Source organism: Hansschlegelia plantiphila (assembly GCF_027922265.1).
Classification (GTDB): domain Bacteria; phylum Pseudomonadota; class Alphaproteobacteria; order Rhizobiales; family Methylopilaceae; genus Methylopila; species Methylopila plantiphila.
On the sequence record NZ_BSFI01000004.1, the window covers coordinates 168,283 to 223,679 of the forward strand.

General features: G+C 69.0%; 53 protein-coding genes and 1 tRNA gene (2 of these 54 only partly in view). 30 read left to right on the plus strand and 24 right to left on the minus strand.

Features of this window, described 5'->3' with window-relative positions:
• Both PKE75_RS04200 and PKE75_RS04205 read right to left on the minus strand, forming a co-directional pair.
• Positions 1-490: the 5' portion of a LysR family transcriptional regulator gene (locus tag PKE75_RS04200; protein ID WP_271167446.1), read on the minus strand. 389 nt of this gene lie to the left of the window's left edge; 490 of the gene's 879 nt are visible here — the first part of the coding sequence; its start codon is at positions 488-490; its stop codon lies off the left edge, out of view.
• Positions 491-499: 9 nt separating this feature from the next.
• Positions 500-1,555, minus strand: coding sequence for a YeiH family protein (locus PKE75_RS04205; protein ID WP_271167447.1), 1,056 nt, complete (start codon positions 1,553-1,555; stop codon positions 500-502).
• Positions 1,556-1,919: 364 nt separating this feature from the next.
• On the opposite strand from PKE75_RS04205, the gene PKE75_RS04210 reads away from it, so the two are divergent.
• Entirely contained in the window at positions 1,920-2,729 is an 810-nt protein-coding gene (locus tag PKE75_RS04210; RefSeq protein WP_271167448.1) for an ATP-binding cassette domain-containing protein, read from the plus strand.
• 18 nt (positions 2,730-2,747) lie between these two features.
• On the opposite strand, the gene PKE75_RS04215 is transcribed toward PKE75_RS04210, so the two are convergent.
• The 3 genes from PKE75_RS04215 to PKE75_RS04225 all read right to left on the minus strand — a co-directional run bounded on the left by PKE75_RS04215 (position 2,748) and on the right by PKE75_RS04225 (position 5,096).
• Positions 2,748-4,238: a carboxypeptidase M32 gene (locus tag PKE75_RS04215; protein ID WP_271167449.1), complete on the minus strand. Its 1,491-nt coding sequence runs from the start codon at positions 4,236-4,238 to the stop codon at positions 2,748-2,750.
• A 76-nt stretch (positions 4,239-4,314) separates the two neighbouring features.
• Complete coding sequence (locus tag PKE75_RS04220; RefSeq protein WP_271167450.1) at positions 4,315-4,767, minus strand: hypothetical protein; 453 nt, start codon at positions 4,765-4,767, stop codon at positions 4,315-4,317.
• Entirely contained in the window at positions 4,767-5,096 is a 330-nt protein-coding gene (locus PKE75_RS04225) for a hypothetical protein (RefSeq protein WP_271167451.1), read from the minus strand. The genes PKE75_RS04220 and PKE75_RS04225 overlap by 1 nt, the downstream gene beginning before the upstream one ends.
• Before the next feature lie 136 nt (positions 5,097-5,232).
• Between PKE75_RS04225 and PKE75_RS04230 the strand changes: the two genes are divergently transcribed.
• The gene (locus PKE75_RS04230) at positions 5,233-6,276 is read left to right on the plus strand and encodes a YihY/virulence factor BrkB family protein (RefSeq protein ID WP_271167452.1); all 1,044 of its coding nucleotides are present in this window, start codon (positions 5,233-5,235) and stop codon (positions 6,274-6,276) included.
• A gap of 98 nt (positions 6,277-6,374) precedes the next feature.
• Complete coding sequence (locus tag PKE75_RS04235; RefSeq protein WP_271167453.1) at positions 6,375-6,845, plus strand: cupin domain-containing protein; 471 nt, start codon at positions 6,375-6,377, stop codon at positions 6,843-6,845.
• A 61-nt stretch (positions 6,846-6,906) separates the two neighbouring features.
• Here PKE75_RS04235 and PKE75_RS04240 read toward each other — a convergent pair.
• From PKE75_RS04240 to PKE75_RS04250, 3 genes are all read right to left on the minus strand, one after another.
• A tRNA-His gene (locus tag PKE75_RS04240) sits at positions 6,907-6,983 on the minus strand.
• Positions 6,984-7,155: 172 nt separating this feature from the next.
• Entirely contained in the window at positions 7,156-7,629 is a 474-nt protein-coding gene (locus PKE75_RS04245; RefSeq protein WP_271167454.1) for a phasin, read from the minus strand.
• A 185-nt stretch (positions 7,630-7,814) separates the two neighbouring features.
• Positions 7,815-8,189, minus strand: coding sequence for a phasin family protein (locus PKE75_RS04250; protein WP_271167455.1), 375 nt, complete (start codon positions 8,187-8,189; stop codon positions 7,815-7,817).
• A gap of 266 nt (positions 8,190-8,455) precedes the next feature.
• Between PKE75_RS04250 and PKE75_RS04255 the strand changes: the two genes are divergently transcribed.
• From PKE75_RS04255 to PKE75_RS04285, 7 genes are all read left to right on the plus strand, one after another.
• Positions 8,456-11,392, plus strand: a complete 2,937-nt coding sequence (locus tag PKE75_RS04255) for a PAS domain S-box protein (protein ID WP_271167456.1) — start codon at positions 8,456-8,458, stop codon at positions 11,390-11,392.
• A gap of 161 nt (positions 11,393-11,553) precedes the next feature.
• Positions 11,554-11,853: a (2Fe-2S)-binding protein gene (locus PKE75_RS04260; protein WP_271167457.1), complete on the plus strand. Its 300-nt coding sequence runs from the start codon at positions 11,554-11,556 to the stop codon at positions 11,851-11,853.
• Positions 11,854-11,994: 141 nt separating this feature from the next.
• Positions 11,995-12,501, plus strand: coding sequence for a bacterioferritin (gene bfr, locus PKE75_RS04265; protein WP_271167458.1), 507 nt, complete (start codon positions 11,995-11,997; stop codon positions 12,499-12,501).
• A 181-nt stretch (positions 12,502-12,682) separates the two neighbouring features.
• Positions 12,683-13,816 (plus strand): CobW family GTP-binding protein, encoded by a 1,134-nt coding sequence (locus PKE75_RS04270; protein ID WP_271167459.1) that lies wholly within the window; start codon positions 12,683-12,685, stop codon positions 13,814-13,816.
• A 160-nt stretch (positions 13,817-13,976) separates the two neighbouring features.
• Complete coding sequence (locus PKE75_RS04275) at positions 13,977-14,990, plus strand: WD40 repeat domain-containing protein (protein ID WP_271167460.1); 1,014 nt, start codon at positions 13,977-13,979, stop codon at positions 14,988-14,990.
• Positions 14,991-15,090: 100 nt separating this feature from the next.
• Positions 15,091-16,260, plus strand: coding sequence for a mechanosensitive ion channel family protein (locus PKE75_RS04280; protein WP_271167461.1), 1,170 nt, complete (start codon positions 15,091-15,093; stop codon positions 16,258-16,260).
• 181 nt (positions 16,261-16,441) lie between these two features.
• Positions 16,442-16,561 (plus strand): SEC-C metal-binding domain-containing protein, encoded by a 120-nt coding sequence (locus PKE75_RS04285; RefSeq protein ID WP_271167650.1) that lies wholly within the window; start codon positions 16,442-16,444, stop codon positions 16,559-16,561.
• Between the two features lie 271 nt (positions 16,562-16,832).
• On the opposite strand, the gene PKE75_RS04290 is transcribed toward PKE75_RS04285, so the two are convergent.
• Together PKE75_RS04290 and oxlT are read right to left on the minus strand one after the other, a co-directional pair.
• Positions 16,833-18,263, minus strand: coding sequence for a homospermidine synthase (locus PKE75_RS04290; protein ID WP_271167462.1), 1,431 nt, complete (start codon positions 18,261-18,263; stop codon positions 16,833-16,835).
• A 147-nt stretch (positions 18,264-18,410) separates the two neighbouring features.
• Entirely contained in the window at positions 18,411-19,682 is a 1,272-nt protein-coding gene (gene oxlT, locus PKE75_RS04295; RefSeq protein WP_271167463.1) for an oxalate/formate MFS antiporter, read from the minus strand.
• Positions 19,683-19,924: 242 nt separating this feature from the next.
• Here oxlT and PKE75_RS04300 point away from each other — a divergent pair, with 242 nt between their 5' ends.
• On the plus strand, positions 19,925-20,908 hold the full coding sequence (locus PKE75_RS04300) for a GntR family transcriptional regulator (RefSeq protein ID WP_271167464.1): 984 nt from the start codon (positions 19,925-19,927) through the stop codon (positions 20,906-20,908).
• 162 nt (positions 20,909-21,070) lie between these two features.
• A complete protein-coding gene (locus PKE75_RS04305) occupies positions 21,071-21,901 on the plus strand; it encodes a MipA/OmpV family protein (RefSeq protein ID WP_271167465.1) in 831 nt (276 codons plus the stop codon).
• 13 nt (positions 21,902-21,914) lie between these two features.
• Here the strand turns inward: PKE75_RS04305 and PKE75_RS04310 are convergent, their stop codons facing one another.
• A complete protein-coding gene (locus tag PKE75_RS04310) occupies positions 21,915-23,531 on the minus strand; it encodes an OpgD/OpgG family glucan biosynthesis protein (protein WP_271167466.1) in 1,617 nt (538 codons plus the stop codon).
• Between the two features lie 99 nt (positions 23,532-23,630).
• Entirely contained in the window at positions 23,631-25,853 is a 2,223-nt protein-coding gene (locus PKE75_RS04315) for a heavy metal translocating P-type ATPase (RefSeq protein ID WP_271167467.1), read from the minus strand.
• 232 nt (positions 25,854-26,085) lie between these two features.
• On the opposite strand from PKE75_RS04315, the gene modA reads away from it, so the two are divergent.
• Genes modA through modC form a run of 3 tightly spaced genes read left to right on the plus strand, consistent with a single transcriptional unit; the run spans position 26,086 to position 28,697 of the window.
• A complete protein-coding gene (gene modA, locus PKE75_RS04320; protein WP_271167468.1) occupies positions 26,086-26,895 on the plus strand; it encodes a molybdate ABC transporter substrate-binding protein in 810 nt (269 codons plus the stop codon).
• A gap of 22 nt (positions 26,896-26,917) precedes the next feature.
• Positions 26,918-27,610 (plus strand): molybdate ABC transporter permease subunit, encoded by a 693-nt coding sequence (gene modB, locus PKE75_RS04325; protein ID WP_271167651.1) that lies wholly within the window; start codon positions 26,918-26,920, stop codon positions 27,608-27,610.
• A 16-nt stretch (positions 27,611-27,626) separates the two neighbouring features.
• Entirely contained in the window at positions 27,627-28,697 is a 1,071-nt protein-coding gene (gene modC / locus PKE75_RS04330) for a molybdenum ABC transporter ATP-binding protein (protein ID WP_271167469.1), read from the plus strand.
• 46 nt (positions 28,698-28,743) lie between these two features.
• Here modC and PKE75_RS04335 read toward each other — a convergent pair whose 3' ends face one another.
• Both PKE75_RS04335 and PKE75_RS04340 read right to left on the minus strand, forming a co-directional pair.
• On the minus strand, positions 28,744-30,312 hold the full coding sequence (locus PKE75_RS04335) for an OpgD/OpgG family glucan biosynthesis protein (protein WP_271167470.1): 1,569 nt from the start codon (positions 30,310-30,312) through the stop codon (positions 28,744-28,746).
• A 95-nt stretch (positions 30,313-30,407) separates the two neighbouring features.
• Positions 30,408-30,830, minus strand: coding sequence for a winged helix-turn-helix transcriptional regulator (locus PKE75_RS04340; protein ID WP_271167471.1), 423 nt, complete (start codon positions 30,828-30,830; stop codon positions 30,408-30,410).
• A gap of 102 nt (positions 30,831-30,932) precedes the next feature.
• Here PKE75_RS04340 and PKE75_RS04345 point away from each other — a divergent pair, with 102 nt between their 5' ends.
• The 3 genes from PKE75_RS04345 (at position 30,933) to PKE75_RS04355 (ending at position 33,945) form a co-directional block, all read left to right on the plus strand.
• A complete protein-coding gene (locus tag PKE75_RS04345; RefSeq protein ID WP_271167472.1) occupies positions 30,933-31,682 on the plus strand; it encodes an SDR family oxidoreductase in 750 nt (249 codons plus the stop codon).
• A gap of 545 nt (positions 31,683-32,227) precedes the next feature.
• Positions 32,228-33,385 carry a type III PLP-dependent enzyme gene (locus PKE75_RS04350; RefSeq protein ID WP_271167473.1) on the plus strand — a complete coding sequence of 386 codons (1,158 nt, stop codon included), beginning with the start codon at positions 32,228-32,230 and terminating at the stop codon, positions 33,383-33,385.
• A gap of 11 nt (positions 33,386-33,396) precedes the next feature.
• Entirely contained in the window at positions 33,397-33,945 is a 549-nt protein-coding gene (locus PKE75_RS04355) for a GNAT family N-acetyltransferase (protein WP_271167474.1), read from the plus strand.
• Between the two features lie 37 nt (positions 33,946-33,982).
• Here the strand turns inward: PKE75_RS04355 and PKE75_RS04360 are convergent, their stop codons facing one another.
• From PKE75_RS04360 to PKE75_RS04385, 6 genes are all read right to left on the minus strand, one after another.
• Positions 33,983-34,621: an NrsF family protein gene (locus PKE75_RS04360; RefSeq protein WP_271167475.1), complete on the minus strand. Its 639-nt coding sequence runs from the start codon at positions 34,619-34,621 to the stop codon at positions 33,983-33,985.
• Entirely contained in the window at positions 34,618-35,169 is a 552-nt protein-coding gene (locus PKE75_RS04365; protein WP_271167476.1) for a sigma-70 family RNA polymerase sigma factor, read from the minus strand. The genes PKE75_RS04360 and PKE75_RS04365 overlap by 4 nt, the downstream gene beginning before the upstream one ends.
• Before the next feature lie 113 nt (positions 35,170-35,282).
• The gene (locus PKE75_RS04370) at positions 35,283-37,973 is read right to left on the minus strand and encodes a bifunctional acetate--CoA ligase family protein/GNAT family N-acetyltransferase (RefSeq protein WP_271167477.1); all 2,691 of its coding nucleotides are present in this window, start codon (positions 37,971-37,973) and stop codon (positions 35,283-35,285) included.
• 47 nt (positions 37,974-38,020) lie between these two features.
• Positions 38,021-38,938 carry a LutC/YkgG family protein gene (locus PKE75_RS04375; RefSeq protein ID WP_309298801.1) on the minus strand — a complete coding sequence of 306 codons (918 nt, stop codon included), beginning with the start codon at positions 38,936-38,938 and terminating at the stop codon, positions 38,021-38,023.
• Positions 38,935-40,362, minus strand: a complete 1,428-nt coding sequence (locus tag PKE75_RS04380; protein WP_271167478.1) for a LutB/LldF family L-lactate oxidation iron-sulfur protein — start codon at positions 40,360-40,362, stop codon at positions 38,935-38,937. Before PKE75_RS04380 ends, PKE75_RS04375 begins: the two co-directional genes overlap by 4 nt.
• Before the next feature lie 18 nt (positions 40,363-40,380).
• The gene (locus PKE75_RS04385; protein ID WP_271167479.1) at positions 40,381-41,157 is read right to left on the minus strand and encodes a (Fe-S)-binding protein; all 777 of its coding nucleotides are present in this window, start codon (positions 41,155-41,157) and stop codon (positions 40,381-40,383) included.
• 193 nt (positions 41,158-41,350) lie between these two features.
• Here PKE75_RS04385 and PKE75_RS04390 point away from each other — a divergent pair, with 193 nt between their 5' ends.
• The 7 genes from PKE75_RS04390 to PKE75_RS04420 all read left to right on the plus strand — a co-directional run bounded on the left by PKE75_RS04390 (position 41,351) and on the right by PKE75_RS04420 (position 47,554).
• Entirely contained in the window at positions 41,351-42,802 is a 1,452-nt protein-coding gene (locus tag PKE75_RS04390; RefSeq protein ID WP_271167480.1) for an FAD-linked oxidase C-terminal domain-containing protein, read from the plus strand.
• 7 nt (positions 42,803-42,809) lie between these two features.
• A complete protein-coding gene (locus PKE75_RS04395; protein WP_271167481.1) occupies positions 42,810-43,997 on the plus strand; it encodes an FAD-binding protein in 1,188 nt (395 codons plus the stop codon).
• Positions 43,981-44,586, plus strand: coding sequence for a DUF2585 family protein (locus tag PKE75_RS04400; protein ID WP_271167482.1), 606 nt, complete (start codon positions 43,981-43,983; stop codon positions 44,584-44,586). Before PKE75_RS04395 ends, PKE75_RS04400 begins: the two co-directional genes overlap by 17 nt.
• A gap of 36 nt (positions 44,587-44,622) precedes the next feature.
• Positions 44,623-45,024 carry a hypothetical protein gene (locus tag PKE75_RS04405; RefSeq protein WP_271167483.1) on the plus strand — a complete coding sequence of 134 codons (402 nt, stop codon included), beginning with the start codon at positions 44,623-44,625 and terminating at the stop codon, positions 45,022-45,024.
• 21 nt (positions 45,025-45,045) lie between these two features.
• On the plus strand, positions 45,046-46,377 hold the full coding sequence (gene glcF / locus PKE75_RS04410) for a glycolate oxidase subunit GlcF (RefSeq protein WP_271167484.1): 1,332 nt from the start codon (positions 45,046-45,048) through the stop codon (positions 46,375-46,377).
• A 170-nt stretch (positions 46,378-46,547) separates the two neighbouring features.
• A complete protein-coding gene (locus PKE75_RS04415) occupies positions 46,548-47,267 on the plus strand; it encodes a DUF2076 domain-containing protein (RefSeq protein WP_271167485.1) in 720 nt (239 codons plus the stop codon).
• A 104-nt stretch (positions 47,268-47,371) separates the two neighbouring features.
• The gene (locus PKE75_RS04420) at positions 47,372-47,554 is read left to right on the plus strand and encodes a hypothetical protein (RefSeq protein ID WP_271167486.1); all 183 of its coding nucleotides are present in this window, start codon (positions 47,372-47,374) and stop codon (positions 47,552-47,554) included.
• Positions 47,555-47,633: 79 nt separating this feature from the next.
• Here the strand turns inward: PKE75_RS04420 and PKE75_RS04425 are convergent, their stop codons facing one another.
• Both PKE75_RS04425 and PKE75_RS04430 read right to left on the minus strand, forming a co-directional pair.
• The gene (locus tag PKE75_RS04425) at positions 47,634-47,996 is read right to left on the minus strand and encodes a response regulator (protein ID WP_271167487.1); all 363 of its coding nucleotides are present in this window, start codon (positions 47,994-47,996) and stop codon (positions 47,634-47,636) included.
• A gap of 259 nt (positions 47,997-48,255) precedes the next feature.
• A complete protein-coding gene (locus PKE75_RS04430) occupies positions 48,256-49,170 on the minus strand; it encodes a L,D-transpeptidase (RefSeq protein ID WP_428979106.1) in 915 nt (304 codons plus the stop codon).
• A gap of 262 nt (positions 49,171-49,432) precedes the next feature.
• Here PKE75_RS04430 and PKE75_RS04435 point away from each other — a divergent pair, with 262 nt between their 5' ends.
• Positions 49,433-49,912, plus strand: coding sequence for a GNAT family N-acetyltransferase (locus tag PKE75_RS04435; protein WP_271167489.1), 480 nt, complete (start codon positions 49,433-49,435; stop codon positions 49,910-49,912).
• A 5-nt stretch (positions 49,913-49,917) separates the two neighbouring features.
• Here PKE75_RS04435 and PKE75_RS04440 read toward each other — a convergent pair whose 3' ends face one another.
• Positions 49,918-50,355 carry a MarR family winged helix-turn-helix transcriptional regulator gene (locus tag PKE75_RS04440; RefSeq protein ID WP_271167490.1) on the minus strand — a complete coding sequence of 146 codons (438 nt, stop codon included), beginning with the start codon at positions 50,353-50,355 and terminating at the stop codon, positions 49,918-49,920.
• Positions 50,356-50,608: 253 nt separating this feature from the next.
• Between PKE75_RS04440 and PKE75_RS04445 the strand changes: the two genes are divergently transcribed.
• From PKE75_RS04445 to groL, 3 genes are all read left to right on the plus strand, one after another.
• Positions 50,609-51,664: a hypothetical protein gene (locus PKE75_RS04445; RefSeq protein WP_271167491.1), complete on the plus strand. Its 1,056-nt coding sequence runs from the start codon at positions 50,609-50,611 to the stop codon at positions 51,662-51,664.
• 139 nt (positions 51,665-51,803) lie between these two features.
• Positions 51,804-52,091 (plus strand): co-chaperone GroES, encoded by a 288-nt coding sequence (locus PKE75_RS04450; protein ID WP_271167492.1) that lies wholly within the window; start codon positions 51,804-51,806, stop codon positions 52,089-52,091.
• A 94-nt stretch (positions 52,092-52,185) separates the two neighbouring features.
• Positions 52,186-53,832, plus strand: a complete 1,647-nt coding sequence (gene groL / locus PKE75_RS04455; protein WP_271167493.1) for a chaperonin GroEL — start codon at positions 52,186-52,188, stop codon at positions 53,830-53,832.
• 148 nt (positions 53,833-53,980) lie between these two features.
• On the opposite strand, the gene PKE75_RS04460 is transcribed toward groL, so the two are convergent.
• The gene (locus PKE75_RS04460; protein WP_271167494.1) at positions 53,981-54,721 is read right to left on the minus strand and encodes a sulfite exporter TauE/SafE family protein; all 741 of its coding nucleotides are present in this window, start codon (positions 54,719-54,721) and stop codon (positions 53,981-53,983) included.
• 97 nt (positions 54,722-54,818) lie between these two features.
• Between PKE75_RS04460 and PKE75_RS04465 the strand changes: the two genes are divergently transcribed.
• Positions 54,819-55,397, plus strand: the 5' portion of a protein-coding gene (locus PKE75_RS04465) for a LysR substrate-binding domain-containing protein (protein ID WP_271167495.1). Its footprint extends 318 nt past the window's final position; 579 of the gene's 897 nt are visible here — the first part of the coding sequence; it begins with the start codon at positions 54,819-54,821; its stop codon lies beyond the right edge, outside the window.

A 55,397-nucleotide genomic window follows, 5' to 3' on the forward strand; every position in this document is an offset into this window, starting at 1 on the left:
CGTCTTCGGCCACCGGCGTCACGACGAGCTGGGCGTCGTCGACCTCGCCCTCGACCACGCCGATATCCGCCGCCCCCTCGTGGACCGCAGCCGCGACTATCTCGGTGTTCGCAATGTCGAGCGCGACGGTCACGCCCGGGTAGCGCTTGATGTACCGGTGCATCAGCGGCGGCAGCCAGTAGCTCGCGACCGTCTGGCTGGCGGAGAGCGAGAGCCGCCCCTTCCGGAGGCCTGCGAGATCGGCGAGCACCGTCTCGGCGGCGCTGGCGCGTGCGAGCACCGCGCGCGCCTCGACCAGGAACAGCCGGCCTGCGTCGGTCAGCACGATGCGACGGCCGATGCGATCGAACAGTTTTGTCGCGTAGCGCGCCTCGAGGGCGGAGACCGCGGCGCTGGTCGCGGACTGCGTGAGGTTCAGGTCGACGGACGCGCGCGTCACATGTTCGCGCTCGGCGACGGCCACGAAGATGCGGAGCTGCTCGAGCGTCATGCTCTTTGTTTATGTGGTCAGCTTCACCAGAGCGAGGCTGAAGCTCGCAATGAACAGGAAGGCGGCGAGCCCGAGCAGGAAGGGACGCAAGCCCTTGGCCTTCAGCTTGGCGACGTCGACGCCGAGCCCCATTGCGGCGAGGGCGACGGTCAGCAGAAAGGCGGTGAGGGCTACGATCGGCTCCTTCACATCGGGCGGGATCGTGATCGCGCTGTTCAGGCAGGCGAGGGCGATGAAGCCGATCACGAACCATGGCGTCGGCGTCTTCACCGATGCGCCTTCGCCTCCGGCGTGGCTGGCGCGGCGGACGAACGCGGTTCCGAGCAGCAGCACGACAGGCGCGAGCATCGCGACGCGGGTGAGTTTGGCGACCGTGCCGGCCTCGCCGGATTCGGCGCCATGGGCGAACCCGGCCGCGACCGCCTGCGCGACTTCGTGGATCGAGGCTCCCGACCACAGGCCGTAGGCGTGCGGAGCAAGGCCGAGAAGGCCGGGGAGCAACGGATAGACGAACATCGCGACGGACCCGAACACCGTGACGCAGGCGACGGCGTAAGCGACATCCTCCTCGTCGCCGCGGGTGACCGCGTTGGCGGCGACGATCGCGGAGGCGCCGCAGATCGACGTGCCGGCGGCGATCAGCTGCGCGAGCTTGGGCGAGACGCCGAGGAGCCGCCCCAGCCACGTCGTGAAGACGAAGGTCGCGACCAGCGTCAGGGCGATGATCGCGACGCCGGACGCGCCGACTTCGGCGACCTGCGTCGCGGTCAGCTGGAGTCCAAGCAGGATGATGGCCAGACGCAGCAGACGGCGAAGCGAGAACGCGGATCCTTCCTTCGCCCATGCCTGCGCCCCGAACGCCGCGCGGAAAGCGGCGCCGACCACGATGGCCAGGATCATCGGACTGAAGGCGGAAAGCCCTGGCGCCGTCCGGAGGGCGTAGGCGATCGCTGCGATTGCGCAGGTGAGGGCGAGACCTGGGGCGAGCCTGCCGACCGCGCTACCGGGCAGTGCGCTTCGCGACACCTCAAGGTCGTGTTGAACGCCGATCAACGGCAAGGTCATGGACCGATCCTCCTGCGCCGCCAAGTTGGCGGACGAAGATCATTCGATCCAATTCATTGTTAAGCTCATTTCGTTCGACTTAATCGAACAAATGAGCGCTCAGCGCTCCTGACGTTACGCCACTACCGCCGTCGCGAGCTTGCCGCGCGAGATCGCATGCGCCAAGCGGCGCGGGCCTTGGTGATCCGGTCTCCTCGCGGCGCACAGGTGGTGCGGATGATCCCGGCGTCAGCGTCGGCGTCCCGGGCCGCGGCGGATCTCATCCGATCCCTCAGTTTAGAACGATGCAAGCCTTGCGCCTGACGCTTGACGGACCATCGGATTTTTCCGATCCCGGTTCGTCGACCATCAAGCGTGAGCGCCCGTGACCGCCCTTCAGCCCTCCGTTCCGTCTTCGCCCGCCGCGCCGTTCGAACTGGACGGAGCGTCGTTCTCGATCTCCGGGCGCACCCTGCTTGCGCCGCTCTCGATCGCCTTCGAGCCCGGCCGCGTGACCGGGCTGATCGGCCATAACGGCTCGGGCAAGTCCACGCTCCTCAAGCTGCTCGCGCGCCAGCAGCCGGCCTCCGGCGGGGCGGTGCGGCTGGAAGGCATGGCGGTCGACGCGCTGGGCGCCCGCGCCTTCGCCAAGACGGTGGCTTACCTGCCGCAGCAGCCGCCGGCGGCCGCAGGCATGAAGGTGCGCGAGCTCGTCGCGCTCGGGCGCTACCCGTGGCACGGCGCGCTTGGGCGGTTCGGCGCGGCCGACCGCGAGGCGGTCGCGGCCGCGCTGGCGCTGACCGGCGTGGAGGAGTTCGCCGACCGCATGGTCGAGGAATTGTCCGGCGGCGAGCGCCAGCGGGTCTGGCTCGCCATGCTGGTCGCGCAGGACGCGCGATGGCTGCTGCTCGACGAGCCGACGTCGGCGCTCGACGTCGCCCACCAGATCGAGGTGCTGTCGCTGGTGCGCCGCCTCGCCGAGACGCGCGGGCTCGGCGTCGTCGTCGTGCTGCACGACGTCAACATGGCCGCGCGCTATTGCGACGACATCGTCGCGCTGCACTCCGGCCGGATGATCGCCCGCGGTTCGCCGGCCGAGATCATGACGCCCGCGAAGCTTCAGGCGATCTACGGCGTCGCGATGGACGTCCTGCCGCGCCCGGATTCGGGCGTCCCGATCGCCTACGCCTGCTGAGGAGCCGGCGCGTAGACCTTACTCCCCCGTATATCTCCGCCTGAGATGCGCTTTGAACACGGCGGGGTCGAGCGGTCGTCCGGTCGCCCGCGTCAGCAGCTCGTCGGTCTGATAGAGCGACCCCTGGCTGTGGATGTTCGTCCTCAGCCAGCCGACGAGCGGGCCGAAATCGCCGCGGCCGATCGCGGGCAGCAGGTCAGGCTCGGCGCGGCAGGCGGCGTCGAAGATCTGGGCCGCGGTCATCGCGCCCAGAGTGTAGGTCGGGAAATAGCCCCAGCCGCCGCTCGGCCAATGCACGTCCTGAAGGCAGCCGAGGCGGTCGGAGGGCGGCGTCACGCCCAGCAGCGCCTGCATGCTCTCGTTCCAGGCCGAAGGCAGCTCTGACAGCGGCATTTCATCGGCGATCAGCGCCTTTTCGAGCCGATAGCGCAGGATGACGTGGGCGGGGTAAGTGACCTCATCAGCGTCGACCCGGATGAAGCCCGGCCGCACCCGCGTGTATTGCCGCCACAGCGCGTCCGCGTCCCAGGCCGGACCCTCGCCGCCGAAGGCCTCGCGCATCACGGGCGCGGCGTATCGGATGAACTCGCGGCTGCGGCAGGCCTGCATCTCGATCAGCAGCGACTGGCTCTCGTGCAGGCTCATGCCGCGGGCGTGGCCGACCGGCTGGTCCATGTAAGCGGCCGGCCTGCCCTGTTCGTAGAGCGCGTGGCCGGTCTCGTGCAGCACGCCCATCAGCGAGCTCGCGAAATCCGCCTCGTCGTAGCGGGTGGTGATGCGGACGTCGTTGTCGGCGCCGCCGCAGAACGGATGGGCGGAGACGTCGAGCCGGCCGCGCTCGAAATCATAGCCGAGCGTCGCCATCATCCGCACGCCCAGCGCGCGCTGCTTTTCGATCGCGAAGGGGCCTTCCGGCGCGGCGCTCTGCGGCCGCCGGGCCTGCGCTTCCAGGGCCTCTTCGAGGAAGCCCGGCAGGAAGGCGGCGAGATCGTCGAACAGCACGTCGATCTTCGCCGAGCGGCCGCCGGGCTCGTAGTCGTTGAGCAGGGCGTCGTAGGGACTGAGACCGAGCCTCTCGCCCTTGGCCACGCCGATCTCGCGCTGGATCTTCAGCACCTCGGAGAGCAGCGGCAGCAGCGATGCGAAGTCGGAGTCGGCCCGCGCTTGCCGCCACGTCATCTCGCAGGCGGAGACCGCCCGGCTCGCCGCCGCGACGAGGTCGGCCGGCAGCGCCGTCTCGACCGCGAAGACCCGGCGTATCTCGCGGACGTTCGCGCGCTCCCATGCGCCGAGCCCGTTGTCGCCTTCGGCATCCGACAGCCATTCGCCGATTCGCGGATCCGTGGTCATGTCGTGGCGCATGACGTGGAGCAGCGCCATGCTCTCCGAGCGCGTGGCCGAGGCGCCGCGCGGCATCATCGCGTCATTGTCCCACTGCAGGATGCCGATCGCATTCGACAGCGCCGCGACGCGGCCGAAATGGGCGGAGAGCTCGGAATAGGCGGTCATTCGAAATCCTCGTCGCGATGCCCGGAGATGACCACGGTCTGCGGCCGCGGAGAAGGCGACCGGGGCGCGCAGGTCGCTAGAACGGCCCCGCAAGATCCGCGACGTCGCCCTCGGTCTCGGCGATCCGCCAGACCCGCTTGATGGGCCGCCCCTCCCGCGTAACGTCGTCCGTCCGCAGCACGCCAGCTGCGAGGTCGAGCTCGGGATCGAGGGTGCGGCCCTCGCGGAAGGGAAGGCTAGACCGGTCGACGCGCAGCTTTCCTCCGTCGAATCGGCCGATCGAAATTTCGCAGTCGACGAGCGCCAGCGCTTCCGTATGACCGCCGGCGCCGGCCAGACATGCCAAGAGCGTCCCGCCGGGCGGCAAAGGCGCGGCCCGGCCGCGGGCGTAGGCGAAGTCCTCGCCGGCGATCACGAGGAAACCGTCCACGCCCTTGGCGCTCAGCTTCAGCGCCCCGCAGCGGACAAGGTCGGACTCATCACGCTCCCAGTGTTCGAGATAGGGCTGGTCCCGGCCGATCTCGAGCATCACACGCCTTCCATCCGGAGACTACCAGCATCCAGAAACGGTCCGGGCGGCTGATAGTCGAGGGCGCGGCCCCATTCGAAGAACGCGCCATCGAAGCCGAGCCGGCCGGCGAAGCCTTCCTGGCCGCCAAGCCATTCGACCTGGGCCGGGGTCAGGTCGGTAAGGCCGGCCACGCCCGTAAAATCCGGTCGGGCGGCGGGCGAGCGAAGGTCCGCGTAGAAGGAAGGCCCCTGCACCCAATCGACGAGCGTCGTCCTGTCCGCCCGGCCGTCGGCCCAGGCGAGCAGCGCGCGGCGCCAGCGGCCACGAACGTCGATCAGTCCGAGCATCGCGCGCGTCGCCAGCGATCTGTTGCGTTGTCGCCCGGGTATACGCAACGGTTCGGGTCTTGTCGGCGTTCACGTTCGCGAGGCGGGGCGGACGCTTATGGATCGACTGACTGACGCGCGGCCAGGCGGCCGGGGATTGTGGATAAGCGAAGCGATTCTGGCCGGCGCCGCGCTTGCGGCGATCTCGGCCGTCGCGATGGCCGCGACGGCGCCGGCCGGCGCCTCGGCGGCGCTGGCCCCCGCGGACGACCGCGGCCGCGACGCTGACACCCCGGTCGACTTCCCGCCGCGAGGCTGGAAGGAGATCGCGCTCCGCGTCTATGGGGAGATCGTCGACGACCGGCTGCTCGCGGTCGCCGCGGGCGTCACGTTCTATGTCCTGCTCGCGATCTTCCCGGCCTTGGTCGCCCTAGTCTCGCTTTACGGGATGATCGCCGACGTCGGAACGCTCAATGATCACCTCGCGACATTCTCCGGCATCGTCCCCCGTTCCGGACTGGAGCTTGTCCGCGAGCAGGTGACGCGGCTCGTGACGAAGAGCGACGGCGCGCTCGGCTTCGCTTTCGTCTTCGGCCTGGGCGCGGCGCTCTGGAGCGCCAACGCGGGCATGAAGGCGCTCTTCGACGCGCTGAACGTCGTCTACGAGGAGCGCGAGAAGCGGTCCTTCATCGTGCTCAACCTCACCTCGTTCGCCTTCACCGCCGCCGGGCTCGCCTTCGTCGTCCTCGCCTTCAACGCCGTCGTGGTGCTGCCGATCGTGCTCGACTTCCTCTGGCTGGGGCAGGGGGCCGAGGCGCTGCTGACATATGGCAGATGGCCGGTTCTGCTGATCTCGCTGCTCGCCGGCCTCACGGTGCTCTACCGTTTCGGGCCGAGCCGACGGAAACCCAAATGGCGCTGGGCGGCGCCGGGCTCCGTGGTGGCCGGGCTCCTCTGGATCGCGGGCTCGCTCGCCTTCTCGTTCTATGCCGAGAACTTCGCGAGCTACGACAAGACCTATGGTTCGCTCGGGGCGGCGATCGCCTTCATGACGTGGATCTGGATGTCGGTGATCGTGGTGTTGCTCGGCGGCGAGTTGAACGCCGAGATGGAGCATCAGACCGCGGAGGACACCACGCACGGCGCGCCGCGGCCGCTTGGCCAGCGCGGCGCGCGCATGGCGGACACCGTCGCTTCCTGAGTCATGGACGGACGGCCGCCGCTCCGCTCTCCGAAAGAGGGTGTTGCAACCGGCCATGCTCGCTGGACAGATGCGCGCGTGGCCACGGAGACCGGACGATGGGCGACGAGCGGTGGAAGCATGACGGCGTGCGCGTCATCACGGGCGACAGGCTGGATTCGAACACGGCGCAGACCCCAGGCATGTTCCGGCAGGCGGCCATCAACCACGCCCGCGTCGGGGCGCAGAAGATCTGGGCGGGCACGGTCTCGATCGAGCCCAACGCCAAGACCGGCGTTCATCACCACGGCGCGCTCGAGAGCGTGATCTACGTCGTTTCAGGCCGCGCGCGGATGCGCTGGGGCGAGCGGCTGGAGTTCGTCGCGGAAGCAGGCCCTGGCGACTTCATCTATGTGCCGCCTTACGTCCCCCATCAGGAGATCAACGCCGACCCCGCTCACCCGCTGCAATGCGTGCTGGTGCGCTCCGACAACGAGGCGGTCGTGGTCAACATCGCCGACGTCGACCCGGTCGAGGAGCCGGAGGCGGTCTACTGGGTCGACGCAATTCACAAGCATCCGCACGCCTGACGCCGCGCGCGCAATATCGCTCGGCGTCGCCGAAGCGACCGGATTCATGTGTCATGGGGTTTGGTACCGCCACCCCGGCTTGAACGGGGGACCTCTAGATCCACAATCTAGCGCTCTAACCAACTGAGCTATGGCGGCATGCCGGGGGTGGTTCGCGGCGCGCGGAACCTAGGTGAAACCGCAATCGCGGGCAAGCGCCGATCGTGCGACCCGAAACGCGCGGCGCCCGGGCCGCATATGCCGCCCGGGCGCCGTCTTAAAATCAGGGCTGAAAAGGTCGGCCCGCCGCTCGCGGAGCCGTCCTTCCGGATCAGATCTTCGGGAAGCTCAGGCCCTTTCCGGCGAGGCTCTGGAACGGCCTCGCCCCGTCGGTCGCGGTCTTTTGCGCGAGCGCCGAAAGCTCTTTGATCTGGCCGCTCACCACGTCGAACTGCTGGCGTGCGTAGGAGGTCTGCAGCTCGATCGCCTGGCTCAGGGTCTTCGCGCCGACCAGGGCGTGCAGGAAGTCGAAATGCGCGTTGGCGTTGGAACGCGCCACCTCGACCGACTTGCGGCTCAGTTCCTTATAGCCCTTGCTCGTGGTCGCAACGGCGTCCTCGATCGTGTCGGACGCCTCTTCGGCGACCGTCTTGAAGCGGGCGTAGCCCTCTTTCGCCTGCTGAACGGACTTTTCCGCCAACTCGCGAACCGGGGCGGCCGAACGTTCGGCCGCCTTGTTCGCAGCGTTCAGCGTCTCGTTCAGCATCTCTTCCGACTTAACGGCAGCCTTGGGAGTCGAAACCATGTCGTCGTCCTCACTTGCAGTGCGGCGGACGTCTGTGTGGGAGGTCGATTGCGCTCCGCCGGTGCGCTAACCGCCTCAGCCACAGCGTCAGGGGCGGCTTCGCCAACCCCAGATCCATGGCGTGATCGTGTGCGGAGCAACATAATGCTGCACTGCACAATGATCAAGCCGCGTGACGATATATTTCAGGGCTTCTGGTCAGGGCGCCCGGCCACCACGCCCATGTCGCGAACCTGACGGGTCAGCGTCTCGATCTGGCTTTTTGCGAATTCGGCCTGGATCTTCATGATCTCCTCAAGCGAGGTCGCGCGCACCAGCTTCTGCGCATAGACAAAGCTCGCCGTCACGTTCTGCTCGGCGTAGGACACGGCCGCGCCGGCCACCGAACGCAGGTTGTTCTGTGTCGATTCAGCTTGGCTCTCGAGCGCATTCGACGCCTTGAAGGCGACTTCGAGGAAGCCGTCGAAGGCTTTGCGCGCCTGCTCGACGCTCTGGTCCGCAAAGTCCCGCATCTCGTTCGGGATGTCGTATCCCGGACCGGTCTTTCCCGCGTCAGCCATGGTCTCGCCTCCTCGTCGCGCGTCCGGAAGTCGGGGTTCTTCCACGACTTTTGGTCGCGAAAACAAAAGGTACCAGCGCGTCCGGAGCCGAGCAAACCAACCTCTGGACTAACCGGAAAGTCGTGAGGGCGATCTTTTTCGCGCATTAACCCTCCACAGCGAAGCCGCGGGACAGGCCTCTCCGCGCGATGGACCGCGCATGGCCCGCCCGGTATTTAAGGGTTCGTTAACTGAACGCCCGCCCGCGCCGCGTTCCGGGGATTTCAATGCCGCTGGAAGATCTCTCCGACGCCTTCGCCGCCCATCCGGCGCTTGATGCGCTGGCCGGCGCCGCGACGCCGGCGATCGTGGTGGATTCGGCTGGCGCGGTTCTCTGGGCGAACAGGACGGGGCGTTCGCTGACGGGCGAAGGCGGATTCGACGACGCGGCGCTGAACGCGGTCAACCGCATCGCAGCGACCGGCGCCGAAGGGCTTGCCCGTCTCAGGGTGGGCCGCGGCGCTCATCCGCAGGCGATGACCTTCCGCAGCAGCAACATCCACGTCGGAGAGCATCGCGGCGCGCTGATCCAGGCGCTCGAGCCGCTTCCACAGTTGATGATGTCCGCTGCGGCGGAGGTCCTGGACGTCGTCCGACCGGACCCGGAACCCGGCCCATCTGAAGCAACCCCCGACGAGCCGGCGGAGTTTGGCGTCGGACCCGACGCCCCGGCGGCCGACGTCGCGCCGGATCCTGCGCCTGAAGCGGGGGTCATCGACGCCGCAGCGGAAGAAGGCGCCTTGCCGCTCCCTGCGACCCTCGACGCCCCGGAGGGGCCCTCCGCGGAGGTAGCCGGCGGGGACGAGCCGCCTGATCCGAGGCGCGCCGCCGGCGCCTCCTCCTTGCATGCCGAGGCGCCTCCGGAGGAAGCCGCCGTCCCAACGCCGACGGCCGAAGCGGCGTCGAAGGAGGAGCGCCCGCGCGATCTGCTGTTCGTGTTCGAGATCGACGCGCACGGGCGTCTCGTCTTCCTGTCGCCCGATCTCGCGGAGCGGGTGGGTCCGAGCGCTAAAGCGGCGGTCGGCAGGTTGTGGTCGGAGCTTGCGGACGACTTCGCGCTTGATCCGTCCGGGGTGGTGGCGGCGCGCCTTCAGGCGACGGACGCGTGGAGCGACGTCGAGATCTTCTGGCCGACCGAGCGCGGCGACAGGCTTCCGCTGTCGGTGTCCGCGCTCCCGATCTTCGATCGGGGACGCACTTTCATAGGTTTCCGCGGCCTCGGCCGGTCGCTCGAGACGCCACTTGAACCCTTTAAGCCAGAGAACCCGACATCGGACCGGGATCCCGCGCCCGAGACGGTTGATCCCGCGGAGGTCGATCTCGCCGGGAGACTCTTCCTCGACCCCACGGCCGACGCGTTGCGCGAGGAGGCGGCCGACGCCCTGTTCGACGAGTCGCTTCACGACGATCGCGGAGGCGACGCCGGACGGCCCCGCTCCGAGCCGCTGCCGATCTTCTCGGCGCCCGACGTCGTCGAGAAGTTCCACGGCAACGTCGTCGCCCTGCGGGAAGGCGCGCCGTCGCTCCGGCAGCCGGCCGGATTGTCGATCGTCGAGGAGACCGCATTCGACGAGATCGCACGGCGGCTGCGCGAGGTCCGGCCGCCGGAGGAGCCGACGGACGGGACGGTGGACGCGGTCCCCCCCGACCATTCGGAGGCGGCTGGCGTCGTCGCCCTCGACCGGTCGGTCGACGGCGTCGAGGGCCGCGACCCGGTCTCCTCGCTGGTCGACGATCTGACCCGCCTGCTCGACAAGCTGCCGATCGGCGTCCTTGTGCTGCGCGCCGGCGAGATCGCGCACGCCAACCGCGCCGCGCTCGAAATGCTCGGGCACCCGAATCTGCAGAGTCTGATCTCACGGGGGGCGGACGATCTGTTCGCCGAGGCGCCGGCGCACGACGACGCCGCGCCCTCCACGCGGAAAATCGTGGCCCGCGACGGCCTGGAAGTGGAGGTCGAGGCCAAACTCTCACCGATCGCATGGCGTGGGGCGCCTGCGACGCTGGTCTCGCTGAAGCGCGCGGAGGGCGCGACCGCGACGGCTGCGCTCCAGCGCGAGAAGGAGATCGCCGAGATCCTCGACACCGCGACGGACGGCGTGATGACGCTCGATTCCGATGGGCGCGTGCTTTCGGTCAACCGCAGCGCCGAGGCGCTGTTCGGTTTTGACGCACGCGAGGTGATCGGCAGCCTGTTCACCCTGTCTCTTGCGCCCGAGAGCCGCCGCGCGGCCTTCGACTATCTCGACACGCTGCGCGACGGCGGCGTCGCCTCCGTGATGAACGACGGCCGCGAGGTGCTCGGCCTCGCCCGGCAGGGCGGCGCGATCCCGCTCTACCTCACGATCGGCCGCATCGGTCCTGCGCAAAGCGGACGTTACTGCGCAGTGCTGCGCGACATCACCCATTGGAAGAAGGCGGAGGAGGAACTGCTCGCCGCAAAGCGCCAGGCCGAGCGGGCGAACGCGCAGAAGTCCGAGTTCCTCGCCCGCGTCAGCCGCGAGATCAGGACGCCGCTCAACGCCATCATCGGCTTTGCGGAGGTCATGATGGAGGAGCGCTTCGGGCCGGTCGGATCGCCGCGCTACAAGGACTACCTGCGCGACATCCATCTCTCCGGCGGCCATCTGATCGGCCTCGTCAACGACCTGATCGATCTTGCGCGCGTCGAGTCGGGACGCCTCAAGCTCGACTTCACGTCGCTCGACCTCAACGAGATCGTTTCTCAGGCGGCGGCCTTGCTGCAGCCGCAGGCCAACCGCGAGCATGTCATCATCCGCACGTCGCTCGCCCGCAACCTGCCGCAGGTGATGGCGGACCGGCGCTCGGTCCGGCAGATCCTGGCGAACCTGCTGTCCAACGCCGTGAAGTTCTCGCGGCCCGGCGGCCAGGTGATCGTCGCGACCGCGTTCAGCGACCTCGGCCAGGCGGTGATCCGCGTCCGCGACGCCGGCGTCGGCATGTCGCGCAAGCAGATCGCCCAGGCGATCGAGCCGTTTCGCCCGCTGCAGGACGTCGAGAGCGACCCCGGCGCAGGCCTTGGATTGCCGCTCACCAAGGCGCTTTCGGAAGCGAACGAGGCGCTGTTCTCGATCCAGAGCGAGATCGGCGAGGGCACCCTGGTCGAGATCACGTTCCCCGCGAGCCGCGTGATCGCATCCTGAGCTCAGGTCCCGCGGGGCAGCCGTTCCGCGCGAGGCCGCCCCTGCTGTAACCCTTGACTCCCCCAGCGCCGTAACGATATCAGAATTCGTCAGTAGGAACAGCAGTTTAGACCTTTTAAAAACTGCGTTTCCTCAAGCCACGCCAAGAGTCGATCGCCTACATGATCGTCTGCTCCTGTAACGTATTGAGCGACGTACAGATTCGCGCCAGCATCGGCGACGAATCCGCCAGTCCGCGGACGCCGGGTCAGGTCTATCGTTGCCTTGGCTGCAGCCCGCAATGCGGGCGCTGCGCGCGGACGATCAAGGCGATGCTCGCCGACATCCGCGGCCTCGACACGTCGGAAAGCGCTGCATGCGGCGCCTGTCCCGCCGCCTGCCCGTCGGTGACGCACGGCTCCGGGGCTGTCCTTGACATCATCGGCGACGTTGTCGAAGTCGCGACCATGACGCGGCGCTGACGTCCGCCTGAAGTCCCTACCGGATTTCTCCAAGATGGAGCGAATTGATCGCTCGACCGCGCTTGCCCTCTCTCGCCGGCTAGTTTAGAAGATTTCTAGATTAGTTTTGTCGGCTATGCCGGAATCGGCAGGAGGGGCGCCATGAAGGGCGACGCGAAAGTCATCGAGTTCCTCAATCGCGGGCTGCGCTCGGAACTCACGGCGATCAACCAGTACTGGCTGCATTATCGCATGCTGGACGACTGGGGCTATAAGGACCTCGCCAAGCAGTGGCGCAAGGAATCCATCGAGGAGATGAACCACGCCGACCGGTTCGTCACCCGCATCATCTTCCTTGACGGCTTCCCGAACCTCCAGGTCCTCGATCCGCTGCGCATCGGCCAGAGCGTCAAGGAAGTGCTGGAGTGCGATCTCGCCGCCGAGCTCGACGCGCGCGCGCTCTACCGCGAGGCGGCGCTCTATTGCCAGGAGGTCGGGGACCTTCCGAGCAAGATCCTGTTCGAGAGCCTGATGACGGACGAGGAAGGTCATATCGACTTCCTCGAGACGCAGCTCGACCTCGTGGCCAAGCTCGGCGAGCAGCTCTACGCGCAGCGTCATATCGGACATCCCGAGGGCGGCGGCACCGGCGTCGAAGGCGTCGCCTGATCCCAGGCGCCCACTGAACTCAAAAGCCCGCCGGCCTCGAAGCCCGCGGGCTTTTTTGCGCCCGACCCGAGCGACTGAGCGGATCGCAGCCGAGACGGGATGACGTCGCTGGCGCCCCTCGCTATATCAGGCGCAACTTCAGCCTCGCCGCCGTCGCCGGCGAATTCCCTCGGAGGCCCCCATGCTCGACGCCCAGACGTCGTCCAAGACGCCCGTCACCGTGCTCACCGGCTATCTCGGCGCCGGGAAGACGACGCTGCTCAACCGCATCCTCTCCGAGCCGCACGGCAAGCGCTACGCCGTCATCGTCAACGAGTTCGGCGAGATCGGGATCGACAACGAACTCGTCGTCGGCGCCGACGAGGAAGTGTTCGAGATGAACAACGGCTGCATCTGCTGCACCGTGCGCGGCGACCTGATCCGCATCCTCGAAGGCCTGATGAAGCGCAAGGGCAAGTTCGACGCCATCATCGTCGAGACCACCGGCCTCGCCGACCCGGCTCCGGTCGCCCAGACCTTCTTCATCGACGAGGAGGTAGGCCGGAAAGCCCGTCTCGACGCGGTCGTGACGGTCGCCGACGCCAAGTGGCTGAGCGAGCGCCTGAAGGACGCACCGGAGGCCAAGAACCAGATCGCCTTCGCCGACGTCATCCTGCTGAACAAGGTCGACCTCGTGACGGGGGACGAGCTCGACGAGGTCGAGGGCCGGATCCGCGCCATCAACCCGTACGCCCGCGTTATCCGGACCACAAAGTGCGACGTGCCGCTCGACGCGGTGCTCGACAAGGGCGCGTTCGACCTCGACCGCATCCTCGCGCTGGAGCCCGCCTTCCTCGAGGCCGAGAGCCACGACCACGATCATGCGCACGGCCACGATCATCACGGGCACGACCATCACGAGCATGGCCCCGATTGCGGCTGCGGCCACGATCATGCGGCGGGCGAGGACCACGGCCACGAGCATCACGACCACGGCCATGGCGAGCATTCGCATGGCGGGCTGAAGCACTATCACGACGAGGACATGCAGTCGGTCGCGCTCGAAATTCCGGGTGACGTCGACCCGGCGAAGTTCATGCCCTGGGTCAACGATCTCGCGCAGACCGAGGGTCAGCATTTCCTGCGCTGGAAGGGCATCCTCGCCTTCAAGGGCGAGCCGCGTCGCTTCGTGTTCCAGGGCGTGCACATGATCCTCGACGGCGACCTCCAGCGCGAGTGGAAGCCCGACGAAACCCGGCGCTCAAAGATGGTGTTCATCGGCAAGGAGCTTGATGAGCCCAAGCTGCGTCAGGGCTTCGAAGCCTGCGCGGCGTAAAGAGCGCCTCGACGCGTCCAGGCTAAGGCTCGTCGTGGTCCGGCTTGACCGGACCACGCGTCTCAGGCGTCGAGCGCTAGCTTAAACATGGATCCTCCGGTCCGCCCGGAGGACGACGGCGGCGAAGCCGACCGCGCGGAACACTTCGAGCTCACCTCTGATGTCCATGCCCACCACTGACGGCTACCCCTCGCTCGTCGACCGCACCAGCCCGATCGAGGCCGGCGCCTATGTGATCGCCGCGACCTTCCTCGGGGCCGAGGCGGCGTTCGCGCTCGCCGACGGCGATGTGCTGTTCTCGGGCGACGGCGGCGAGCGGCGTGTGACGGCGCACGACGGCGGCGTGCTGGTCGCGGCGTCGGACGGCAAGTCGCTCGTCACCGGCGGCGACGACGGGCGGGTGCTGAGGTTCAAGGGGTCGGAGCCGCCGGAGCCGGTGGGCGAGGCGAAGGGCGGCTGGATCGACGCGGTCGCGATCGGTCCGGACGGGGCGGTCGCGTGGTCGTCGGGCAAGAAGGTCTTCGCCCGTGACGGCAAGGGCGTCGTGAAGAGCTTCGAGGCGCCGAGCACCGCGCGCGGCCTCGCCTTCGCGCCCAAGGGCTACCAGCTCGGCGTCGCCCGCTACGGCGGCGTCTCGCTGTGGTTTCCGCGCATCGAAAGCACCGCCAAGGAACTGCCCTGGAAGGGCTCGCATATCGGCGTGAGCTTCGCCCCCGACGGCCGCTTCGTCGTCACCACCATGCAGGAAAGCGCGCTGCACGGCTGGCGGGTCGCGGACGGCGCGCACATGCGGATGTCCGGCTATCCCGGCAAGGTGCGGTCGATCGACTGGTCGAACGACGGAAAATGGCTTGCGACCGCAGGCGCCGACGCCGCGATCTTCTGGCCTTTCCAGGCGAAGGACGGCCCGATGGGCAAGGCTCCGAAGGAGCTCGGCGTCCGCCCGGCGCGCGTCAGCCACGTCGCCTGCCATCCGAAGGCGTCGGCGGCGGCGCTCGGCTACGAGGACGGCTGCATCCTGATCGTCCGCATCTCGGACGGGGCCGAGATTCTCGCACGTCCCGCCTCGCCCGGCGGACAGGTCACGGCGCTCGCCTGGGACGCGCTCGGGGCACGCCTCGCCTTCGGCACGGAAGAGGGCCGGGGCGGCGTGGTGGCGCTTCCCGACGCCTGAATAGGCGCTCGCTGCATCGCACGCGATTTGCTCGCATCTGCGGGAACTCCTTTCGGGCCTGCGCGTTTCCTCAAGATCGCGCACGGCCAGGGGAGCGGGCATGGACGACGTCGTCACCGTCGTGGAGCACGGCGCGCAACGTCTGGACTGGCTGCCGGACTGGGCTGTCGCCCTCATTCTGTTCGCGGTCGCGATCGGCGTGGTGCTGCTCGTCCACGGCGCCCTGTTCCGGATGCTGCAACGCTGGGCGATCGGGCAATCGCTGTTCTGGCGATCTCTCGTCCAGCGCACCCAGGGGCCGACCCGGCTCGCGCTGTTCGTCTTCACGCTGACGATAGCGGTGGCTGCGGCCCCGCTCACGGAGGCCACCGCCTCGCTCCTCCGCCACGGTCTGCTGATCGCCGTCATGGTGCTGGTCGGCTGGACCGCGACGACGGCCCTGCACATCTGGACCGTCGTCTACATGCGGCGCTTCAAGCTGGATGCGGAGGACAATCTGCTTGCGCGCAAGCATGCGACGCAGATCTCGATCCTCAAGCGCGCCGGCGTGACGCTGGCCTTCGTGGTCACGCTCGCGGCCGCGCTGATGACCTTCGACAGCGTCCGGCAATACGGCGTCAGTCTGCTCGCCTCCGCCGGCGCCGCGGGCCTGATCCTCGGTCTCGCGATGCAGCCGGTGCTCGCCAACCTCGTCGCCGGCATCCAGCTCGCGATCACCCAGCCGATCCGGCTCGAGGACGCCATCGTTGTCGAGGGCGAGTGGGGCTGGGTCGAGGAGATCACCTCGACCTATGTCGTGGTGCGACTGTGGGACTGGCGGCGCCTCGTGCTGCCGCTGAAGTATTTCATCGAGCACCCGTTCCAGAACTGGACCCGCGAAGGTGCCTCGATCATCGGCACGGTGATGATCTACTGCGATCACTCCGCGCCGATCCCGGCGATGCGCGCCAAGCTCGAGGACTTCGTGAAGGAGAGCACGCTGTGGGACGGGCAGGTCGTCAATCTGCAGGTCTCGGACGCCCGCGAGTTCACCATCGAGGTGCGGCTGCTGGTGTCCTCCGGAACGTCTCCCAAGGCCTGGGACCTGCGCTGCGAGGTCAGGGAGAAGATGATCGCCTGGCTGAACGAGAACCATCCCGAGGCCCTGCCGCGCCATCGCAACGATCTCGGCCGTCAGGCGATCCTGGGCGCCGACGCGCCGCGGCCGACCGCGCCGGACGTGGTCAAGCGCCCACGGCGCGCGAAGCCGGCAGCCCCCGCCGCGGTGTGAGGCCAGACATTGTTTAGGACGGCGTCGTGATGTATTCGGCCTTATCGCGCGTAGCGCGATCAAGAAGAGGAGGCGATCATGCCGATCAAGATCAACCTGAACGACCTGCCGTGCTTTCGAGCCCACCAGCAAGCGGCGTAACTCGTTCCCCTCCGAAACCCGCGTTAAGCGTGGCGTCCGGATCGTTCACGGCGACGTCGAACTCGTCGAGAAACTAGGTCGCAACGACCCATGCCCCTGCGGCTCAGGCAGGAGATTTCAAAGCCTGTTGCCTCAGAAGCGGCGGCCGCGGCGGCTTTGACGGCTCCCAACGCCACCACTACTTTCAGGGAATGACATCAAGGCCGCCCCGGCGGGTCCGGGGCGGATTTTCGGAAAAACGGAACAGTGATCGTCAATGATCGTTACGGTCGATCTCGATGATTTGGTCGTTAAGACCAAAGACTACACGGCTTGGAGGATATCTCCGGGCTCGTAAGTCATGCTCTGAGAGTTCTTGTCGAGCGCGATAAGTCTCGCCGCCCCGATGGCGTCGACCCGATCAAAGATCGTAGCGCCGCCCTGACCGTCCATCAACCCACGAAGAAGTTGCGGAACTGCCAGGGGTCGCTCGCGTCGATGTCCTCGGGAAACAGGCCTGGGCGGTTCTCGAGCGGCGTCCAGTCGGTGTAGTAGCCCTTCACCGGACCGAGATAGGGAAGCTGGATCTCGAGGCAGCGCTTGAAGTCCATCTCGTCGGTCTCGACGATGCCCTCGTTCGGGTTCTCGAGCGCCCAGACCATGCCGGCGAGGATCGCGGATGTGACCTGCAGCCCGGTCGCGTTCTGGTGGGGGGCAAGCGCGCGGGTTTCCTCGAGCGAGAGCTGCGAGCCGAACCAGTAGGCGCCCTTGGCGTGGCCGTAGAGCAGCACGCCGAGCTCGTCGATCCCGTCGACCAGCTCGTCCTCGTCGAGGACGTGCAGCTTGTCCTGAATCTTGCCCTCGGCGCCGAACAGCTCGTGCCACGACAGCACGGCGTCGTCGGCCGGGTGATAGGCGTAGTGGCAGGTCGGGCGGTAGACCGCCTTGCCGTCCTCCCAGACGGTGAAGAAGTCCGAGATTGAGATCGACTCGTTGTGGGTGACGAGGAAGCCGTATTGCGGACCCGGCGTCGGGCACCAGGTGCGCACCTTGGTCGCGGCGCCCGGCTGCATCAGATAGATCGCGGGCGCCTTGGGGTCGGGATGCTTCTGGGCGTTCGCCGGCGCCCAGGTCTCATGCGTGCCCCAGCCGAGCTCCGCCGGCTGCAGCCCCTCGGAGATGAAGCCCTCGACCGACCAAGTGTTGAGGAACACGCCGCGCGGCTTCGGGTTCTTGCCGCGCTGCGTGTCGCGCTCGGCGATGTGGACGCCCTTCACCCCGATCTGCCGAAGAAGCGAGGCCCATTCCTCGCGGTTCGTGGGCTCCGGCGTGTTCATCTTGAGGTCGGAGGCGATGTTGAGCGCGGCCTGCTTGACGAAGAACGACACCATGCCGGGGTTGGCGCCGCAGGTGGAGACGGCCGTCGGCCCGCCCGGATTACGGGCGCGGGCGTCGAGAGTCATCTGGCGGAGCGCGTAGTTCGAGCGCTCGCTCGGACCCTTGGTCTTGTCGAAGTAGAAGCCGAGCCAGGGCTCGTTGACGGTGTCGATATAGAGGCAGCCGAGCTCGCGGCAGAGCTCCATGATGTCGACTGACGAGGTGTCGACCGACAGGTTCACGCAGAAGCCCCGGCCCGGGCCGTTGGTCAGCAGCGGCGTCAGCAGCTCGCGGTAATTGTCTTTCGTGACGTGCTTCTGGATGAAGGGCACGCCGTATTCGTCGAGCACGCGCTTGTTGAGGTCGCTCGGATCGATCGCGACGATCCGGCTTCTGTCGTACTCGAAATGACGGTCGATGAGCGGCAGGGTCCCGCGACCGATCGAACCGAAGCCGATCATCACGATGGGACCGTCGATCTTGCCGTACACCGGGTAGTCGGTCATTCGGGGGGCGCTCCTCGGCCGTTTGAGGCTGGCCGTCGAGGCGGCCGCCGGGCGGCCAGATAAAGGCCGAACGGCCTGTGATAATCAACCGTTCGCGCGCCTCTCCCCGGCCATTGCGGCCTTTCGTCCCCCGTCCGCCTCGTGCGCTTACCCCGCGAAAGCGGGCTTCGCCGCTCCCGCCGCCGGCGAAGCGTCGATCAGCCGGCGACGCATAGGCGCGAGCGCGAACAGCGCGAGAAGGCCGGTCAGCACGTCCATCGCGATGATGATGCCGAACACCGGCATCCAGCTGCCCGTGGAGGCGAAGATCAGCGCCGCGATCGGTCCGCCCAGCACCGATCCGACGCCTTGGGCCATGTAGAGGAAGCCGTAGTTCTTGGTGGCGTGGGTTTCGCCGAAGGTGTCCGTCAGCGTCGATGGGAACAGCGAGAAGATCTCGCCCCAGCCGAAGAACACGACGCCCGACATCAGCACGTAGAGCAGCGGATCCTCACGCACCATCACGAGAAGCGCGATGGCGAGCCCCTCGCCGATGAAGGCGATCGCCATGGTCTTCTCGCGGCCGATGCGGTCCGAGATGAAGCCGAAAATCGGTCGCGTCAGGCCGTTGGTGATGCGGTCGATGGTGAGCGCCAGCGGCAGCGCCGCGAAGCCCAGCACCAGGACCTTCTCGTCGATGCCGAACGATCGCGAGAAGGTGGCGAACTGCGAGATCACCATCAGGCCGCCGGTCGACATCATCGTCATCATGACGAACATCAGCCAGAACACCGGCGTCTTCAGCATCTCGCGGCTGTTGTAGTCGCGGCGGGTCCGCATCGACCCGACGGCGGGCTCCGGCCGGTCCGCCGTCCCGTGCTCCGGCGCCGGCTTGAGGAACGCCGCCGCCGCCACGCCGACGACGCCCTGGATCAGGCCGAACACGATCAGCGTGTGCTGGAGACCGGCGGTCGACAGGGTCGAGGAGATCGGGAAGTTGAGGAAGATCGCGCCGAAGCCGTAGCCCGCGGCCGCCATGCCGACGGCGAAGCCCCGTTTGTCGGGAAACCACTTCACCATCTGACCGACGATGCCGATATAGACGATGCCGGTGCCGATCCCGCCCAGAACGCCGTAGGCGACGTAGACCGCCGGCAGACTGGTCGCGTAGGCCGTCAGCACCCAGCTCAGCCCTGACAGCGCGCAGCCGGCCATCACGAGCAGGCGCGGGCCGAACTTCTCGACCAGCGCGCCCTGCGCGGGCGACAGCCATGTCTGCAGCACGATCAGGATCGAAAACGTCACCTGCAGGTCGGCGAGCGTGCCGCCCACGGTTCCGAGCAGCGGCTTGGTGAACAGCGTCCAGACATATTGCGGGCTGGAGACCGCCATCATGGCGATCACGCCGAGCGCGAGCTGGATCCAGCGCGTGCGGTTCATGGCAGGTGCCGAGGTCGTCAAGATCATGTCCTTCCGGTGTGTTCGGCTCTCCTTCGCAAGGTCGGGGCCAACCTGCGGCCGTCTGTCGTCGGTCGACCATCGCGCGCAATGGCATGCCAGGTTGCCCACGGGACGTGCGTCGCCGCCCATTTCTTCGGCGGCGGATCGGGGTCGACAGGGAGTTAACATGCGTTAACTCTGCCTTGGAATGATCACAATTGATCGTCCGCAATGGGGTTTGCGTGCCGCAATCATCCGCCAGCGTTCGGGACCGTGTTTGGTCCGTCGTCCTGAAGGCGATCGCCACGGAAGCGATAGCGCCCGGCACAGTGCTCTTCGAAGCCGTGATCGCGGATGCTCTCGTCACGAGCCGGACCCCGGTGCGGGCCGCTCTCGAGATGCTGCGGGAGGACGGCCGCGTCGCGAAGCTCGAAGGTCGCGGCTATATCGTGCTGGCGCCCGACGGGAGCGCGCCCCGGCAGCGGCGGAGGATCGACCGCACCGGCTTTTCGGCGCTGTCGCACGGCTCCGCCGTCGGTCGCGCGCCCGCCGCCTGGTCGAGGCTGCTCGATCAGATGGAGGCGGAGATCGCGATGGCTGCGGTCCACGGTCCGCTGCGCATCCTCGAAGCGGAGGTGTCGAAGCTGCACGGCGTCTCCCGCACGGTGGTCCGCGAGGCGCTTTCCCGACTCGACAGGGGCGGGCTGATCTACAAGGACGAACAGCTCCACTGGAGAGTGACGCCTCTGACGATCCGACGCGTCCGGGATCTATACGAGCTCCGCCGCGCGCTCGAGCCGGTCGCGCTTCGCCGCGCCGCCGAGCGGGGAGGGCTCGCCCAGACGGCGGCCGACATGCGGGACCGCCTCGTGGCCCTCGGCGCGAGCCGGGATCCGGCCGCCGCCGACGTCCAGGCCTTCGAGCGCGAGCTGCACATCGACATGCTCAGCCTCTGCTGCAATCCCGAGATCATGAAGGCCTTGAGGGTGGCGCAGGTGCAGGTCGCGTCCAACCGCGACCTCTTCGAAGCGATGGCGGCGTGGCACCCGATGATCATCGCCGAGCACATCGAGATCGCGAACAGCCTTGCGAATGGCGACGTCTCGGGGGCGGAGCGGCAGCTCATCGCCCATCTCAGCGACCGCAAGGTGGAGATCATCGAAGATCTGCTGGCGAAGGTCGCGACCTTCGAAACGCCGCTTCCGTCCTATCTGCAGCGGAGTTGACGCCCTTAGCGGCTTGGCTCGGCTACGGAAACCGTTGCCGCCGGGCAACGGCCCGTCGGCTTTTAGCCACGTCGCCTTCGTTTTCATCGTACGATCCGCGATGACCCGCTAAGTTACCTCCCAGAGCGGCCAGTTAGCCGTCCGCCTCCGAGGTTTCCGCATATGCGTCGCCGTCTCGCCGTTCTCCTCGCCGCCGCCCCGCTTGCGATCTTCGCATCCGCCGCGTCGGCCGCCGATATCTCGGTCGAGGCGCCTGCGACGGCCGTCGCGGTGGACGACGGCTGGACCGCGACGCTGAAGGGCACGGGCGTCTATGGCCCGCTGTTCGAAGGTTCGAACAAATACGGGTTTTCCGGCTATCCGGGCCTCGCGATCCGCAAGAAGAGCGAGCCGTGGAAGATCGGCGCGCCCGACGACGGCTTCGGCATCGCGATCGTCAACATGCCCTGGCTGCAGTTCGGCCCCGTCGCCCGCGTCCGCGCCGAGCGCGATTCGAGCGACGTGAAGCGCTTCTACGGCATGAAGGACATCGACTGGGCGGTGGAGCCCGGGGCGTTCCTCGAGGTCTACCCGACCGAGAACATCCGCCTGCGCGGCGAACTCCGGCACGGCGTTTCCGGCCACCACGGCTTCGTCGGCAACCTCGCCGCGGACTACATCTTCACGGTCGGCAACCTGGCGCTCACCGCCGGTCCGCGCGTGGAGATCGGCGACCACAAGTTCATGGACAAGTATTACGGGGTGACCGCCAGCGAGGCCGCCCAGAGCTCCCGCGCGTCGGAGTACGACGCCGGCGGCGGCGTCAAGTCGGTCGGCTTCACGGCCGCCGCGACCTATGCGTGGAACGAGAACTGGAGCACGACCGCCTTCGGCCGGTACGACCAGCTGGTCGGCGACGCCGCCGACAGCCCGGTCGCGAAGAAGCTCGGAACCAAGAGCTCCTTCACCGCCGGCGTCGGCGTCGGATACTCCTTCGACTGGAGCGCCTGGTGATCTCCAGCCGGCGCTACGGCGCCGGATGGAACTGATAAAGCCAGGTCTCGGTGAGCGTCTTGTCGCCGACCTTCAGATAGCAGCGCATGTCGACGGGCTCCGGCCCCTCGACCTTGAGGTCGAACTGGGCGCGCCAGTGGCCTTTGACGTCGCTCGGCACCGCCTCGGCGTAGATGTAAGAGAACGTCCCCCGCGACGCCCATAGCACGGGCTCGACCGTCTGGCCGTAGGGGATGTCTTCGAGCGGGCCGCCGAGAAACTCGATCATGAACTTGCGCAGGCCAGGCGGCCGCGGCAGGCCCGGCTGGCCGCCGCGCCCAAGCCGTGTCGCGACGCACCGACCGAGACTCGTAGGAAACGGCTCCTCGTCCTGCCAGTAGAGCTTGTAGGCGAGGGCGATCGTCACGCCCGCCTTGGTCGGCTGGGCTGGGATCCAGTAGGCGACCACGTTGTCGTGGATCTCGTCGTCGGTCGGCAGCTCCACGAGCTGGACGGAGCCCTTGCCCCAGTCGCCGACCGGCTCGACCCAGGTCGACGGCCGGTCCTGGTACTTCACGCCGTCCTGATAATGGTCGAACGCTCGGTCGCGCTGGAGCAGACCGAAGCCGCGCGGGTGCTCATCGGCGAAGGTCGACGTCATGATCCGCGGCGGATCGTTGAGGGGCCGCCAGATCCGTTCGCCCGCGCCGGTCCACATCGCGAGCCCGTCGGAATCGTGCACTTCCGGACGCCAGTCGATCAGCGTCGGCTTCGCGGTCTCCGAGAACCAGTACATCGAGGTCAGCGCGGCGAGGCCGACGCGGTCGACGTCCTTGCGCATGGTGACCGTGGCCTCGATCTCCATCAGCGTTCCGGCGGTGCGGTGGATCAGGAAGCGATAGGCGCCCGTCAGCGACGGCCCGTCGAGCAGCGCGAACACCGTGACGGGGTCTGAATCCGACATCGCCGGCTCGAACCAATAGGCGATGAAGTCGGGAAACTCCTCGGCCGCCCCCGGCTGCGGGAACAGCGCGACCCCGCGCGCCGACATGCCGACCTGGCCCTTCTCGCCGATCGCCCGGAAATAGGACGCGCCGAGGAAGGTCGCGAACGGTTCGCGCGTCTTCCAGTCGCCCTTGTCCGTGACCTGATCCTTGGCCTCGCGCACCCAGAAGCCGGCGAAGGCCGACGGCTGCGGGGCGAGCTTCCGCGCGACGCTGTCGGCCGGCATCTCGAACAGCGAGGGATCATAGATGATCTCGCGCGCCTTGCCGTCGACGACGGCGTGCATCCGCACCGTCTTCGGGAAGTACTGCCCGACATGCATGAAGGTGATCGGATAGGCGCCGGGGCTGTCGGCGTAAAGCGCGTCGTCCGGCTTGAACTTCAGCTTGCCATGCGCGTCGTAGTCGATCTGCTGGACGATCGCCGGGTCAGGCCTCGCAGGCTCCTTGTAGGGCTTACCTGCAAGATCCTTGGCGAGCCGCTTGAGCAGGTCGTAGGAGAACGGCGCCGGCGGTCCGAGCTTCAGCCGGTCCGCGCCCTGCGCCATCGCGGTCCCGCCGAGCGCGACCGCGGCTTGCGCCGCGAGGCCGAGCTGCAGCAGGGTCCGGCGATTCAGCGGGCAGGCGGCGTCGGGCGTTCGGGACATGGTTCGCACCACCGGGCTCGAGACTGGGCTGCCGGCTTATAGCGGAAATTACGGCGGGACGAGGAACGGCTCAGACGTCTTTCGCCGATCGGCGAGGCCTCAGTCGTCCGGTGTCCAGCGCGCCAGCCGCAGGGCGTTGAGCACGACGCTCGCCGAGGACAGCGCCATCGCGGCGCCGGCGATCCCGGGCGACAGGGCGCCAAAGGCTGCGAGCGGCAGGCCGACGACATTGTAGACGAAGGCCCAGGCGAGGTTCTGGCGGATGTTCGCCACGGTCCGGCGCGACAGCAGGAGAGCGGCCGGAACCAGCACGGGATCCGGCCGGAGCAGCGCGACGCCCGCGGTCTCAAGCGCGACGTCCGCGCCGCCGCCCATCGCGATCCCGAGGTCGGCCGCCGCCAGCGCCGGCGCGTCGTTGACGCCGTCGCCGACCATCGCGACGCGCGATCCCTCCGCCTTGAGCCGCTGGATGGTCGCGAGCTTGTCGGCGGGCCGCGCTCCGGCCTCCACGCGGGAAATGCCGACGCCGCGCGCGATCGGCGCGGCGGCTTCCGCCGAATCGCCGGTCAGCATGATGATCTGAACGTTCAAGGCGGCGAGCCGCCTGACCGCCTCAGCCGCGCTCGGGCGGGGAGCGTCGGCGAAGGCGAGCACGCCTTTGGCGCGGCGCCCCTCCGACACCGCGACCGCCGTGCGACCTTCGGCGGCGTGGCGGGCGAGCATCGCCTCGACCGGGGCGGTGTGCGCGCCAACCTCGGCGAGCAACCGCACGCCGCCGATTGCGACCCTGGCCCCGGCGACATCTCCGGAGACGCCGTCGCCCGGATGGGAGCGGATGTTGGTGGCCGCCGGTATTTGGAGCCCCTGTCCCTCCGCGGCCTCGACCACCGCCTTGGCGAGCGGATGCTCCGAGCCGCGCTCCACGGCGGCGGCGAGCGCGAGCAGCTTCGTGGCGTCCCCGTCGATCGCCTCGGTCGCGACCAGAGCCGGGCGTCCGGCCGTCAGCGTGCCGGTCTTGTCGAAGATCACGGCGTCGATCCGGGCGGCGCGCTCTAGCGCTTCGACGTCGCGCACCAGCAATCCGGCCTTGGCGGCGGCGCCGGTGCCCGCGACCAGGGCTGCGGGCGTCGCCAGACCGAGCGCGCAGGGACAGGCGATCACGAGCACAGCGATGGCGTGGCCGAGCGCGGGGCCGGCGCCTGCGCCCGCCAGCAGCCAGCCGACCAGGGTTACGATTGCGATCGCGACCACGACGGGCACGAACACCGCCGTGACCCTGTCGACGAGACGCTGCACCGGCGCCTTCGCGAGCTGCGCGCGCGCGACCAGCCGGCCGATGCGCGCGGGCGTCGCATCCTCGCCGACCGCGGTCGCCTCGACGACGAGGAAGCCGGCGCCGTTGAGCGAGCCTGCGATCACCGCGTCGCCCAAGGCCTTCTTCACCGGCTTGCTCTCGCCGGTCACCAGCTGCTCGTCGACGTCGCTCGCGCCTTCGGCGATCAGCCCATCGACGGGCACGCGTTCGCCCGGCCGCACCAGCACGACGTCGCCGAGGCCGAGCGCCTCGATCGGCGCCTCCTCTTCGCGTCCCGAGGCGTCGCGGCGGCGCGCGGTCTCGGGCGTCAGGGCGCCGAGCGCGGTGAGCGCGGCGGCGGTCCCGGAGGTCGCGCGGGCCTGCAGCAGGTTGCCGAGCAGGACGAAGCCGAGAACCGCGATCGAGGCCTCGAAATAGAGCGCGCCTGGCGTTCCGGCGATGACCTGGCCCGCGCTCCAGAAATACGCGGCGCTCGTGCCGAGCGCGACGAGCACGTCCATGTTGGCGGCCCCGCCCCTCAGCGAGGCATAGGCGCCGCGGTAGAAGCGGGCTCCGACCAGCGCCTGGACCGGCGTCGCGAGGGCGAGCTGCAGCCAGCCGGGCAGGACGCCGTGCGAGCCTGCCGCCATGCCGACCATTCCGGCGAGGAACGGCGCGCCAAGCACTGCCGTCATCGCCAGCAGTGCGACGGTCCGGCGCTGGTCCTCGATGCGGGCCGCGGCGCGAGCGGCCTCGGCTTCACGGCGTTCTGCGGCGCCCGCCGGGCGCACATGCGCCTCGTAGCCCGCGCGCCCGACCGCTGCGACCGCCGCGCCGGCATCGGGCGCGCCCGTGAAGCGAACGTCGGCGCGTTCCAGCGGCAGGTTGACGACCGCTGAGGCGATCCCCGGCGTCGCTCCCAACACCTTCTCGATCCGCGCCGCGCAGGCCGCGCAATGCATGCCGTCGATGTCGAGCGTCAGCGTGGCGGCGTTCCGGAAGGCTTCGAGCGGTTCGGGTCGCGTCATCTGCGTCAAATGTCCTGTCAGGCGCTTAGATGCGCCGCAGGCGTTGCAAGAACAAGCCTGAAGGCCTCCGCCCGCCTTGCGGCGCGTCCGCGACTACGGCATCGTCGCGCCCGATCGATCCCGCCGCTGATGGCGTTTTCATCCTCGCAAGCTGCGCCCCGATGGAGGCGCGGCGCGCGTCCGCTCCAGAACCGTGACGCCGCGAGGGCGCCCTCGCGCGGAGACCGCCGCCATGACATTCAACCGCCGCTCGTTCGGACGGCTCGCCTTTTCCATCGCGCTCGCTCTCGCGCCGCTTTCGGCCCATGCGGAGGACGCCGTCGCCAAGCAGCCCGTGGTGGTGTTCGCCGCCGCCTCGCTGAAGAACGCGCTCGACGCCGTCGCCAAGGACTGGACCAAGGAGACCGGAATCGAGGTGAAGGCGAGCTACGCCGCGTCCTCCGCGCTGGCCAAGCAGCTGGAGCAGGCGGCGCCCGCAGATATCTTCATCTCCGCCGACGTGCCGTGGATGGATTACGTCGCCGACAAGAAGCTGATCGTTCCCGAGAGCCGGATGGACCTGCTCGGCAACAGCCTCGTGCTTGTCGCCGGCCCAGGCTGGACCAAGGGCGACGTCGAGCTCAAGCAGGGCGTCGACCTCGCCGGGCTGCTCGGCGACGGACGCCTCGCGATGGGCGAGCCGAGCTCGGTGCCTGCCGGCAAGTACGGCAAGGCGGCGCTCACCAAGCTCGGCGTGTGGGACGCGGTCTCGCCCAAGGTGGCGGGCGCGGAGAACGTTCGCGCGGCGCTGGCGCTGGTCTCGCGAGGCGAGGCCCCCCTCGGAATCGTCTACAAGACCGACGCCGCCGCAGACCCGTCGGTGAAGATCGTCGGGACCTTCCCGGAAGACAGCCATGCGCCGATCATCTATCCGGAGGCGAAGATGCTTTCTTCCAAGAACCCGAACGCCGACGCCTTCCTGAAGCGTCTGTCCTCGGCCTCAGCGAAGACGGCATTCGAAGCCGCGGGCTTCACGGTCGTCGCTCCGGCGGTCGGGAACTGACGCGCTGGACGCGGTCGCGACCCTGCTTGGCCTTGCGCCAGAGGACCTCGCCGCCGTTCGCCTGAGCCTGCTGGTCGCGACGGTCGGCACGCTCGCGAGCTTGCCTGTCGCCGTGCTCGTCGCGCTCTTGCTGGCTCGCGGGCGGTTTCCGGGGAAGACGCTGCTCGACGGGCTGGTGCACCTGCCGCTGGTGCTGCCGCCCGTCGTCACGGGCTACCTGCTGCTGCTCTCCTTCGGCAGGCGCGGGCTGTTCGGCGAGGCGTTGGCGAACTGCTGCGGGCTGGTGTTCTCGTTCCGCTGGACGGGTGCCGCGCTCGCGGCGGGCATCATGGGATTCCCGCTGATGGTGCGGGCGATCCGTCTTTCGATCGAAGCGGTCGACCGCCGCCTCGAGGACGCGGCGGAGACGCTCGGCGCCGGCCGGATCGGCGTGCTGTTCGTCGTCACCCTGCCGCTCGCGGCGCCCGGCTTGCTCGCGGGGCTGGTGCTCGCCTTCGCCAAGGCGCTTGGCGAGTTCGGCGCGACGATCACCTTCGTGTCGAACATCCCCGGAGAAACCCGGACGCTGCCGGCTGCGATCTACACGCTGACCCAGACGCCCGGCGGCGACGCCGCGGCGCTTCATCTGGTGCTGGTCGCGATCGGGCTTTCGCTTCTCGCGCTCGTCGCCTCCGAACTCCTGGCCCGCCGCCTCGCCTCCCGGATCGCAGGATGAGCGGGCTCAGCGTCTGATGCTCAAGGTCGCGATCGCCCGCCGCACGGGAGACTTCAGCCTCGACGTCGCCTTCACGGCGCCCAACGGCGTGACCGCCGTGCTTGGCCGTTCCGGCGCCGGCAAGTCGACGCTGGTTTCCGCGGTCGCCGGCCTCGTGCGCCCCGACGAAGGCCGCATCATGCTCGGAGACGTCGCGCTGTTCGACCGCGCGGCGCGCATCGACCTCGCGCCGCGCAAACGCCGCGTCGGCGTGGTATTCCAGGAAAGCCGGCTGTTCCCGCATCTCTCGGTGCGCTCCAACCTGCTGTTCGGCAGGCGCCGGCGGCGCGGCGCGACCGGGCCTTCCTTCGACCAGGTGGTGGAGACGCTCGGGATCGGCGCGCTGCTGCCGCGCAGCCCGCGGTCGCTGTCCGGCGGCGAGCGGCAGCGGGTCGCGATCGGGCGCGCGCTGTTGTCAGCGCCCCACGCTCTGCTGTTCGACGAGCCGCTGGCCGCGCTCGACTCCGAGCGGAAGGGCGAGATCCTGCCCTTCCTCGAGACGCTGGTGCGCGAGGTCTCGCTGCCGGTGCTCTACGTCACCCATGCGCTCGAGGAGGCGCAGCGGCTGGCCGAACGGCTGGTCGTTCTGGCGGCCGGGCGGATCGTCGCCGAGGGTCCCCTCGAGCAGGCGATAGCGGCGGCGGGACTGGCCAGCGCCGGCGATCGCTTTCTCGACGGCGTCACGGTCGAGGCGACGGTCGCGGAGCTGGACGAACGGTATGGCCTGACTGGGTTGTCGCTCGGCGCCCACCGCGTCTGGGTTCCCGGCCTGATCGGCCAGCCCGGCGACGCCGCGCGGCTGCGCTTCCTCGCCAGGGACTTGGCGCTCGCGCTCGTCCCTCCTGAGCGGACGTCCGTCCGCAACGTGCTGCCGGGCGTGGTGCGCGGCCTGAAGCGCGGCGAGGGGCCTTACGCCTCCGTCATGGTCGACGTGGGCGGCGCCGTGCTCAGGGCCGAGATCACCCGGCGCGCCGCCGACGACCTGCAACTCGCCCCGGGCCGCGTGGTCTACGCGCTGGTGAAAAGCGTGGCGGTGTCGAGGGCGTGAGGCCGCCTTCGATCCGGCCGCCGCCGCCGCGCGAAGACGCCCGACGCTACGGCGCGTTCTCGGGCGCGTAAGGGAAGGTCCAGGTCTCGGTGAGGGCCCGGTCGCCGGCTTTCAGGAAGGCGCGGAGCTCCATCGTCTTTCCGGTGTCGGCCTGCACGTCGATCCCGACGCGGAAGCCGCCGATCTTCGCGTTCGGCGCGACGAAGGTGCGTCCGATCGCGCCCGACGAGGTCGACGGCACGACCGAAACCTTCGAGGGATCGTTGAGATAGTAGCCGAGATCGCCGCCGGCGAAGTCGATGATGAAGCGCTGCGTGCCCGTCGGCACCGGATCGGCGGAGCCGAGCGCCGCCGCGCGCGTCGGATAGGTGTTCACCGCCCGTCCGCCCGAATGCAGCCGCGCATCCGAGCTCATGGCGCGAAGGCGGTAGCCGAAGCTGCGCTCCTTGCCGACCTCGGCCGGGGCCGCCGGAACCCAGAAGGCGACGATGTTGTCGTTGGTCTCGTCGTCGGTCGGCAGTTCGACCAGCTCGACGTGCCCCTCTCCCCAGCCCTCACGCGGTTCGATCCAGTAGCTCGGCCGCATCTGGTAGTTCAGGTCGAGGTCCTGATAGTGCTCGAACATGCGGTCGCGCTGCATCAGGCCGAACCCCTTGGGGTTCACGTCCCGGAACTGCGAAATCTGGGTCGTCCTGGGGTTGCGCAGCGGGCGCCACACCCACTCGCCGCCGCCGGTCTGCAACATGAGGCCGTCGGAATCATGCAGCTCGGGGCGGAAGTCGGTGAAGTGCCGGCGCTGGTTCTCGGCGTAGAAGAACATCGAGGTCAGCGGCGCGACGCCGAGCTTCGCGATCGGCCTGCGCGGGATCAGGGTCACGGTGACGTCGACCACGGTCTCGACATCGGGATAGACCACGAAGCGGTAGGCGCCGGTCAGAGACGGCCCGTCCAGCAGCGCGTAGATCGTCGCGCGTTCGGCGTTCGGGGCCGGCGTCTCCACCCAGAACTCACGGAAGTCCGGAAACTCCTCGGGCTCCGGGCCGCCCGAATTGATCGCGACGCCGCGCGCCGACAGGCCGTAGACCTGATTGCGGCCGAGCACGCGAAAATAGCTCGCCCCGATGAACGAGATCAGCTCGTCCATGACGCGCGGATCGTTCAGCGGATAATGCAGGCGAAATCCTGCAAAGCCGAGGTCGACGGGCAGCGGGCGACTGAACTTGTTGGCGCCGTAGTCGAACAGCGAACCCGAATAGGGCGCCGGCGTCGCGATGCCGTCGCGCACCACGTTCACCACCACCGGCCGGCGATAGAGGAAGCCGGGGTGGAACATCTGCATGCGGAAGGGTCCGCCGCCCGAACCGAGCAGAGCGCGCTCTGCTCGGAAGCGGATGTCGCGATACTGGTCGAAGGTGAGGTTGCGGAGCTCCTCGGGCAGTTCGCGGAGCGATGCGTCGTAGGGCTGACCCGCGAGCTCGCGCGCGCGCCGAAGAACGTCCTCGAAACCGAAGGCGGCCGGCGCCGGCTGCTGAGCGCGCGCCGCGCCGGCGCAAGCGACGGCGCCGACGCCGAGAGCGAGCGCTCCGCGGCGGGTGAGTGCGGAGCGACTGGTCATCGAGCGGATCGTCGGAAGGAGGAGGACTGCACGAGTCCTCCCTAATCCGGTCGGGCAGGGGGCCACAAGGCGACGCGTCGCCACGCCGCAGCATGTCAGGAAGCCGCTTCTCGCGCCATGAACGCCTCGCGCGCCTTCTCGACGTCGGCGTAATAGGTCTCGGCCCAGATCCAGACCCCGCAGAACGCGGCGCTCAGGCTGCGGCCGAGCTCGGTCAGGCTGTAGTCGACATGCGGCGGCACGACGGGATGCACCACCCTGGTGACGAGGCCGTCGCGCTCCATCTGCCGCACCGTCTTGGTCAGCATCTTCTGGCTGATGCCGCCTACGATCCGGGAGATCTGCGTGAACCGCAGCACACCGTGCTCCTCGAGCGTCTCCAGCACCAGCATCGTCCATTTGTCCGCGACCTGGCCGATGACGTCCTGCACCAGCGCCTCGATCGCGGGATCGACTGTCTGCGGCGCAGGATGGAGGCGTTTCGCCTCGATCGCCGGGTTTGGAGCGGCCCGTTTCATTCGATGCTCTCCTTCTGGAGACTATGGCGCTTTCAGGTGCCTACTTTCTAACGGAGAGCGTCGACCATATCCTTCCTGCACGCATCAAGGAAAGGCGCGGTCATGGACATCTCCGGAAACACGATCCTCATCACTGGCGGCGGCTCGGGCATAGGCCGCGCTCTCGCCGAAGCGTTTCACGCCGGCGGAAGCCAGGTCATCATCTCGGGCCGGCGGCAGGCGGCGCTCGACGAGGTGACGAAAGCCAATCCCGGCATGAAATCGGTGGTCTTCGACATTGCCGACGGCGCGGGGATCGCAGCCTTCGCCGAGCGTCTCATCGCCGACTACCCGACGCTGAACGCCGTGCTGAACAACGCCGGGATCATGGTCCCCGAGGACGTGAAAGGCGGCGGCTACCTTCAGACGGCCGAGGACACGGTCGCGACCAATCTGCTCGGGCCGATCCGCCTGACCGCGGCGCTGCTGCCGCACCTTCTGAAGCAGCGGAGAAGCGCGGTGCTCACCGTCTCCTCCGGCCTCGCCTTCGTGCCGATGGCCGCCACTCCGACCTATTCGGCGACGAAAGCCGCAATCCACTCCTATTCGGTCGCGCTCCGGCGCCAGCTCCAGGGCACGCCGGTCGAGGTGATCGAGATCGCGCCGCCTTATGTACAGACCACGCTGACCGGCGAACGTCAGGCCTCCGATCCCAACGCCATGCCGCTCGACGATTTCATCAGCGAGACGATGCGCCTGCTGGCGGAGCAGGGCGCGACGGAGATCATCGTCGAGCGCTGCAAGCCGCTGCGCTTCGCGGCCGAGCGAGGCGAGATGGCGAAGATGCTCGAGGCCGTGAACACGCCTCATTGACCAGGGCGGCCGCTGGCCGTCGCGAGACGGCCAGCGTTTGGATCCCGTTAATAAAAAACCCTGTCACAATCCGAATGTTTTTCTTGCAAGCGGGGGCGAACGATCCTACTTCCCGCCTGCCCAATTTCGCGCGTGCCTGTGTCGTGTGTCGGGTTGGCGGGAACTCCCCGCCGGGCAACCCGATGGCCGGAAATCCCAACCGGCTCTAAGTCGCCTCTCCGGCGGCGGACGCGACGTGAAGCAACGACGTAGAGGGCTTTTTTGGTCTCTGCCGGCTGTCCAAAAGCCGGCGTCACTGAAGAGGCGACTACTTCCTTGCCGGGCGTGCGGTTCGGGTTCTCCCAGACCAAGCGTGGCGTCGACCTGATCCGAGACGGACATTCTCCGTCCGAGCGGTCGTCGCGACTACGGCGTGTATCGAGCGGTCGTTCCTAAGCGGGGACGGCCACGGACTGACGCACACTGACGACGGCCCGCGTCTCCACAGCGCGGCCGACGGCGGAGCGTCATCCATCGGGCCACATGACGCTTTCCGGGACGCCGCCATGACCTCTCATCTCGACCGCCTCGACAATGATCGTATCCGGGGCTTCCTCGCGGCCCAGAAGTCCGACGGGCCGGTGCTCGTCGTCGACAGCGAGATCGTGCGCGGCAATTACGCCAAGTTCGCGCGCGCGCTGCCCGACACCCGCGTGTTCTATGCGGTGAAGGCGAACCCGGCCCCGGAGATCCTGGCGCTGCTGGCGGAGCTCGGCTCGTGCTTCGACTGCGCGTCGGTCGCCGAGATCGACATGGCGCTGGCGACTGGCGTCTCGCCCGATCGCATCTCGTTCGGCAACACGATCAAGAAGGAGCGCGACGTTGCGGCGGCTCACGCCCGCGGCGTGCGGCTGTTCGCGGTCGATTGCCGTGAAGAGGTCGAGAAGATCGAGCGCGCCGCCCCAGGCGCCCGCGTGTTCTGCCGCATCCTGGCCGATGGCGCCGGCGCCGAGTGGCCGCTGTCGCGCAAGTTCGGCTGCGTCCCCGAGATGGCGGCGGACGTGCTCGACCACGCGCAGGCCCGCGGGCTCGTCGCCTATGGCGTGTCGTTCCATGTCGGCTCCCAGCAGAACAACGTGGCGGCCTGGGACTCGGCGCTCGCGTCCGCCGCGCAGATCTTCCGCGACTGCGCGGAGCGCGGCATCGCGCTCTCCATGGTCAATCTCGGCGGCGGCTTCCCGACGCGCTACCTCAAGGACATCCCGGCGGTCGACGCCTATGGCGCGTCGATCTTCGAGTCGCTCAAGGCGCATTTCGGCAACCGCATCCCGGAGACGATCATCGAGCCCGGCCGCGGCATGGTGGGCGACGCCGGCGTGATCGAGGCCGAGGTCGTTCTCGTCTCGAAGAAGTCCGACGACGCCGACGAGATCCGCTGGGTCTATCTCGACATCGGCAAGTTCGGCGGTCTCGCCGAGACGATGGACGAGGCGATCCGCTACCCGATCCGCACCGCCCATGACGGCGAGGCGACGACGCCCTGCGTGCTCGCCGGCCCGACCTGCGACTCGGCCGACGTGATGTACGAGAAGACGCCGTATCCGCTGCCGATCAGCCTCTCGATCGGCGACAAGGTGCTGATCGAAGCCTGCGGCGCCTACACCACGACCTATGCGGCGGTGGCCTTCAACGGCTTCCTGCCGCTCGCCTCCCACGTCATCTGACGGAGGGTCGGATGGTCCACATCAGGGACGAGGCGCCGGCCGACGCCGGCGCCCGCGAGGCTTTGCTCGACCGCGCCTTCGGGCCGGCGCGCTTCGCCAAGACCTGCGAGCGGCTGCGCGAAGGCCGTCTGCCGGCGGCCGGGCTGTCGCTCGTCTCCGAGCAGGATGGAACGCTCGTCGGCACGCTGCGGTTCTGGCATGTCGCGCTGGGCGATGGCCGCCCGGGGCTGATGCTCGGCCCACTCGCGGTCGACGCCGAGGCGCGCTGCGGCGGCGTCGGCTCAGCGCTGATGCGGGCGGGCCTCGACCGGGCGAGGGCGCTCGGTCATGAAGCCGTCATCCTCGTCGGCGACGCGCCCTATTACGAGCGTTTCGGCTTCTCGGCCGAGGCGACCGAACGGCTCGCGATGCCAGGACCGGTGGATCGCGATCGCTTCCTCGGCGTCGAGCTTAAGCCGGGAGCCTTGGCGTCCGCCGCGGGCGTCGTGCGGCCGACCGGCGCCGTCAGGCTGCCGGAGCGTCGCGCCGCGGTGAAGAGCGCTCCGAAGCGCGCGGCCTGAAGGTCGAAGCGCGCCGCGTATCCCCGCGGCGCGCGCCTCACCATCGCAGCAGGCGCGCGCCGATCGCCGCGCCTGCAAGCGTGACGAGCCCGATCGCGAGCGGGTACCAGACGGCGACGAACAGCGGCGAATCATCGACGCAGTGCGCGGCGTAGAACGTCGCGCCGATGCCGCCGGCGAGCAGGCCGGCGACCGCGCCCGCCGCCGCCGGCGAGGACGGCGCGCTCCGCCGCAGCGCGATCAGGATCGCGGCGAGAGGCAGCGCGGAGAGCACGGGCGCCATCGTCAGGCAGAACAGGGCGTTGTGGCCGACGAGGCGCGCCGTCCAGCTGTCGTGTGACGTCACCGTCAGCTCCATGACGACCGCGAGCGCAAGCAGCGCGGGCGCCACGAACAGCGCGAAGCGGACCGTGCCGAGCTCCGCGCCTGGCCGCGTCAGCCGGCGCAAGACCACGGCGGCGGTGACCGCCAGCGCGATCGTCACCACGAACTTGAACAGAAAGCGCACGGTTTCCGCCGCCGCCATCACGTCGGCGCGAGGGCCGAGCAGCGCAAAAAATACGCAGGCTCCCCCCAGCGCCGCGAGGATCGTGGCCGCCCAGAAGACGCGCCCGAACCGGATCGGCTTGGTTCCCGCGTCCGTGGCGAGCGCATCGATCAGCTGGGTCGTCCTCATTCCCGGAAGCTCCTGTAGGCCTCGGCCAGCGCCGCAAGCCCTCGATGCAGCGCGACCCGAACCGCGCCCTCGCTCATGTCGAGGCGCGCCGCCGTCGCGCGGATGTCCGCGCCTTCGACCGTGATCGCCTTCACCACCGCGTGCTGCCGGCCTTTCAGCACCGACAGCAGTTTCTCCGTCTCCCGCGCCGACAGTTGCTCGTCTTCGGCCGGGGCCGGCAGCGTCTCGACGAAATCGTCGATCGGCACATCAACCCGCCTGCCGCGGCGACGGAGCGCGTCGATCATCTTGTTGCGCGCGATCGCCGCGACCCAGGGACCGACGGGCTGGCCGGGATCCCACGTGCCGCGCTTCAGATGGATCGCCAACAAGGTCTCCTGCACGACGTCCTCGACATCCGCGGCCGCGAGGCTGAAGGACGCGGACCGTCGTCGCACGACCGCGCGCAGGAACGTCGCCAACTCCCCAAGCAGTCGCCGGTACGCCGATGCGTCGCCGGCGTCCGCAGCCTTCATCCACAGGGCCCACTGCCGCTCTCGATCGTTCAATGCGGGTCCTTACGGCAGGGATACGGAGGCGCACGGGGCCTTGTTACGGTGACGATGGCGGACCCTCGGAGTTTCCGCCTAGCACGGACGGCGGGGCCGCGGAACGGCGGCTGTCACGCCACGAGGTCGAGCGACACCAGCCGAATGCTGGCGTCGTCCGGATCGGTGCGGACGTCGAAGCCGAGCTCGCGGCAGACGGCCAGCATCGAGCGGTTCTCGGCCAGCACCTGGCCGGAGATGGAGGCGAGGCCCTCGGCTTTGGCGATGCGAATCAGCGCGCGCATCAACCGCCAGCCGAGGCCGCGGCCCTTGAGCCTCGACTGCAGCAGGATGGCGTATTCCGCGCCCTGCGCATCGGGGTCCGAATGGAGCTGGGCGACGCCGAGCACCGCGCCCTCGGCGTCGATCGCCAGCAGCGTCATGGTGCGGGCGTAGTCGACCTGGGTGAGGCGGGCGATGAAGGCGCGCGGCACCTCCTTCATCGGCGTGAAGAAGCGCTGGCGCAGGTCCTCCGGATCGACCGCGCGGAAGAACGCCGCGATCGCCGGCTCGTCCTCCGGCCGCACGGGCCGGACCGCGATCTCGCCGCCGTCCGGCATCGTCAGCCGGCTCTCGTACTGCTTCGGATAGGGCCGGATCGCGAACCGCGGATTGGCGGCGCCGGGCCGCGCGCTGCGGGCGGCCGGCGTCACGCGGATGCGCGCGTCGAAGGCGACTGCGCCGCGCGGCGTCGCGACCAGCGGGTTGATGTCGAGCTCGCGGATCTCCGGCATGTCGGCCGCGAGCTGCGCGAGCTTCACCAGCGTCAGCGCGACGGCGTCGCGGTCGACCGCCGCGCGGCCGTCATAGCCGTCGAGCAGGGCGCCGATACGGGTGCGGGCCATCGCCTCCAGCGCCAGCCCGAGATGGAGCGGCGGCAGCGCGAGCGCGACGTCGCGCAGCAGCTCGGCTGCGCCGCCGCCGGCGCCGAACACGATGACGGGCCCGAACACCGGATCGTCGGCTATGCCTGCGAACAGCTCCTGCGCCTCATCCAGCCGGACGTGGGGTTGGACGACGAAGCCGTCGACATGCGCGTCCGGCGAGCGTTCCGCGACGCGCGCGAGCATGGCGCGGGCGGCCTCCGCCACCGCCTCCGCGCTTTCGAGGCCGAGCCTGAGCCCTCCGACCGACGCGCGGTCCGGAATGTCCGGCGAGACGATCTTGAGCGCCGCGCCGCTGCGGCCGATCATGCCGCCGGCGACCTCCGCGGCGTCCTCCGGCGTCGCGACGAAGGCCTGAGGCAGCGTCGGGATGGCGTAGGCCGCGAGCACCTCGGCGACGTCGGTCGGCGACAGCCAGTCCCGGCCGCTCGCCAACCCCGCCTCGATCGCGGCCCGCGCGCGGGGAACGTCCGGCGAGAAGGCCTCGGGCGAGGACGGCGGCGTCGCCACAAGCGCCTCCTGCGCCTCGACATGGCGGACGAGGTGCATCAGGCCCGCGACGGCCGCCTCCGGCGTCCGGAAGAACGGGATATGCGCGGCCTCGAGCGTCGCGCGGGGGGCGGGATCGGAGCCGAGGAACGCCGCGAACACCGGCTTCGGCGGATAGGACCGCGCCCGCGCCCGCTTCGCCGCCGCGGAGACCGCACGAGCGCATGACGGCGCGGGCGACAGCGAGGTGGGAGCGTGCACGGCGAGCGCGGCGTCGACGCCGGCGTCGGCGAGCACGGCGTCGAGCGCGGTTTCGTAGAGCGCAGCCGTCGCGTCGCCCCGCAGGTCGACCGGGTTGGCGTCGCTGACGCCGATCTCCGGCAGGCTCGCGGCGATCGCGGCGCGGGTCTGATCTCCGAACGCCGCGATCCGGCCGCCGAGGTCGACCAGCCTGTCGGCGGCGAGCTGGCCGAGCGCGCCGCCATTCGCGACGATCGCGATGCGCTTGCCGGCGAGCGGCGCGACATGGGCCAGCGTCTCGGCCGCGGAGAACAGCTCCGCGATGTCGGCGACCCGCAGCAGGCCCGCGCGCCGGAACGCGGCGTCGTAGACCGCGTCGGTCATTGCGAGGGCGCCGGCTTGCGAGGCGCCGCGCGCGGCATGGCGGCGGCGTCCGCCCTTCACCACCACCACCGGCTTGATGCGGGCGGCGGCGCGGGCCGCCGAAAGAAAACGCGGCGCGTTGGCGACGTCGCGCAGATAGAGCAGGATCGCGCGCGTCCGCCGATCCAGCGCGAAATGGTCCAGCAGGTCGTCCACGTCGACATCGACCATGTCGCCGAACGAGACGACGCCGGAGAACCCGATGCCGCGCGCGTTCGCCCATTCGATGGTCGAGGCCATCACCCCGCCGGACTGCGACACCAGCGCGAGGTCGCCGGGATGCCCCGCGGGCGCGATGCTGGCGTTCAGCTTGGCGTAAGGGCTCTGCACCCCGAAACAGCCGGGCCCGACGAGCCGCAGTCCCCGCAGGCGCGCGGCCTGCTCGGCTTGCTCCCGCAGCGAGCCCGGTCCGGATCCCAGCCCGCGCGTCACGACCACCGCCGCCCGCGCGCCGGCGGCTCCCGCCTCGTCAAGCAGTCTCGGGACGACGTCCGGCGGGGCGGTGACGATCGCGAGATCGGCGGGGAAGGACAAGGCCGAGAACGAGCGCGACGCAGGGACGCCGTCCAGTTCGGCGTGGTCAGGGTTGACCAGGCCGACCGGCCCTTCGAACCCCGCCTCGCGCAGGTTGCGCAGCACGGCGCGCCCGACGCTTTCAGGTCTCGGACTGCCGCCGGCGAGCGCCACGGAGCGGGGCGCGAACACGGCGTCGAGGTTGCGGACGGTCATGGGCGCAGCTTACAGGCTCGCGAGCGATCGCGAACTCCCGGCTCAGATCACGGCTGGGTCTGTGAGGGAGGATCGCTTGCCGGGAAGCTTTCGTCGAGCGCCTCGTCGAGCTCATCTTCCTCATGCCCGCGATCGGCCTCCCGCCTGTCGGGCTTGCCGGCGGGAGGTGTCGGCGCGTCGCGTTCGGGGGCCTTCGGGTCGCCCGCGAGCGTCGAGCCGACGCGCGTTTCGGCGGGAGTGGAGCCTGCGGCCGCGAGCGTGGCGTCCATCTCCGTCGTCTCCGCCACGGCGTTCGGGTCGACCAGCACGATGTGCAGCCGGCGCGGACCGTGGGCGCCCATCAGCAAAATCTGTTCGATGTCGGCCGAGCGAGACGGCCCGGTGATCCAGTTCACAGTGCGCGGCATCGTTCCAGCGCCATAGGCGCCGCGCACCTCGCCCCACAGGTCTTCGTAGGTCGCGGCGATATCGGCCGCGTCGACCAGCACGATGTGATTGTCGGGCAGGAAGTTCAGCGTGGTCGGATTGTCCGGCCCGGAGACGAGCGCGAGCGTGCCGGTCTCGGCCACGGCGCCGAAGGCCGCGCTGACGCCGGCGGCGTCATCGCCGAAGGAGCGGCCAGTCGAGACGTCGATCGTCGTCCGCTCCCACGGCAGCCCCACGAGCCGCGCGTCGTCGCCGCGGCGCAAGGCGGCCGGGAGGTTGTGGGCGCGCAGGAACTCCGCGATGGCGGCCGGCGCCTCGTCGGCGCTGCGCACGGTCGCGACCGTGGCGGCGGAGGCCTCGGCCATCTCGACGAACAGCGCGATCAGTCCTTCCGGCGAACGCCCCTGCGCCCGCGCCGGGATCACGCCGCGGCCATGCCCCTTCAACCGGTCGGCGACGATCGTTCTGCGCGGCGCCTCGGCGCCGGTCGCGCCGAGCGAGCGGCGGATGGTGGAAAGGATCTGCTCGCGCGGCGTCATCGCGCTCTCCTTTCCGCGCTCCAGCGGGCCTGGAAGGTCGAGCCTTCCGGCGCCGCGAAATCGCGGGTGTCGGTCCAGCCGCCCGCGAGAGGCAGGGCGCCGAAGCGGCCCTTGCGTCGTCCGAGGAGCGAAAGCGCGCCCATCGCCGCCCGCGTCGCGAACCTGTAGAGCCGCGGCCGGCGGGCGAAGAATCCCCACACCGCGAGGCCGGACCTCACGGGCGCCGGCGACAGGTTCCGCTCGAACTCGCGCTCGCGCCAGTGCCGCATCAGCTTCGGCAGCGGAATGCGCACCGGGCACACGCTTTCGCAGCGTCCGCAGAAGGTCGAGGCGTTCGGCAGATGTCCGGCCTTGTCGACGCCGATCAGCGAGGGCGACAGCACCGCTCCCATCGGGCCGGGATAGACCCAGCCGTAAGCGTGGCCGCCGACTGCGTGATAGACCGGGCAGTGGTTCATGCACGCCGCGCAGCGGATGCAGCGGAGCATCTCGCGGAACTCGCCTGCGAGCATCGCAGAGCGGCCGTTGTCGAGCAGGACGACGTGGTATTCCTCGGGCCCGTCGACGTCGGCCGGTCGTCGCGGCCCGGTCGAGAACGTCGTGTAGACCGTGATCTCCTGCCCCGTCGCCGAGCGCGCCAGCACGCGCAGCATCTGCGAGGCGTCCTCCAGCGTCGGCACGAGCTTTTCGATCGACGCCAGCACGATGTGGACCTTGGGCAGCGTCTGGCTGAGGTCGCCGTTGCCCTCGTTGGTCACGATGATCGACGTTCCGGTCTCGGCGACCAGGAAGTTCGCGCCGGTGATTCCGACGTCGGCCGCGAGGAACTTCTCGCGCAAAGCGCCGCGGGCCTCCGCCAGCAGCGATTCCGGCGCGGAGAGGTCGCGCTCGGGCGGCAGCTTGGTGTGGACGCGGCGGAAGTCGGCTTCGATCTGGTCGCGGTTGAGATGGATCACCGGCGCCACGATGTGGCTGGGGCGTTCGCCGCGCAGCTGGATGATGTATTCGCCGAGGTCGGTCTCGACCGGCTGGACGCCTGCGGCCTCGAGCGCGGCGTTGAGCTCGATCTCCTCGGAGATCATCGACTTGCCCTTGGCGACGGTCTTCGCGCCCACACGCCGGCAGATGTCGGCGACGATGGCGGTGGCGTCGTCCGCGGTCGGCGCGAAATGGACGTGGCCGCCGGCCGCCGTCACCTTCGCTTCGTAGGCCTCGAGATAGAGGTCGAGGTGAGCGAGCGTGTGGTTCTTGATGTCGCGCGCGGAATCCCTGAGCGCCTCGAATTCCGGCAGCTTGTCGGCCGCGCTTTTCCGCCGGCCGATGAACCCCGTCTCGACGTTCCCGAGCGCGCGCTGGAGGGCGGGGTCGTGCAGCGCCCGGTGGGCGTTTTCCTTGAAGGCGGGGGAGGTCGAGTGCGCGTTCATGGCAGAAAACGTCTCATGTCATCGCCCCTGCGGCTCGCCGATCGCCGGCTCGTCGCCCATGCCGGCGAGCACCTCAGCGACATGGCGCGCCTTCACCGGGCGGCCGAGGCGCTGCAGCTTGCCGGCCATGTTCATCAGGCAGCCAAGGTCGCCCGCGAGCAGGGTGCCGGTCTCGGCGGCGGAGATGTTGTCCGCCTTCTTCGCGACGATCGCGTCGGAGATCTCGCCATACTTGACCGCGAAAGTCCCGCCGAAGCCGCAGCAGACATCGGAGTCCTTCATCTCGGTCAGCGTCAGCCCCTCGACGCTTTCGAGCAATGCTCGCGGCTGCGCGCGTATGCCGAGTTCGCGCAGGCCCGCGCAGCTGTCGTGATAGGTCACGGCGCCGTCGAAGCGGGCGTCGACCGCCTTCATGCCCCGGACGTCGACGAGGAAGCTGACGAGCTCGAACACCTTCGCCGCGAAGGCGTCGGCGGGGCGGGAGAGTTCGGGCTCGTCCTCGAACAGTTCGGGCACGTGCTTCTTCAACTGGCCAGCGCAGGAGCCCGACGGCGCGACCACATAGTCGACGCCCTCAAACGCCTCGATCGCCTGCCAGGCCAACGCCTTCGCGGTGCGTCGATCGCCGGAGTTGAACGCCGGCTGGCCGCAGCAGGTCTGGGAGGGCACGACGACGTCGCAGCCCGAAGCCTCGATCAGCTTCGCCGCGGCGAAGCCGACGGACGGGCGGATGAGATCGACGAGGCAGGTCGCGAAGAGGCCGACGCGGGGACGGGGGCCGGGCTGGGCGGACACGTGGAACGGCTCCAGAAACGCGGACAAAGGCGAGCGCTTGGAAGGTGATCGCCTTTTTGGCCCGGCAGGGCAAGACGGGGCAGACCTTCGTCTGGCGAGGCTACACGCCGGCCTTCCGATGTCATAAGACTGGAGGAGACGCCCGCCCCGGCAACCCAAGCCGCGAGAAGACCGGGCACGTTGAGGACCGCCCATGACCGGCATCGCGATGCCTTCGCCCGATCCGCTGATTCTCGCCCGCCGCGACCAGATCGTGGCCGCCCTGCGGGAGTTGGTGCCGGGCGAGGGCGTGATCTCCTCCATCGACGAGCGCCGCGCCTTCGAAACCGACGCGCTCACCGCCTATCGCCGCATGCCGCTCGCAGTCGTGCTGCCCTCCACCACCGAGCAGGTCGCCAAGGTGCTGGCCTACCTCAACCGCGAGGGCGTGCCGATCGTGCCGCGCGGCGCGGGCACTTCGCTTGCGGGAGGCGCGCTGCCGCAGGAGGACGCGGTCGTGGTCGGCGTCTCCAAGATGGCGAAGGTGCTCGACGTCGATCTGCCGAACCGCACCATCAGGGTGCAGACCGGAATCACCAATCTCGGCGTGTCCGGCGCGATCGCGCATGAAGGCTTCTTCTATGCGCCCGACCCGTCCTCGCAGCTCGCCTGCACCGTCGCCGGCAACATCGCGATGAACTCGGGCGGCGCGCATTGCCTGAAATACGGCGTCACCACCAACAACCTGATGGGCGTCACCTTCGTCACCATGACGGGGGAGATCGTCGAGATCGGCGGCGACGCGATGGACCCGGGCGGGCTCGATCTGCTCGGGATCATCTGCGGCTCCGAGGGTCAGTTCGGCATGGTCACCGAGGCGACGCTGCGCATCCTGCCGATGGCCGAGGGCGCGCGGCCGATCCTGTTCGGCTTCCGGTCCAGCGAGGCGGCGGGCGCTGCGGTCGCGGCGGTGCTCGGCGCTGGCATCGTGCCGGTCGCGATCGAGTTCATGGACAAGCTCGCGATCGACATCTGCGAGGACTTCGCCCACGCCGGCTATCCGCGCGACGTCGGCGCCATGCTGATCGTCGAGGTCGAGGGCGCCCCCCACGAGATCGACGAGCAGCTCGCCCGCATCGGCGAGATCGCGACCGAGCATGGCGCGACCTATTCCCGACAGGCCAAGACGCCGGCCGAGGCCGCCGCGATCTGGAAGGGCCGCAAGTCGGCCTTCGGCGCGATGGGGCGCATCTCCGACTACATCTGCATGGACGGCACCATCCCGACCGGCCGGCTGCCCGAGGTGCTCCACCGCATCACCGAGATCTGCGACGCGGCCGGTCTTCAGGTCGCGAACATCTTCCACGCCGGCGACGGCAACCTGCATCCGCTCGTGCTCTACGACATGAACGATCCGGTCTCGCTCGCGAAAGCCGAAGAGGCCGGCGACGAGATCCTGCGCGCCTGCGTCGAGGTCGGCGGCTGCCTCACCGGCGAGCACGGCGTCGGCATCGAGAAGCGCGAACTGATGACGGTGCAGTTCACCCACCCCGAGCTCGCGCAGATGATGCGGGTGAAGGAGGCGTTCGACCCGAACTGGCTGATGAACCCCTCCAAGGTGTTCCCGCTCGGCCTTCGCCAGCAGATGCGGCAGGCTGCGGCGTGATCCACCCATGACCGATATCGTAGCTCCGCTCGACGAGGCGGGCGTCGAGGCGACAATCCGCGCGGCCATCGCCGACCAGGCGCCGCTCGCGATCCGTGGGAGCGGAACGCGCTCGGGGCTCGGCCGCCCGGCGCAGGCCGCGCGGACGCTGACGACCGAGCGGCTCAGCGGGATCACCCTGCTGGAGCCGTCCGAGCTTGTCGTCTCGGCGAAGGCCGGCACGCCGGTCGCGGAGGTCGAGGCGGCGCTCGCCGAGAAGGGCCAGCGTCTCGCCTTCGAGCCCTTCGACCATCGCGCGCTCTACGGAACCGAGGGCGAGCCGACGATCGGCGGACTGGTGGCGGCCAACGCCTCCGGCCCGCGCCGCGTGATCGCGGGCGCCGCACGCGACGCGCTGATCGGCGTGCGGCTGACGACCGGCCGTGGCGAGACGATCCGGTCCGGCGGCCGCGTGATGAAGAACGTCACGGGCTACGACATCGTGAAGCTCGCGGCCGGCTCGCACGGGACCATCGGGGTCATCACGGAGGCGACCTTCAAGACGCTGCCGCTGACCGAGAGCGAGACCACGCTCGTGCTCGAAGGGCTCGACGACGACGCCGGCGTCGCTGCGCTCTGCGCGGCGATGGGGTCGCCCTTCGAGGTGACGGGCGCGGCGCATCTGCCGGCGCGCGACGGCGCAGCCGCCCGCACCTGCCTCAGGCTCGAGAACTTCGAGAGCCAGCTGCGCTACCGCTCGGCCGCGCTGGTGAAGCTGCTTCGGCATTCGGGCGAGGTCACGACGCTCGACGTCGAGCCCTCGCGCGCCCTGTGGCGGCAGGTCGGCGAGGCGGCGACGCTGCTCGGCGACCGGTCGCGCGCCGTCTGGCGGGTCTCGGTCGCGCCGACGCGGGCGCCGGGGATCGTCACGGCTCTCGGACCTCTCGTCGCCGCGCATTTTTACGACTGGAGCGGCGGGCTGATCTGGATCGCGGTCGAGCCGTCCGACGATGCGGGCGCCGGCGCGATCCGCCCGGTCGTCGCTGAAGCCCGCGGCCACGCCACGCTGATCCGCGCCAGCGCCGCGATCCGGGCGGCGGTCGACGTGTTCGAACCCCAGGCGCAGACGCTCGCGCGCCTCACGCAGGCCGTGACCGCGAGCTTCGATCCGGCCGGAGTTCTCAATCCTGGACGCATGCATGCCCCACGCTCTTAGCGCGACCGCCGCTCCGGCCCGGTCTCCATGGCTCTACGCGCTGTTTGGCGTGCTGATCGTGGCGGCCATCGCTTGCGCGCTCGCGGCGATGGGCCGCTCGCTGATCTGCCCATGCGGAACGATCGAACTCTGGCATGGCGCCGCGAACGACTCCGGCACGTCCCAGCACCTCTCGGACTGGTACTCGCTGTCCCACCTCATCCACGGTTTCCTGTTCTACGGCGCCGCCGTGCTCGTCTTCCGACGGCTTGGCCGGCCGCTGCCGTTCGCGCAGGCGCTGCTCGTTGCGCTCGCTTTCGAGGGATTCTGGGAACTGCTCGAGAACAGTCCGCTCATCATCGACCGCTACCGCGAGACCACGGTGTCGGACTCCTATATCGGCGACAGCGTGCTGAACTCGGTCTCCGACATCGGCTTTATGGCGCTCGGCTTCTTTCTCGCCCGCGTCTCGCCGACGGCGCTGGTCGTGACCGCCGCGATCGCCATGGAGCTGTTGGCGCTCGCCGTCATCCGCGACAACCTCACCCTCAACGTCCTGATGATCGTGCACCCGTCCGACGCCATCAAGGCGTGGCAGGCGGCGCGATGATCGCTTCGGACCCTGAGGGAGCGATCGGAGCCGGCGATGCGCGCGCGCCCGACCAGCCTGCTGTTGACTTTGCTTTGCTCCGCCGGCGTCGCGCAGCATGCCGCAGCGCAGGAGGCCTGCCCGCCGATGGAGCAGGCGATCAGGGCCATCGTCGCGACCGAGGCGCGCGCCCGCGCCGACGTGACGGCGCAGATGAGCTGCTACTTCCCCATAGGCCTGTCGTTCAACGACGCCGCGATCCGGCTCGATCAGAACAGGTTCGGCCTGCTCAACCGCACGGAGCCAATGTTTTTCCGCTGGCGGATCGACGGGGAGGAGTTCGTCTCTCGGCGCGTAATCCCAGGCTTCTGGTCGAACGCCGAAATCTGGATCACGATCCATACAGCGAACAAGCGGATCAACCGCTTCGCTGCTCAGTATTTTTCAGGCCAGCAATGAATTCCGGCAGCATCTGAGCCCATGCAAACCGCCTTCGCCCCCGAGCGTCTCGAAGCCGACCCGCAGCTTGCGTCGTCGGAGAAGATCCTGCGCACCTGCGTGCATTGCGGGTTCTGCACGGCGACCTGCCCGACCTATCTGCTGCTCGGCGACGAGCTCGATAGCCCGCGCGGCCGCATCTACCTGGTCAAGGAGATGCTGGAGGAGAACAAGCCGGCGACGCCCCAGATCGTGAAGCACGTCGACCGCTGCCTGTCCTGCCTCTCCTGCATGACGACCTGTCCGTCGGATGTGCACTACATGCACCTCGTCGACCATGCGCGGGCCTATATCGAGGCGACCTACAAGCGGCCGCTCGCCGACCGGATGACGCGGCGGCTGCTCGCTTACGTGCTGCCCTATCCCAAGCGGTTCCGGCTGGCGTTGTTCGGCGCGTGGCTGGCGCGGCCTTTCGCCGGGCTGTTCAAGGGACCGCAGGCGCTGGAGCGGTTCGGCGCCATGCTCCGGCTGGCGCCCGCGAAGCCGCCATCGGCCCCCGCCAGCCGCGGCGCGGCGACGTATCCCGCCATTGGCGAGCGCCTCGGCCGCGTCGCCATCCTTCAGGGCTGCGCGCAACCGGTGCTGGAGCCCTCGATCAACGAGGCTGCGGTGCGCTTCCTCACCCGGCACGGCTTCGAGGTGGTGCAGGTCGCCGGAGAAGGCTGCTGCGGCGCGCTGGTCCACCACATGGGACGCGAGGATCAGGCGCTCGAGCAGGCCCGTCGCAACGTCGACGCCTGGACGCGGGAGATCGAGACCACGGGGCTCGACGCCATCGTCATCACGACGTCCGGCTGCGGCACGACGATCAAGGACTACGGCTTCATGCTGCGCGAAGACCCGGCCTACGCCGATAAGGCCGCGCGGGTGTCGGCGCTCGCGAAGGACGTCACTGAAGTCGCCGCGCCGCTCGCGCTGAAGCTGACGCGGGAAACAGGGCAGGCGGTCACCTACCACTCAGCCTGCTCGATGCAGCACGGACAGTCGATCCGGGAGGAGCCGAAATCCCTGCTGAAGGCCGCGGGCTTCACGGTGAAGGAGCCGGCGGAGAGCCATATCTGCTGCGGTTCGGCCGGCACCTACAACATCATGCAGCCCACGATCGCGACGCAACTGCGAGACCGCAAGGTCGCGAACATCGAGCGCACCCGGCCCGAGATCGTCGCCACCGGCAACATCGGTTGCCTGACGCAGATCAGGACGGGCATGACGGTTCCATGCGTGCACACCGTCGAGTTGCTGGACTGGGCGACCGGCGGCCCGCTGCCGGGGCCGCTCACCGGGATGGGGTTCGAGCGGCAGGCCGCGGAGTAGGCGTTCCACCCGGCCCCCGCCGGCCCGCCTCTCCCCGGCGGGTGAACGGGCATTTCGCACCGACAAGCGGCTTCGCCTCGAAAACGCCATTGCGCGCTCCGGAAGCGGCCATATCTCGGGTCGAGGATTCCCGTTCCGACGATCCGTCGCGGGAGCTGGAGCCCGATCCCATGAACGCCGATGAACGCAATCTCATCGCATCCCTGTTCGAGCGCCTCCGCGGCGCGGAGAGCGCCTATCGCGATCCGGAGGCGGAAGCCTTCATCGCCGACCAGGTGTTCCGCCAGCCGCACGCGCCCTACGCCATGGCGCAGACGCTGATCGTCCAGAAGCAGTCGCTTCAGGCCGCGCGGGATCGCATCGAGCAGCTCGAGGACGAGCTTGAGGACGCGCGCGCCTCCGCCGCGCGGAGCCCCGTCCCGCAGCAGCAGCCGTCCTCGCCCTGGGGTCCGCGCGCGAGCGAGGCGATGGGCGCGCCGTCTTCGTTCGGGCAGGGCGGCCAGTTCGGCGGCCGGCAGGGCTACGAGACCTCGCAGCCCTATGGCGCGCCGCCCTCCCAGCAATACGCGCCCCAGCAGGGCGTCGGCGGCGGAGGCGGCGGGTTTTTGTCGGGCGCGCTGCAGACCGCGGCCGGCGTCGCGGGCGGCGCCTTGCTGTTCGAGGGCGTGCGATCGCTCTTCGGGGGCGGCGAGGCCAAGGCTTCCGAGGCGGCCGAGCCTTCGAAGCTCGCGGACGCCTCGCCCGCGGCCGACGATGCGTCGGCGGCGGGCGGCGAGCCGGGCGGCTGGTTCTCGGGACTTCTGGACGGCGTCGGCGGCGAGCCCTCGGATGGGCCGCAGCCTGACGGCGACGTCAGTCCCGGCGCTGCGGACGACGACGACTGGATCTGACCGGCTGCGAAACCGATCGTTCCGCTGGTCGTTGATCTGGACAAGAAGGGGCGAAGGAGGCCCTCGCGGCGTTCGCGGGGGCCTGGAAGCGACGGAATTCGGCCATGACTGCTGAACGGAAACGCCAAGGCGACGACCGGGTCGAGCGACGCCCGGATTTGGAGCAGGACGTGCTGGAGCGCACGCTTCGGGAGGCGCCGGAGACCGAGGACGAGACCTCGGAGGACTCCGGGGTGAGCTCGTTCCTCGATCGCTTCATGCCGGCCGACACATCCGAGAACCGCTGATCTCCGGCAGACCTGCGAAGCCAGCCGGATACGGCGCGGCCGCCGCGGGCCGCTTCACGGCGTCCCGTCGACGCCTCTGTCAGGGATGACGGCGGCCGGCGGCGACGGACGCGACGACGCGTTCGATCGCGCGCTGGTCATACGGCTTCGCGATGAAAGCGACGTCGCGCAGCTCCTCCGGCGTGTCGGCGACGGCCGAGCCCGACACGAAGGCGAAGGGCAGGCTGCGTTCCCTCAGCTGGGCGGCCAGCTCGTAGGACTTGCCGTCCGGCACGTCGACGTCGAGCAACGCCAGATCGAACGCGCCTGACAGCGCGCGCCGCGCCTGGGCGATCGAACGGCACGAGGTGACGTTGGCGTCGGTCCAGCAGCACACGATGGTTGCGAGATCGAGGGCGAGAATTGCGTCATCCTCAAGGATGAGAACGCGGAAAGGCGCCACTACTGTTACTCCGGCGATAATCGACCCTGGCGCAACAACGCGTCATCGTGCGGCGGGTTTCATCGTCGACGGCCGATGAATCAAAAAAAGAAATTTTACTAATGGACCTTAAGACTTAAGGCGCCGTTCGTCTTGGGCGGCGCCGCGCCGGATCCGGTCAATCTGCGGCAGGAGACCCAATTTCTGCGGCGGCGGCTTGGTTCGAGGAAAGGTGCGGCGGCGGCCATAGGCCGCCTCCCGCGGTACCTGCGCTGCGGCTTCAGATCACCTTCACGACCGTCCCGACGCCAACCCGCTCGTAGAGGTCCATTACGTCCTCGTTGGTCATGCGGATGCAGCCGGACGAGACGGCGTGGCCGATCGTCCAGGGCTCGTTCGAGCCGTGGATGCGATAGAGGGTGTGGCCGAGATAGAGCGCGCGCGCGCCGAGCGGGTTGTTGGGGCCCCCCGCCATCATGACCGGCAGTTCGGGCCGCCGCTCGCGCATCTCCGCCGGCGGACGCCATTCCGGCCATTCCTTCTTCTGCACGATCGTTTCCGTGCCCTTCCAGGTGAAGCCTTCCTTGCCGACCCCGACGCCGTAGCGGATCGCCGTGCCGTCGCCCTGGACGAGGTAGAGATAGCGGGTCGAGGTGTCGATCACGATTGAGTTCGCGGGCTCTTTCCCGGCGTAGCGGACGGTCGTCCGCGCAAAGCGCGGATCGACGGTCCGGCGCATCGGCTGCTGGTCGACGCCCGCGGCCGAGGGCGGCCCGGCGAGCCGGCGCGGCGCCGGCGTCATGACCGGATCGCCGTCGTCGTAGGGGTCGTAGTCCGGTCCGTCGTAATAGCGATAGACCCGCCCGCCGCGATCGATTGGGCCGTAACGATCGTACTGCACCGTGCCGCGGTTGCGATCCCGCGCCGGCGGAATGCGGCCGTATCGATCCTCGGAACGGTAGGCCCAGTCCGCGGGGTCGTCCTCCATCTCCCGGACGTAGCGGCTGCGCTCGTCCGGGTAGACCCGGCGGACGACCCGGCTGTCGTCGTCATAGCGCTCGACGACCCGCGGGGCGCGCTCGCGTGGGACATACTCGGGAGCGGGAATGACCAGCGGCTCGGCGGCGGCGGGCGTTGCGGCGGACACGCCGAAGCCGAGCGCAAGGGCGCAGCAGGCGGCGGCGACGCGGACCAGGATCACGGGGATAACTCCTCGAAGGCTTCCGAAAGCGAGCCGCATGCAAATCTTGCGTGGGCCTCGTTTACGCAGCGTGAACGATTGCCGTGCCTCTCGGGCGGGACAAAGGCGCCGGAGGGGCGAGCACCGCAAAAATTGCGGCGCTCTGGGCGTCCGGCGCAACCCTGGCGTTTGGCCGCCCGCGGCGCCATCGTGGCCTTGGACCGCCGACGCCCCATAAATGGAAAGCGCGCATCGGCGTTGTGGAGTTGACCGAGACATGGCCGAGTTCCTGATCCGCGAGGCGAGCGACGACGACGGGCCGACGCTCGCCCGTCTGATGTCGGAGGCCCGCGCCGATGAAGGCGAGGCTCTCGACGCGCCGGACGGAGAGGCTTTCGAACGGCCGGCCAGTTTCTTCGAGGAACGCGGCGGCAGGCTCTGGGTCGTCATGCGCGACGACATGGCGGCGGGCTCGCTCGGCTTGATCGCGCATGGCCGGCCGAAAGAGTTCGAGCTGTCGATGATCTGTCTCGATATGGAGGCGCGCGGCCAGGGACTGGCGGCGGCGCTGCTCGCCGGCGCGAACGCCTTCGCGCTGGCGTCAGGCGGTGAGCGGCTGTCGGTTTGGGTCGACGTGCGCTTCGAGGATCTGCACCGGTTCTGCGAACGCCACGGCTTCATCCGGGAGCCCGGGACGCGCGCCCGTCACGACGGCTCCGACGCGCTCGAATGCCGGTTCTCTCGCGCCGTGGCGTGAGGCGATCAGGCGACCGCCTTGCGCAGGTCGCCCAGCCTGCGGCGGGTGACCTGCCAGGAGCCGTAGCCGAGCCTGTCCTCGATCTCGCCCTGCGCACGTCGCCAGAGCGGCAGCGCGGTCTCCAGCGTTTCGCGGCCCTGATCGGTGAGCGTCGGCTTGCGGCGTCCGTTCACGCCTTTGAGCGGAGACACCAAGCCTTCCTTGCGCAGAAGCTGAAGGTTGCGGACCAGCGTCGTGCGCTCGATGTCGATGACCTCGGCGAGGTCCGTGATCGACGCCGCCTCGCCCGCTTCGATCGCCGCGAGCAGCACGAACTGCGTGCCCTTGAGGCCGGACGGGCGCAGCGCCTCGTCATAGAATCGGGTCACGGCCCGGGCGGCCATCCGCGTGTGCGAGCAGGCGCACATATTGTGGATGTCGAGAATCTCGTCGCGCGAGAGCATGACGGCACAATCGGCGCGAACCCGTTGTGAATCAAGCGCCGAAGCGATCGGCGCGCGGTCCCTGTCGCGGTCGCCGCGGCGGCGTGCTATCGAACCGCTCCGCGAGCCCGACCCGGCGGCGGCCACGAAAACGCCGCCGCGCCCGGGCCGGGAGACGCGATATCGATGACGCCACCACGGAAGATGGTTTGAACGACGCGACACGTCCCGCCCCCGACGCCCGGCCCCGCAGCGCTCTGCCTGGAGGTCGCGCTTGAGCCCCCGCTCGGCGGGCGCCGCGCGGGTGAGCTTTCCCGAGGATTCAGAGCCGTCGGCCCCGGCTGCGCGGCGTGACGTCGTCCTCCCGGCGATCTCCGACCATCTGTTCGATTTCCGGCCGGGCGAGAACGCCCGCGAACTGGTCGTGGTGTTCTCGCCTTCGAAGCGCTTCATCCTCTACCGTCACCGGTTCTCGTGCGACGCGCTGTTCGTCTGCGACCAACGCGGGCTTTATTATCTCGACCAGGCGGCTCGGCTCGCGCGGGCGCTGGTTGAGACCATCGAGAGCGGCGGCTATGAGAGGACGCTGTTCCTCGGCACCAGCAAGGGCGCCTTCGGGGCGTTGCTCCTTGCGCGGCTCTGCGCCGGCCTGCGGCCGCGCCGGACCTTCCGCGCGCTCGCCTTCAGCCCCCAGGTTCAGCTCGATCCCGCGAACACGAACCTTTATTTCCCAAGCTACCGGCGGCTACGCTCGATCGCGCGCAAGCGGTTCGCCATTGCGGCCGCGCTGACGCGCTACGGCGACGCGTCGCTCGCCGGGCGGACGCCAAACCTTCACGCCACTGTCGTCTACGCGCTTCATAACCGCACCGACGCCGTCGAGGCCGACCGGATGAGCGGACCGAACCTGAGCAAACTGCCGATCGAAGGCTCCAGCCACGGCTCGATCCTCTATCTTCTGCTCAAGGGTCAGCCGGAGGCCTATGTCCGCACCCGCGTCGCCAAGATCTATGCGCGCCGCCGCCGCCGCGGGGTCGAAGAGGACTACGACCTCCAGGCGTCTAAGCCGAAGGATCCGGAACAACTGGTCCGCGAGATCGTCGGAGCGTCCGATGAGGCGCCGACGCTCGAGGCTCTGATCGACCGGGCGATGGCGGCCGATCCCCGCCCGCTTCCCGCGCACGCGCGGCTTGCGGCCGGCGCGCGCAGAACGGGCGGCGCGTTGAAGGTCGCGGCCGTTGCGCCGCGCTTCCTCGTCCGCAAGGCTGCGACGCTCGCGGGGCGTCTGAAACGGGTGAAATCATCGTCGGCGGCGTTCGCCAAATCTTGACAGTCGGAGCTGTCGCTCGTATGTCCGCGATGCGCTGGCACTCGCATATGCGGAGTGCTAACAGCGCAAGGCGGCTCCGGCCGCCGATCCAAGATTTGGAACGCGAAGCAAGCGCGCGCGCTCGAGAGGATTTGACCCTATGAACTTCCGTCCGCTGCATGACCGCGTGGTCGTCCGCCGCCTGACCGCCGAAGAGAAGAGCAAGGGCGGGATCATCATTCCCGACACCGCCAAGGAAAAGCCGCAGGAAGGCGAAGTCGTCGCCGTCGGACCCGGCGCCCGTGATGAAGCCGGCAAGGTCCAGCCGCTCGACGTCAAGGCCGGCGACAAGATCCTGTTCGGCAAGTGGTCCGGCACCGAGGTCAAGATCGACAGCGAAGAGCTGCTGATCATGAAGGAGTCGGACATCATGGGCGTGATCGCCTGATCAACTCCGCTTTTACTTCCGGACGGCGAGGCCCGAACCCCCGGGTTCGTGGCGAGCCGGCCAATCCCAGACACGCTCAAAGGAGCAAATGAACATGGCTGCGAAAGACGTCCGTTTTTCCGCCGACGCGCGCGACAAGATGCTGCGCGGCGTCGACATCCTCGCCAATGCGGTTAAGGTCACGCTCGGCCCCAAGGGTCGTAACGTCGTGATCGAGAAGTCCTTCGGCGCTCCGCGCATCACCAAGGACGGCGTGACCGTCGCGAAGGAAATCGAGCTCGAAGACAAGTTCGAGAACATGGGCGCCCAGATGGTGCGCGAAGTGGCCTCGAAGACCAACGACCTCGCCGGCGACGGCACCACCACTGCGACGGTGCTCGCTCAGGCGATCGTCAAGGAAGGCGCCAAGTACGTCACTGCCGGCATGAACCCGATGGACATCAAGCGCGGCGTCGATCTCGCCGTCGCCAAGGTCATCGAGCACCTCAAGGCCTCGTCCAAGAAGATCGCCTCCTCCGCCGAAGTCGCTCAGGTCGGCACGATCTCCGCGAACGGCGAGAAGGAATTCGGCGAGATGATCGCCTCGGCGATGCAGCGCGTCGGCAATGAGGGCGTCATCACGGTCGAGGAGGCCAAGAGCCTCGAGACCGAGCTCGAAGTCGTCGAAGGCATGCAGTTCGACCGCGGCTACCTCAGCCCGTACTTCATCACCAACGCCGAGAAGATGATCGCGGACCTCGAGGATCCCTACATCCTCATCCACGAGAAGAAGCTCTCCGGCCTGCAGGCGATCCTGCCCGTCCTCGAAGCCGTTGTGCAGTCGGGCAAGCCGCTCGTCATCATCGCCGAGGACATCGAGGGCGAGGCTCTCGCCACCCTCGTCGTCAACAAGCTCCGTGGCGGCCTTAAGGTCGCAGCCGTCAAGGCCCCGGGCTTCGGCGACCGCCGCAAGGCGATGCTCGAGGACATCGCGATCCTGACCAACGGCCAGGTGATCTCGGAAGACCTCGGCATCAAGCTCGAGAACGTCACGCTTGAAATGCTCGGCCGCGCCAAGAAGGTGACGCTCGAGAAGGAGAAGACCACGATCGTCGACGGCGCCGGCGACAAGGACGCGATCCAGGGCCGCGTCGCCCAGATCAAGGCGCAGATCGAGGAGACCACCTCGGACTACGACAAGGAGAAGCTCCAGGAGCGTCTCGCGAAGCTCGCGGGCGGCGTCGCGGTGATCCGCGTCGGCGGCGCGACGGAAGTCGAAGTCAAGGAGAAGAAGGACCGCATCGACGACGCGCTCAACGCGACGCGCGCCGCGGTCGAGGAAGGCATCGTCCCGGGCGGCGGCGTCGCTCTCCTCCGCGCCAAGAAGGCGATCGACGGCGCCAAGCACGAGAACCCGGACATCCAGGCCGGCTACAATATCGTGCTCAAGGCTCTTGAGGCTCCGATCCGTCAGATCGCCGCCAACTCGGGCGTCGAGGGCTCGATCGTCGTCGGCAAGCTGCTCGAGAACAACAACGCGACCTTCGGCTTCAACGCCCAGACGGAAGAGTATGTCGACATGATCGAGGCCGGCATCGTCGACCCGACCAAGGTCGTGCGCACCGCTCTCCAGGACGCGGCCTCGGTCGCCTCTCTGCTCATCACGACCGAAGCGATGGTCGCCGACCTTCCGAAGAAGGAAAGCGCCGGCGGCATGCCGGGCGGCATGGGCGGCGGCGGCATGGGCGGCATGGACTTCTGAGAAAGTCCAAAAAAGCCGCCCATCCCTGGGATGGCCAAGTCGGGCAAGCCCGACTTGGCGCGCGGCATGGACTTCTGATCCACGCCACCTGAGCGTCAGAAATAAAGAAGGCCCCGGAGCGATCCGGGGCCTTTTTCTTTGCGCTCGCTCACGCGCCGAGAAGATAAAGCCCAAGCGCAAGAAGTCCGACCAGGAAGACGCAGCGGAAGGTCTGCGGCGCGATCCGCCGTCTGAGCCTCGTTCCGGCCGCCACGCCGAGACTTGATGGGACGAGCGCGAGGGCCGAGCCGCCGAGCACTGAGACGTCGAGCCCGCCGGTCGCCGCCAGCCCGGCCGCGAGCGCGACCGTCGAGACCGTGAAGGACAGGCCGAGCGCCTGGATCAGCTCTTCCTTCTCGAGCCCCAGAGACTGAAGATACGGAACGGCCGGCATGACGAACACGCCGGTTGCTCCTGTAAGCGCGCCGGTTACGAGGCCGACCGTCGGAGACAGCCAGCGCTCCGCCCGGCCGGGCTTCGGAAGCGCGCTTCCGCTCAAGGCGAAGGCGGCGTAGAGCGCGAGCATCGCGCCGAGGCCTGCTGTCGCCATCGCCGCGGTTCCGCCGGATAATACGCCGGCGGTCGCGACAGTCCCGGCTCCGACGCCCGCCATCATGAGGCGAAACCTCCGCGCCGTCCGGAACAGGTCCGGACCGTCGAGCAACTGCCAGACATTCGTCGCAAACGAAGGCAGAAGCAGCAGGGACGCCGCGTCTTGGGGCGCTGCGACGAGCGAAAGCAGACCCATCGACACCGTCGGCAGGCCCATGCCGGTGACTCCCTTGACCACGCCGGCGAGCGTGAAGGTCAAGAAAACGAACAGGACGAGGGCGGGGGAGAGCTCCAGCATCGGCGGACTTGATCCTCGTCGCTGCGCGAGCGCAATCTGGACCTCGCGCAGCCTGCCTTCGGGTAATCCGAAGCTGTGTCGCGCATTAGGGCTCGCGATGCGTTTCGATCTGACCGATCTCCGGCTGTTTCTTCACGTCGTGGAGGCCGGCAGCATCACCGCAGGCGCCGGCCGCGCGAACATGGCGCTCGCCTCGGCGAGCGAACGCCTCCGCGGCATGGAAGCGGCGGCTGGGGTCACGCTCGTCACCCGCGGGCGCCGGGGCGTGGAGACCACGCCCGCCGGCCGTGCGCTCGTCCATCACGCCCGCCTGATCCTCGACGGCGCGGAGCGCCTGCGGGCCGAACTCGCCCAGCACGGACAGGGCCTCAAGAGCCACGTCCGGTTCATGGCCAACACGTCGGCCCTCGCCGAGCATCTGCCGGCGCCGCTCGCTGGGTTTCTCGCCGCCAACGCGGAGGTTGACGTCGATCTCGAAGAGGGCGCGAGCCGCGACATCGCCCGCGCCGTCGCCGCCGGGCGGATCGATTTCGGCGTCATCTCGGACCGCGTCGACGCGGGCGACCTGGCGACCCGCCTGTTGCGCCACGATGCGCTGGCGCTCGTGACGACGCGGGGCCACCCGCTCGCCGGGCGGGGCCAGATCGCCTTCTCAGAGACGCTCGAGGCGGCGCAT

What these genes read in the sequence shown, in the direction of transcription:
- PKE75_RS04205 (WP_271167447.1), bottom strand. Translation starts at nt 1,555, where the DNA reads ATGACCTTGCCGTTGATCGGCGTTCAACACGACCTTGAGGTGTCGCGA.
- PKE75_RS04215 (WP_271167449.1), bottom strand. Translation starts at nt 4,238, where the DNA reads ATGACCGCCTATTCCGAGCTCTCCGCCCATTTCGGCCGCGTCGCGGCG.
- PKE75_RS04220 (WP_271167450.1), bottom strand. Translation starts at nt 4,767, where the DNA reads ATGCTCGAGATCGGCCGGGACCAGCCCTATCTCGAACACTGGGAGCGT.
- PKE75_RS04225 (WP_271167451.1), bottom strand. Translation starts at nt 5,096, where the DNA reads ATGCTCGGACTGATCGACGTTCGTGGCCGCTGGCGCCGCGCGCTGCTC.
- PKE75_RS04235 (WP_271167453.1), top strand. Translation starts at nt 6,375, where the DNA reads ATGGGCGACGAGCGGTGGAAGCATGACGGCGTGCGCGTCATCACGGGC.
- PKE75_RS04245 (WP_271167454.1), bottom strand. Translation starts at nt 7,629, where the DNA reads ATGGTTTCGACTCCCAAGGCTGCCGTTAAGTCGGAAGAGATGCTGAAC.
- PKE75_RS04250 (WP_271167455.1), bottom strand. Translation starts at nt 8,189, where the DNA reads ATGGCTGACGCGGGAAAGACCGGTCCGGGATACGACATCCCGAACGAG.
- PKE75_RS04255 (WP_271167456.1), top strand. Translation starts at nt 8,456, where the DNA reads ATGCCGCTGGAAGATCTCTCCGACGCCTTCGCCGCCCATCCGGCGCTT.
- PKE75_RS04260 (WP_271167457.1), top strand. Translation starts at nt 11,554, where the DNA reads ATGATCGTCTGCTCCTGTAACGTATTGAGCGACGTACAGATTCGCGCC.
- bfr (WP_271167458.1), top strand. Translation starts at nt 11,995, where the DNA reads ATGAAGGGCGACGCGAAAGTCATCGAGTTCCTCAATCGCGGGCTGCGC.
- PKE75_RS04270 (WP_271167459.1), top strand. Translation starts at nt 12,683, where the DNA reads ATGCTCGACGCCCAGACGTCGTCCAAGACGCCCGTCACCGTGCTCACC.
- PKE75_RS04275 (WP_271167460.1), top strand. Translation starts at nt 13,977, where the DNA reads ATGTCCATGCCCACCACTGACGGCTACCCCTCGCTCGTCGACCGCACC.
- PKE75_RS04280 (WP_271167461.1), top strand. Translation starts at nt 15,091, where the DNA reads ATGGACGACGTCGTCACCGTCGTGGAGCACGGCGCGCAACGTCTGGAC.
- PKE75_RS04290 (WP_271167462.1), bottom strand. Translation starts at nt 18,263, where the DNA reads ATGACCGACTACCCGGTGTACGGCAAGATCGACGGTCCCATCGTGATG.
- oxlT (WP_271167463.1), bottom strand. Translation starts at nt 19,682, where the DNA reads ATGAACCGCACGCGCTGGATCCAGCTCGCGCTCGGCGTGATCGCCATG.
- PKE75_RS04305 (WP_271167465.1), top strand. Translation starts at nt 21,071, where the DNA reads ATGCGTCGCCGTCTCGCCGTTCTCCTCGCCGCCGCCCCGCTTGCGATC.
- PKE75_RS04310 (WP_271167466.1), bottom strand. Translation starts at nt 23,531, where the DNA reads ATGTCCCGAACGCCCGACGCCGCCTGCCCGCTGAATCGCCGGACCCTG.
- PKE75_RS04315 (WP_271167467.1), bottom strand. Translation starts at nt 25,853, where the DNA reads ATGACGCGACCCGAACCGCTCGAAGCCTTCCGGAACGCCGCCACGCTG.
- modA (WP_271167468.1), top strand. Translation starts at nt 26,086, where the DNA reads ATGACATTCAACCGCCGCTCGTTCGGACGGCTCGCCTTTTCCATCGCG.
- modC (WP_271167469.1), top strand. Translation starts at nt 27,627, where the DNA reads ATGCTCAAGGTCGCGATCGCCCGCCGCACGGGAGACTTCAGCCTCGAC.
- PKE75_RS04335 (WP_271167470.1), bottom strand. Translation starts at nt 30,312, where the DNA reads ATGACCAGTCGCTCCGCACTCACCCGCCGCGGAGCGCTCGCTCTCGGC.
- PKE75_RS04340 (WP_271167471.1), bottom strand. Translation starts at nt 30,830, where the DNA reads ATGAAACGGGCCGCTCCAAACCCGGCGATCGAGGCGAAACGCCTCCAT.
- PKE75_RS04345 (WP_271167472.1), top strand. Translation starts at nt 30,933, where the DNA reads ATGGACATCTCCGGAAACACGATCCTCATCACTGGCGGCGGCTCGGGC.
- PKE75_RS04350 (WP_271167473.1), top strand. Translation starts at nt 32,228, where the DNA reads ATGACCTCTCATCTCGACCGCCTCGACAATGATCGTATCCGGGGCTTC.
- PKE75_RS04355 (WP_271167474.1), top strand. Translation starts at nt 33,397, where the DNA reads ATGGTCCACATCAGGGACGAGGCGCCGGCCGACGCCGGCGCCCGCGAG.
- PKE75_RS04360 (WP_271167475.1), bottom strand. Translation starts at nt 34,621, where the DNA reads ATGAGGACGACCCAGCTGATCGATGCGCTCGCCACGGACGCGGGAACC.
- PKE75_RS04370 (WP_271167477.1), bottom strand. Translation starts at nt 37,973, where the DNA reads ATGACCGTCCGCAACCTCGACGCCGTGTTCGCGCCCCGCTCCGTGGCG.
- PKE75_RS04375 (WP_309298801.1), bottom strand. Translation starts at nt 38,938, where the DNA reads ATGACGCCGCGCGAGCAGATCCTTTCCACCATCCGCCGCTCGCTCGGC.
- PKE75_RS04380 (WP_271167478.1), bottom strand. Translation starts at nt 40,362, where the DNA reads ATGAACGCGCACTCGACCTCCCCCGCCTTCAAGGAAAACGCCCACCGG.
- PKE75_RS04390 (WP_271167480.1), top strand. Translation starts at nt 41,351, where the DNA reads ATGACCGGCATCGCGATGCCTTCGCCCGATCCGCTGATTCTCGCCCGC.
- PKE75_RS04395 (WP_271167481.1), top strand. Translation starts at nt 42,810, where the DNA reads ATGACCGATATCGTAGCTCCGCTCGACGAGGCGGGCGTCGAGGCGACA.
- PKE75_RS04400 (WP_271167482.1), top strand. Translation starts at nt 43,981, where the DNA reads ATGCCCCACGCTCTTAGCGCGACCGCCGCTCCGGCCCGGTCTCCATGG.
- PKE75_RS04405 (WP_271167483.1), top strand. Translation starts at nt 44,623, where the DNA reads ATGCGCGCGCGCCCGACCAGCCTGCTGTTGACTTTGCTTTGCTCCGCC.
- glcF (WP_271167484.1), top strand. Translation starts at nt 45,046, where the DNA reads ATGCAAACCGCCTTCGCCCCCGAGCGTCTCGAAGCCGACCCGCAGCTT.
- PKE75_RS04415 (WP_271167485.1), top strand. Translation starts at nt 46,548, where the DNA reads ATGAACGCCGATGAACGCAATCTCATCGCATCCCTGTTCGAGCGCCTC.
- PKE75_RS04420 (WP_271167486.1), top strand. Translation starts at nt 47,372, where the DNA reads ATGACTGCTGAACGGAAACGCCAAGGCGACGACCGGGTCGAGCGACGC.
- PKE75_RS04435 (WP_271167489.1), top strand. Translation starts at nt 49,433, where the DNA reads ATGGCCGAGTTCCTGATCCGCGAGGCGAGCGACGACGACGGGCCGACG.
- PKE75_RS04440 (WP_271167490.1), bottom strand. Translation starts at nt 50,355, where the DNA reads ATGCTCTCGCGCGACGAGATTCTCGACATCCACAATATGTGCGCCTGC.
- PKE75_RS04450 (WP_271167492.1), top strand. Translation starts at nt 51,804, where the DNA reads ATGAACTTCCGTCCGCTGCATGACCGCGTGGTCGTCCGCCGCCTGACC.
- groL (WP_271167493.1), top strand. Translation starts at nt 52,186, where the DNA reads ATGGCTGCGAAAGACGTCCGTTTTTCCGCCGACGCGCGCGACAAGATG.
- PKE75_RS04460 (WP_271167494.1), bottom strand. Translation starts at nt 54,721, where the DNA reads ATGCTGGAGCTCTCCCCCGCCCTCGTCCTGTTCGTTTTCTTGACCTTC.